The sequence below is a fragment of the Duganella aceris genome, assembly GCF_011090165.1.
Lineage (GTDB): Bacteria > Pseudomonadota > Gammaproteobacteria > Burkholderiales > Burkholderiaceae_D > Rugamonas > Rugamonas aceris.
The window spans coordinates 54,044-109,648 of sequence record NZ_JAADJT010000009.1 but is presented as its reverse complement, the minus strand read 5'-3'; the positions used below and the strand labels follow the sequence as shown (position 1 = coordinate 109,648).

Below are 55,605 nucleotides of genomic sequence, written 5' to 3'. Positions count from 1 at the left end.
GCGCTGGATGCTGTCGACGATGTCGCCCATGGTCTGTCCGGCCTCGGCGACCAGGCGCGAACCGTCGTCGACATCGGCCACCGACGCGGTGATCAGCTCCTTGATTTCCTTGGCGGCGGCGGCCGAGCGCTGCGCCAGGTTGCGCACCTCGGAGGCCACCACCGCGAAGCCGCGTCCCTGCTCGCCGGCGCGCGCCGCCTCGACGGCGGCGTTCAAGGCCAGGATGTTGGTCTGGAACGCGATGCCGTCGATGACCGAGATGATGTCGACGATCTTGCGCGACGAGTTGTTGATGCTGCCCATGGTGTCGACCACCTGCGAGACGATGGCGCCGCCCTTGGTCGCCACGTCGGAGGCGCTGCGCGCCAGCGTGTTGGCCTGGCGCGCGTGGTCGGCGTTTTGCTTGACGGTACCGGTCAGCTGTTCCATCGACGACGCGGTTTCCTCCAGCGAGCTGGCTTGCTGTTCGGTGCGCGACGACAGGTCCTGGTTGCCGCGCGCGATTTCGCCGGAGGCGGTGGCGATGGTGTCGGTGCCGCGCCGCACCTCGCCGACGATATTGAGCAGGCTTTGGTTCATGTCGCCCAGCGCCTGCAGCATCTGTCCGGTCTCGTCGCGCGAGGTCGAGGCGATGTGGGTGCTCAAATCGCCGGCGGCGACGCTGCGCGCGATCCGCACCGCATGCGTCAGCGGGCCGACGATGCTGCGGCTCAGGATCCACGCCAGCAGCGCCGCCAGCGTGATGGTCAGCAGGCCGCCGATGACGATGGTGTTGGCGGTCAGGCTTTGCAGCGAGGTGGCGTCGGCGGCGCGCTGCGCCAGCAGGCCGGATTCGGCGTCGCTGATCTCCTTCAGCAGCGCGCGCATGCTGTCCATGCCGGCGCGGCCGTGGCCTTCCCGCTCGAACGACAGCAGCGGATCGATGCTGGCGCCGTCGTTGGCCTTGTCGCGCATCGCCAGCGCCGGCGCCACCGCCTTGGCGTACCACGCCTGCTGCGCCTCGCCCAGCTTGCGCAAGCGTTCCTGCTGCGCGGGATTGTCCGCCGTGAGCTTGCGCGCCTGCGCCAGGTGCGCGCCGAAGCCGGCTTGTCCGGTCTTCAGCGGCGCCAGCGACGCCGCTTCGCCGGTCAGCGCGTAACCGCGTTCGCCGGTCTCCATGTTCAGCAGGCTTTCGAGCAGGGCCTGGGTCTCGGCCATCACTTCGTGGGTGTGGTTGTTCCAGCCGTTGGCCTGCGCCAGCCGCGTGAAGTTGGTGTAGGCGCTGCCGAGCAGGATGGCGAGGATGAACACCACCGCGCCGAAGCCGAGATACAGTTTGCGGCTGATGCCGAAGTCGGAGAATCGCATGTTGATACCCTTCCGTTTTTGCGGGTGACAGGGAAGATCAGCTGACCAATGTAGCACGCGGCAGGGGCGCGAAAATACGCGCTTTGTTGCGCGCCGAGTTGCGCGCGTTGGCGGCTCAGCGCGGCTCAGCGGGCCGCCAGCTGCCGCAGGGCCTCGCGCGCCACCGCCGGTTCGACCAGGTGGGCGCCGTCGAACTGCGCGTAGCGCACCTCGTAGCCTTCGCCGGCCAGGCGCTGGGCGATGGCGTGGCCGCGCGCCACCGGCAGCACCGGGTCGGCGTCGCCGTGGGCGACGAACACGCGCGGCCGGCCCTCGCGCCGCAGCGGCGCCATGAAGCCGGGCGAGAACGCTAGGATGTCGGAGAACAGCGCGCCGTTCATCAGGCCCACCGACAGCGCGTAGGAGGCGCCGTCGGAAAAGCCGGCGATGGCGATGTGGCGCGGGTCGACGTCGTAGCGCTGCATGGTCCACAGCAGCGCGCGGTCGATGAAGGAAAGGTCGGCGCCGAAGCCGCCGCGCAGCACGTCCCAACTGGTCGACAGCGCGTCCGGGATCAGCAGCAGCGAGCCGCGATGCATCGCGTCGGCCAGCGCGACGATGTCGCCGCCGCCATGCCGGCCGCCGGCGCCGTGCAGCAGCACCAGCAGGCGCGCGGGAAGGCCGTCGGCGCGCGGCGGCGGCACATGCAGCAGCGCGCGGCGGCCGTCGGGGAAGGTGAGTTGGTGGGTACCGCCCTGCGGCGGCGCCGGCGAGTGCGGCGTGCGCAGGGAGGTCGGGATCGGACGGGCGTGCAGCCGGCCGTCGCTGTAGGGCGATGGCGCGGCGGGCGGCTGCATGAGGTCACCCGCCGCCGTGCCGGTTTAGTCGGTCACCGGGAAGCTGGCGCTGCTGACCACGCCGTTCGGGGTGGTGACCGTGATCGTCAACGCGCCGCTGCTGATGTTGTTGGTGCAGAGCAGGCTGCCCGACGATTGGAACGCATCGCTGACCAACTGTACGGTATACACCCAGGCGCTGGAATCGGCGTCGATGGTGTTCGGCACGGTCAATTCGGCCAAGCTGCCCAGGATGCCGTTGGAGGTCCTGAACGTAATCTTGCTTCCGGCCGGCAGCGGATTGCCGGGACGATCGAACAGCCACAGCGGATCGCCCAGATGAGCCGAGCGGCGGTTGTTGGCAAACACGGTCGGGTTATTGTCGCGGATCGCAAAATGGAAGGTCTTGCTTTCATTGACGAAGGTGGTGCCGTTGGTGCAGCTGGACAGCGCCAAACCCGTCACCGGCGACTGCTCCAGCAACGAGATCGTCGACGCGCTGTTCGACAGCGCCAACACCAGCGATTGCCGCACGTGCACGGTGTTGCCGTTGCCGATGTTCGGCACCGTTTGCAGCACGCCGTTGTAGACGCCGTTGCCGGTTGGATTCCAGGCGCCGTTGCCGTTGGAGTCGATGAACGGCTCGCCGCTGACGCGGGCGGCGTTGCCGCTGGTCCAGGCATCGTCGCCGCCGTTGGCGTTGACGTCGGTGACCGCGCGGTCGTTGCGGAACGGCTCGCCGAGGTCGGTGAAGGTTTCGCCGGCTTCATAACGGTTGTTGCCGTTGGCGTCGACGAAGCTTTCCTCGCCCAGCGCGTAGGCGAGGATGGTGACGCGGTTGTCGGCCGGGCGCGGATTGCCGGCGCAGTAGCGCACCGTGCACTCGCCCGGGGTGCCCTTTTGCGTGATGACGGTGCCGTCGGTCAAGGTGGTGTTGACCAGGCCGGTCAGGCAAGAGGCGTCGATCGTGCCGGCTTCGGCGGTAAAGCTGACGGCGGTGCCATCCGGCGCCGGGTTGTGGAAGTGGTCGGACAGGCGCGCGGTGATGATGGTGCCGGATGGCGCCGGGCAGCCGTTGAACTGGCCGCCTTCGACGTTTCTGGTGACCGCGCTCAGCGTGAAGCTGTTCTGTTCCGGCACGCCGGTCGACACCACCAGCTGGTCGGACAGGGTGCTCAGCGTGGTGCCCGGCAGCGTCGCTGTCACCCGCACCGGGGTGTTGACGGTGCCCGAGGCGACGGTGGTGGTGACCAGGCCGCCGGCGCCGGTGGTGGCGCTGGCGGGATTGAGCGACAGGCCGCCGGCGCTGGTGTCGAGTGCGAAGTTGACTGCCTGGCCGGACACCGGATTGCCGTTACGGTCCAGCACCTTAAAGGTGACGGTCGAGCTTTCCTGGCGGCCGGCGCCGCCGGTGCCCTTGAGCGCGATATTTTGCGGCAGCGCCGAGACGAACACCAGCTGGCCGGCGGTGGCCAGCTGCACCGTCAGGTTGGCGCTGCTGGTGCTGGTGATGCCGTTGTAGCTGGTCGACGCGGTGATCGGATCGACGCCGCCGCATCCGAGGTCGGTGTAGGAGGTGCTGGCTACGCCGCTAACGGTGGTGACCGGCGAGGTGATGCTGGCCTTGCCGTTCAGCGTGCAAGGCGAGCTGAAGCTGACCTGCTGCGCCGGCGTGTAGGGCACGCCGCCGCTCAGAACGGTGACCGTCAGGCCGGCGGTGCCGCCGGCGGCCAGCGTGGTGGGATTCACCACCGGCGCGCTCAGGGTCAGCGTCGGCAGCGTGACGGCGTAATTGACCGTGGCATTCAGGCTGGCACCGCCGACGCTGACGCTGGCGCTGGCGGTATAGCCGCTGGTGGCGGCGCCGGCGCCCAGCGCCGCAGTGGCTTGGCCGCTGGCGTTGGTCAGGGCGCTGCCGGTGGCCGGGGTCAGCGCGCCGGTCTTGTCGTTGGTGGCGAAAGTCACCAAGGCGTTGGCCACTGCGGTGCCGGCGCCGTCCTTGACGGTCGCGAGCAGCGTGCCCGGACGGTCGGGGGCGATGCTGCTGGTGGCGCCGCCGCTGCCGTTGAGCAGGGTCAGTGTCAGCGTCGGAACCGGCGTGGTCGGACCGGTCGGCAGGGTCACCAGGTAATTGGTGCTGGCGATGGTCGCCTTGCCGCCGACGCTGGCGCTGGCGGTGGCGGTGAAGCCACCCGGCTGGCTGCCGGCCGGCAGCGCGACCTGGGCCACACCCTGGGCGTTGCTGAGCGCGGTGCCGATCGCCGGCACCAGCACCGCCGTGCGGTCCGTGGTGGTGAAGGTCACCAGCGTGTTGGCGACGGCGGCGCCGCTGCTGTCGCGCACCGTGGCCGCCAGGCTGCCCGGCTTGGCCGGGGTGATGGCGGTGGTGGCCGCGCCGTTCAGGTCGTTGAGCACCAGCGTCAGGCCGTTGCTGGCCGCCGGCGGCAGGTTGATCACGTAGTTGACGCTGGCGCTCGCGGTCTTGCTGTCGAGTGTGGCGCTGGCGGTGACGGTGAAGGCGCCGGAGACGGTGCCGACCGGCAGCGTGATGCGCGCCACGCCGGCGCCGTCGGTCAGCGCGGTGGCGGCGGCCGGGAAGAAGGTCGCGCTCTTGTCGGTGCTGCTGAAACTGACCAGGACGTTGGCGGCGACCGCGTTGGCGGCGGTCTTCAGCGTCACCACCAGCGTGGCCGGACGGTCGGCGGCGATGGTATTGGTGGCGGCGCCGGCGGCGTCGGTCATCGCGAGCGTCAGCGTCGGTGCGGCGCTGGCGGGCGGGGTGGTGCCGGTGCCGCAGCCGGGCAGGCTGGCGTCGCGGGTGGGGTCGATGACGGTGCAGGAACCGGAGCTGCCGCCGCCACCGCCGCCGCACGCGGCTAGCGCGGCCGCGAACACCGCCGCCAGCGCGGCGCTGGCGACATAATTAACCCACCGCTGGGGCTGCTTGTTTCTGAACATGGTTACTCCTGGTTGAAATGAGGTACGGCCGCGCGATCCAGCGCCGCCAGCAGCGGGGCGGGCGTGGACGCGGGCGTGTCGTCGGGGTCGGTCAAGGCCAGGCTGGCGGCGTGGTCGCGGCCCAGCACCAGCCGCAGCGACAGGCCGCCGGGCAGCGCGCGCGCCGGCAGCAGCGTGGCGCGGCCGTGCAGCGCGGCCAGCATGGCGTCGGCGCGTGGCCGCTGGCCGGGCAAATATTCGATGATGGTGGTGCGTTGGTAGTGGCCGCGCTGGTTGACCACGCGGCCGGCGTCGATGCCGTGGCGCGCCAGCAGCCGGCGCACTCGCTCGCCCAAGCCGCGCACGCCGTTGCCATTGACGATTTGCAGCCGCGCGCCTTCGTCGGCGGCCGGAGGCGCGCTGTCTTGCGCCGCCGCGGCAGGCGCCGGTTGCAGGCTCGCCAGCGGGTCGACGCTGCGCTGCTGCAGGCGGAATTCATTGGGCGCCATCTGCACCACTTCCATGCGGGGCGGCACGGATTCCCGCGCGACGGCGCCACTGGACGCCTTGCTGATTGGCGCCGCATGGGAGGCGGTCGCGCTCCGAACGAGGCGGGCGCCGGCTGAGACCGGCGCCGGTCCCAGCAACGCCAGGTTGGCGCGCGCCTGGGCGTGCACGGGATCGCGCGCCAGCGCCTGCTCCAGCACGGTCCGCGCCAAGTCGTCCTGGCCCTGAAGATGATACGCATAGCCGAGGTTGCTAAGCGGTTGGACCTGGTCGGGGAAATCGCCGACCACCTGCAACAGCAGGGCGACGGCGGCGTCCACCTGGCCTTGTCCGGCCAGCAGCGCGGCTTGGGCGTTGCGCGCGTCGAGCTGGCGCGGCGCCAGCGCGATCGAGCGGGCGAACGCCGCGCCGGCGGCAGCCGCCTCGCCGCGCCGTTGGTGGTAGCGGCCAAGCTGGTACAGCGAGGCGGCGTCGAGGCCGGCGCTGTCCTCGATCCGCAGCACCGGCGCGATCGCCAGCTCGGTCTTGACGGGCGCGCCGCCGCAGGCTTGCAGCAGGCAGGCGGCGAGCAGCACCGGTACGCTTTTGTTCAAGGGGGTCATGAAGCGCCTTAGTTGCCGACCATCGTGGGCAGCAGGTTGCGGGTCAAGTTCAGGATCGATGGTCCCAGCAGAACCACGAACAAACTGGGGAAAATGAAGAAGATCAGCGGGAATAGCAACTTCAACGAAATCTTCGCGGCTTTTTCTTCGGCGCGCTGGCGTCGCTTGGTGCGCAGCAGTTCGGACTGGATGCGCAGCGAATCGGCGATGCTGGTGCCGAAGCGGTCGGCCTGGATCAACAGCGTGACCAGCGAATCGACGTCTTCGACCCCGGTGCGCAGGGCGAGATTGCGCAGCGCTTTATCCTTCGCGCTGCCGGCGCGTAATTCCAGCGTCACCAGCTGCATTTCCTCGGCCAGCACCAGGCTTTTCAGCCCGATCTCGTTGGCGACGCGGGCCAGCGCGGCGTCCATCGCCAACCCTGCCTCGACGCACACCGTCATCAGGTCCAGCGCGTCGGGGAAACTTTCAAAGATGTCGCGCTGGCGCTTGTTGACCACGTGATTGAGCACGATGTTCGGCAGGTAGTAGCCCAGCCCGGCGGCCATGATCATCCACATCAGCCGGTTGTCGTCGTCGCCGGTGGCGGTGCTGCTCAGGTACAGGAACACGATCAGCGGCAGCAGCACCGCCAGTCCCGTCTTGCCGGCATAGAACATGCCGGGGGTCGACGGAGTGCGCCAGCCGGCGTTGATGAAACGGGTGCGAACCGGCGAATTTTCCCAGCCCTCGGTGGGAACCGACAGCTTGGCCAGCGGCGCGGCCAGGTTGACCATGTATTCGACCCAGCGCAGGTTGCCGCGTGTGACCTGGCTGCGTTCCTGCAGCGCTTCCAGCCGGTCCTTGACCGGATTGGCGCTCAGCAGGCGCGCGGCCAGCACCACGCCGCCGAAAACGGCGATGAACAACACCACCAGGAACAGGATTTGTATGATCGTCATGGGAATTCCTCAGACCTGGATATGCGTGATGCGGCGGATCGCGAACATGCCGACGACCATCAGCGAGAACGAGCCGATCAGCAGTTTCTGACCGGTCGGGTCGTTGAACAGGATGTCCAGCGAACCCGGGCTCGTCATCATGGTGAAGCCGCCCACCACGAACGGTAGCCCGCCGAGCACCCAGGCCGACATGCGCCCTTCGGCCGACATGATCTTCACCTGGCCGAGCAGCTTGAGGCGGTCGCGGATGATGGCGCTGATCGAGGTCAGCAGGTCGGTCAGGTTGCCGCCGGTTTCGCGCTGGATCAGCACCGCGATGACGAAGTAGCGCAGGTCGGTGCTGGGTACGCGGACGGCCAGGTTCATCAGCGCGTCCGGCATGGAGACGCCGAAGTTGACCTCGTCGAACACGGTGCGGAATTCGACGCCCAGCGGATCGGGAATCTCGTCGCCCACCATCTTCAGCGCTGTGGGGAAGGCATGGCCGGCGCGCATGGCGCGGCTCATCATGTCGAGCGCATCGGGCAACAGCAGTTCGATGCGCAAAATGCGCTTCCGGCGCGCGCGCATCGCCTCCAGCAGGGGCAGGGTGGTGCCCAGCGCCGCCAACACCAACCGCGCCGACCATGGCAGGTGCAACATGGAAAACAGTATTAGCGCCACCAGGCCGCAACCCAGCATCAGCGCGCACAGCTGGGCGGTGCTCATGCTGCGGCCAGCCTGCAGCAGCAGCCGGTCCAGCCGCATGATGCCGGGAATGGCCAACAACAGACGCTGCAGGCCGGCGTCGCGGCTCAGCACGCGCTCCTTGGTGATCGACACCGCCAGCTCGCTGCCGCTGTCGCCGAGCGCGTTGCGCAGGCGCCGCGCCACCCGCTCGGCTTCCGGGCCGCGACTATTGTTCCAACCGGTGTAGATGCCCCACACCAGCAGCAGGACGGCGCAGAACAGCAGTAGGGCGAGCAGAATCAGACGGATGTTCATGGCGACCTACCTCGTCACGGGTTCAAACACATTGGCGCCGACGGTAATGCCGAAATTACGCAAGCGCTCGACAAAGCGCGGCCGCACGCCGCTGGAGGTGTGGTGTCCCTGCACGGTGCCATCGTCGCCGAGGCCGGTCTGCTTGAAGCTGAAGATCTCCTGCATGGTGATCATTTCGCCTTCCATGCCGGTCACTTCCTGGATCGACATCACCTTGCGCTTGCCGTCGGTCAGGCGCGACACCTGCACTACCACGCCGACGGCCGAACTGATCTGCTGGCGCATGGCCTTGGTCGGCAGGTTGGCGGCCGCCATGCTGATCATGTTCTCCAGCCGGGTCAGCGCGTCGCGCGGGGTGTTGGCGTGGATGGTGGCCATCGAGCCTTCGTGGCCGGTGTTCATCGCGCCCAGCATGTCGAGCGCCTCGGCGCCGCGCACCTCGCCCAGGATGATGCGGTCGGGGCGCATCCGCAGCGCGTTGCGCACCAGCGCCCGCTGCGACACTTCGCCTTTACCCTCGATGTTGGCGGGGCGGGTTTCCAGCCGCACCACGTGTGGCTGCTGCAGCTGCAGCTCGGCTGCGTCTTCCACCGTGACGATGCGCTCGGTGCGGCCGATGAAGCCGGAGATCACGTTCAGCATGGTGGTCTTGCCGGAGCCGGTGCCGCCCGAGATCAGGATGTTGACCTTGGCCTTGCCCAGGCCTTGCAGCACCTCGGCCATATCGGCCGTCATGCTGCCGTAGGCGACCAGGTCGGCCAGCCGCAGCGGATCGGCGGAAAAGCGCCGGATCGACATGATCGGGCCGTCGATCGCCAGCGGCGGGATGATGGCGTTGACCCGCGAGCCGTCCGGCAACCGGGCGTCGACCATCGGGCTGGACTCGTCGATGCGGCGGCCGACCCGCGACACGATCTTGTCGATGATCTTCATCAGGTGGGCGTCGTCGCTGAAGGTGACGTCGGTCAGCTCCAGCTTGCCGCGCCGCTCGACGTAGATCTGCTTGTAGGTGTTGACCAGGATGTCGGAGACGGTCGGGTCCTCCAGCAGCGGTTCGAGCGGACCGAAGCCGAGCATCTCGTTCTGGATGTCGCGCGTCAACGTCTTGCGTTCGGCGTCGTTGATGACCACCGCGTCTTCCTCCAGCAGCTTCTCGACCAGGTTGCGCAGCTCGGTGCGGATCTGGTCCTGGGTCAGGCGCTGCATGCTCTCCAGATCGACCCGATCGAGCAGCGCGGCGTGCAGCCGCGTCTTGAGCTTCTGATAGGCGCGGTTGTCGATGCCGGGCGCCCGCTGGCCCGAGCCGCGCGCTTCGCCGCTTTCGAGCCGTTCACGCAATGAAACGTTGATGTTCATGGAGGTTTTCCTTGCTTACTGTTGCTGCTGCTTGCGGCGGCTGCCGTTCAACTCTTGCGCGGCAGCAGCTTGGAGAGCCAGCCACCGCTATTCGATGCGACCGTCGTCTCGCCGCTGAGCTTGGCCGCCAGCTCGACCAGCGCCAGGCTCAGCGGACTGGCCGGCGACAGCTGGATCACCGGCACGCCCTGGTTGACCGAAGCGGCGGCCGCATCGTAGTGGTTGGGAATGGTGATCGACACGTCGGCGTCGAACGCGCCCTCCAAGTCCTTCAGGCGGATCTCGCCGCCCTTGTCGTGGCGGTTGACGATCAGGTGGATCTTGTCCTTGCCGTATTCCAGCGAGCGGAACACGTTGAGCAGGCGTTTGCTGTCGCGGATGTACGGCAGCGTGGTCTGCAGGATCGGATAGATGTGGTCGGCGTGGTCGAGCGCGCGGATGCTGACCGCGTCCAGGCTGCGGCCGACGTCGAGCAGCACGAAGTCGTATTGGCGCCGCGCCAGCTTGAGGATGGCGTCGATATGGTCGGGCTTGACGTCGTTGGCGTGCGCCGGGTCGGACGGCGCGGCCAGCACGCCGTAGTTGGGCGTGATGCTCAGCATGCTCGACGCCAGGAACGACGGGTCGAGCCGGTGGATCTGCTGCGCCACGTCGCTCAGCGTGGCCAGCGGCTTCTGATCGGAGACGAACAGCGAGGCGTCGCCGAACTGCAGGTTCATGTCGATCAGCGCCACCTTTTTTCTGCCATTGGCGGCCAGCGCGTAACCGAGGTTGGTGGCGAGGAAAGTGGCGCCGCTGCCGCCCTTGCAGGAGATGAAAGCCAGCACTTGGCCGTTGGTCTGGGCGCGCCGCTCCAGCTTCTCGCTGATGCGCTCGATGGCCGGATACAGCGTGGCGCTGGTGGCCGGCGACGGTAATACCTCGCGCACGCCGGCGCGCATCGCCTGCATCAGGAATTCCGGATCGCGTTCGGTGCTCAGCGCGACGCAGGCGATGCGCGGATGCTGGGACGAAAAGCGCTCCAGCTGTTCCAGGTCGCCGTCCTCGGCCGTTGGACGGTCGATGATCAGCACGTCGGGCAACTGTTCGTCGGCCAGGGTCGCGGTGCGCGCGACGCCGCCGACCAGGTGGTCGATTTCGTCGGACGGCGCGCGTGCGCGCAGCAACCGCATCACATCGGCCAAGTGTCGTTCATCGCGGGAAATAACGGCTATCTTCAATTTGATTCCTGCTCACTATCAAGTGGGGGCGGACCGGCGCGGCTTACTTGGCGCCGACGCCGATGGTGAAACCGTTGCCTTGCTTGTCCGGCTCGGCGTAGGATTTCTGGTAATTGTCGTAGGCGCTCTTGGCCGCCTGCGCGTCGAGCCCGTTGACCGGCGACAGGTTCCGCCGCGCCTCCGGGTACAGCGTCTGCTGCGCCTGCGCCAGGCGCAGGCTGTTGCCGAAGTCGCGCTCGACGCGCGGCGCCACCGAACAGGCGCTCAGGGCGGCGGCCGACGCGCACAGCATGAGCAGGCGCGCGACGGAATATGGCATGGCGGGGGATGCTGGTGTCATGCGCACTCCTATTTGACGTCGAAGCCGGCGGCGGCCGGGGCGGTGGCGGCGGGCGCCGGCGGCACCGAAGGAGCGTTACCCTCCAGTTTGCCGCGCAGGAAGAAGTCGAAACGATTCGGCTCGCTATAGGTATCGGTCGGCAGCTTGTGGTTCGGCGGCAGCGGCCGCGCCAGATGCGGCGTGACGATGAACACCAGCTCGGTGCGATCGCTCTGGAAGTCGCTGCTGCGGAACAGCGCGCCCAGCACCGGGATCTCGCCCAGGCCGGGGAAAGCCTTGATGCTGGTGGTCACGTTATTCTTGATCAGGCCGCCGATGGCGAAGCTCTGGCCGTCGAACAGCTGCACCGTGGTGCTGGCGCGGCGGGTGGTGAACGAGGGCAGGATGGCGGTGCTGCTGCCGTTGGTGCTGATGCCGACGCCCTCCCGGTTCAGCTCGGATACTTCCGGCGCCACGCGCAGGTTGATGCGGCCGCCTTCGAGCACGGTCGGAGTGAACTTGACGGCGATGCCGAATTCCTTTTCCTCCAGCGTGATGCTGGGGGTGCCGGAGCCGCTGGTTTGCGCCACCGGGATGAAGATCTTGCCGCCGGCCAGGAAGCTGGCTTCCTGGCCGCTGATGGCCATCACGGTCGGTTCGGCCAGCACCTTGACCAGGCCGTCGTTCTTCTGCGCGTCGAGGGTGAGGAAGTTGCCGTTCTTGTTGAAGGCGTCGAGCTTGTTGGGGTTGCCGCTCAGCAGATTGGACAGCATGGTGTAGGTCCAGCTGCCGCGCGCGCCGGCGACGCCGACCGAGGCGCCTAGCTGGTCGACCAGCGTCTTGGAGACTTCCGCGATCTTCACTTCCAGCATCACCTGCTGTGGCGCGGCAACGGCCAGCATGTTGATGATGCGACCGCCGGTGCCTTGTCCGGCGGACAACGGCGCCGCCGCCGCCGCCGCGTTGTCCGCCGGGGCGGCCGCGGCCGGCGCCGCGCCCGCCGGCTGCGCGCCACCATTGCGGCCGTTGCGCTGCAGGTAGGCGCCGGCCACCGAGACGATCTGCGCCGCCCGCACCGAGTCGGTGACGGTGCCGGACAGGATCAGCGCGTTGCCGGAGACGGTGACGCGAATATCTTTCTCATCGGGGAACAGCTGGTCGAACTGCTGGCGCAGCGCGACGGTGTCGAGGCCGACCACGATGTCGATGATGGTGGCTTGATTCGCCTTGTTCCACAGGATCAGATTGGTCGACCCGGTGGACTTGCCCAGCATGTACACCTCGCTGGGATTGATCAGGATGACGTCGGCCACCTTGGCGTCGCCGACCGCCAGCCGCGCGGCCGGGTAAGGCAGGTGCATCAGCGTCGACTTGCCTTCGGACAGATTGATCTGCGCCGCCAGTTCGACCCGGCCGGCGCTGCCGGCGACGCTGGTGGCGGCGATGGCCGGCGCCGGCGGCGGGTTCTTGGCGGCGGCTTGCGCCTGCGCGGCGGCCAGGGCCAGCAGTGCGGCGCCACAGGCCGCCGTCAGCGAGGTCAGTCGGAAGGGCGCCGGCGTGGCCGCGCGGGAAAATACTGTCATCAAGTCGGTCTCTCTGGTTATCCGTGGATAGGATTAAAACTGCTGGGAGCTGCGCTCCAGGCCTTTGATCACTTCAACCTTGTCGCCCTCGGGCGCGCGCGGCGCCGGACGCGGACGCGGCGCGGCCGGAGCGGCGGCCACAGCCGGCGCGGGCATCGGCGCGGCGGCCGGACGCGGCTTGCCGTCGTCCAGCAGGCTGCTCTTGGTGGCGCCCTCGGTGTTGGCCGATTGCGGGTCGATCTGGTTGCGCAGCACCAGCGACAAGGTGCCGACGCTGCGCGCCAGGTCCAGCTTCTCGACCTGCTCCGGCGTCAGTTCCAGCGTCACGGCGTTGACCACTTTCGGCTTGGTGTCGTCGCGGTTGGATTCCTGGGCGATGGCCAGCACCAGGATGCGCTCCAGCACGATCTTCGAGATCGCCTGTTCGCGCGGCGCAGTGTCGCCATGAAAATCGTTCTGGGTGTTGACCAGGATGTCGACGAAGTTGCCCGGCAGCGCGAAGCCGGCCACGCCGACCACGTCGTTGACGCGGACCGTCATCGCCCGCTTGCCGGCCGAGACCACGGCCGACAGGCCGCCGGTGGTGCCGGCGGGCGCCAGTTTGCTTTCCATCAGCGGCTCGCCGCGCTGGATGTTGCTGCGGGTGATGCGGCCGTCCAGCGCTTTCAGATCCAGCACGGCGCCGGGCGGCATCGAGTTGACCGGCCAGTCGACCATGTGCACCAGTTCCGGCGTGATGCGCGCGCCCATGCTGATATCGAGCAGCGCCACCGCCACCTTGTTGCTGTTGCTGGCCGATTGGCCCGCTATCCATTGCGCGGCCAGCACCACCGCCGCCAGCGCCATCACCAGCGCCACTCCTATCATCGTCAAGGCCCGCGTATTTCTCATGCTCTGCTTTCTCGGTTATCCCGGTGTTGTGTGGTCGCGGCGTTCGCGTTCTTTTTTTTGCTGGTCGGCGACGCGGCGGGCGCCGGCGCCGGCGAAATAATTGTTCCACGCCCAATCGATGGAGCGCCGGTCCAATTGCGCCGGCGCGCTTTCGTAGCGCGCCAGGTCGCGCACCTGGCGCACCAGGTCGCGCGGGTAGCAGGCCAGCATCGGCGTGTCTTCCTTGGCGTGGTGTTCGCTCAGCAAGTAGGCGAAGGCGGCGGCGTCGAACGCCATGCCGTATTGCGCGCAGGCCTGGCGGAACAGCAGTTCATATTCCGCCTGGGTTTGGGGCGGGACTTCGATCTTGTAACCAAGCCGGCGCAGGAAGGCGCCATCGGACAATCTCTCAGGCAAGAAGTTCGACGAGAATACCACGACCACATCGAAAGGAACCTGAAAAACGAGGCCTGTGTGCAACGAAAGATAATCCACGCCACGGTCCATCGGCACAATCCAGCGGTTCATCAATTCCAGCGGCGAACAGCGCTGCCTTCCCAGGTCGTCGATGATGAAGATGCCGTTGTTGGCTTTCAAATGGGGAGGCGCCTGATACAGCCGGGTGTTGGCGTCGAAGCGCAGGTCCAGCATCTCCAGCGTCAGCTCGCCGCCGGTCAGCGCGGTGGGGCGCTGCAGGCCGCGCACCCAGCGCGCGTCGAGCGCCCGCAGGCTGTCGCCGGTGTCGGTCGGGTCGGCGCCGGCGGCCGGGCGATGTTGCACCGGATCGTAGAAGGGCACCACTTCGCCGTCGATCATGATCGCATACGGCACCGCGATGGCGCCATGCAGCAGGCCGCACAGCCGTTCGGCCAGGAAGGTCTTGCCGCTGCCGGCCTGGCCGTAGATGAACACGGCGCGGCCGGAGTTCATCGCCGCGCCCATCTGGTCCAGCACGCCCGGGCTGGCCACCACGTCGTGGTAGGCGGCCCGTACGTGGTCGCGCGTGACATGCAGATTGCGCACGCTCTGCGCGTCGACCTGCGCCACGTAGGCCGCCAGCGTCACCGGCGCCGGGCCGGCGTAGGAGTTGCGGCTCAGGCAGGCGATGGCCCGCTGGGCGCCGGCGTCGGTGAGGTGATAGGTGAGGTCGGCGTCGGTGCCACTGTGGCCGCTGCGCGTGACTTCGCACAGCTTTTCATTGCGCAGGTGGGTGACCAGCGGCGTGATCACGCTGATGCTCAGCTTCAGGTGGGTCGCCAGTTCCGGCAACCTGACCTGGCCGCGCTGGAACAGCACTTTGGCCACCAGCTCCACCAGGAACAAAAAAGGCAGGCCGGTCTCATCGAGGCTGCGCGGTGCGCGCGCCTCGGCGGGGAGAGTGGTTTCGACGGTGGCGACTGACGAGCCCGAGTCTGCGTGCATGACTTCCTTCGGTGGAGCGATTCAAGAATATTGCCGAGCAAACAATTATATCGCGACGTCAGGTGTTTGTTATATAAAAACTTCTTGTTGTAAATATGACGCTCAGCCAAACAACGCCAGCGCGCGGCCGCTGCAGGCGCCGATCACCAGGTAGGGCAGCGTGCCGGCGCTGATCGCCACCGCATAAGGCAGGCGCCCGCTGGGCGTGGCCGGTGCTTCGATGCGCGCCGATTCGCCGTGCAGGCCGCGTAGCACCGAGTACATGCCCATATGATAAGTGTTGCGCAGCATGGCGCGCAAACGCCCGGTCCAGGCGGCCACGGCCAGGGCCAGCACGCCGCCGGCCAGCAGCGTCAGCAGGACGATATCGAGCACCGCCGACGGCCCGACGAAGGCGCCGATCATCGCCATCATCTTGACGTCTCCGGCGCCGAGCGCGCGCAGCATATACATCGGCAATAGCAAGGCCAGGCCGAGGCCGAGGCCGGCCAGCGACCACAGCAGGCCGATGCCGCCGAACGGCGCGATGAACAAGCCGGCGCCGTCCGGCACGGCGGCGTTCAGCGCCAGGCCGAGCAGGGCCCCGGCGAACACCAACTGGTTGGGGATGCGCCGGGTGCGCAAGTCGTTCCATACCGCCAGCGCCAACAGCAGACACAGCAGAGTCAGGGGCACATAGTTCATGATCGCCTTTATTGGTTCGCCCAAAAAAAAAATGCGGAGCGATAGTCGCCCCGCATTTTCATACGTGATGCCGAATTACGCCAGCTTGTTGCCCAGAGCGGTGAAAGCGGCGCCGATCTTGGTGCCCAGGCCGCTTGCAGCGGTGATCACGGCGGCGGCGATGGCGGCTGCCAGCAGTGCGTATTCGATTGCGGTGATGCCGGCTTCGTCAGCGATGAAATTTTTGATGGCGTTCATGATATTTATCCTTGGGTTATGTTGGGTGAGTTATCTATTTATTTACCGCTACTACACATCAACTAAAACGGGGTTCAGGTCTTAGGTCCTAAAAGAGCAAGCAGCGCGATCATTGCTACGACCGAGGCCAGTGCAGCGAGCAGTGCATATTCCATCAGGGTGGCGCCTTCCGCATCGCCGATAAAGCCGGTCTTGCTGTCTGCCTTCCTGTTTGCTATGCGCATTTCCGCTCCTGTTGATGATCCTGGGCCGTTACCGGCATCAGCTGGTACAACACCGCTGCTGATGTGTTGAATCATACGGAAGAGTTACCAGTGCCACATCTGATAACCGTCACTTTTGCGGAGGAGAAATATCATGATTTGCCGCAAAGGGAGCATGACATTTGTCACGCTCCCCCATGGCGGCGGCGCTTACAGGCCGTGGCGGGTGGCGTAGACGTACAGCTCGAGGCGGTTGCCCACGCCAAGTTTTTGATAGATCGAGGTGAGGTTGTTGCGCAGCGTGGGTTCGGCGATGAACAGCTTGGCTGCCAGTTCCTTGTTGGGGGCGCCATTGCTTTCGACCACGATGGTGACGATCTTGCGTTCCTTCGGCGTCAACGAAGCGATACGTTGCGCTTCGGGATCGGCCTTGGCAGGCGCGGGCTGTCCCAGCAGCGCGCCCATCAGACTGGCGTCCAGATGCATCTCGCCGGCGTGCACGCGTTCGATGGCGCGCAGCAGCACCTCGGCCGGCGCCTCCTTGCCGACCACGCCGCGCGCGCCCAGCCTGACGGCTTGCGCCAGCAGCGCCTGGTCGCGGTTGCCGCTGAGGATCAGCACCCGCGCACCGCTGTCGCGCAGCAGCTGCGGCAGCACTTCGATCGAACTGCTGCCTTCCAGGTCGAGGTCGAGCACGATCAGGTCCGGCCGCAGCCGGCTCGCCTCCAGCAGGGCGCTGGCGTTGTTGTGGGCGGTGCCGACCAGCGACAGCGCCGGGCCGGCGCCCTCGATCAGCTTCTCCAGGCCCCACAACATGGTCTTGTGGTCGTCGACCAGCATGATCCTGATCGGGGCGGTGGTGGTATTGGTCATTGCGAGTCTTGGTTTAGACCGGAATGGCGATATGCACCGCAGTGGCGCCTTGCGCCGTGCGGCCTATCTCGATCGTGCCGCCCAGCGCGACGGTGCGCTCGGCGATCGATCCTGGCAGGAATGGGGCCACGGGACCTTCCGGGGTATCGTTTTCTATGCGGATCCGCAATTGGCCATCGACGTTGCTTAGGTCGATGCTGCCGTAGCGGGCGCGCGTGTGCTTACGGATGTTGCTCATGCCTTCATTGGCGATTTGAAACACTTCGGCCGCGAGGCGATCGCTGACGGTCAGGCCGGCTTCGGCGGTGATCGCGATCTGGATGCCGTAGAACTCGCGCACCTGGTTGGCCTGGCGCCGCAGCGCGACCAACAACTCGCCTTCCTGTCGCGCGGCGCCCTGGCGCACGTTCTTGGCGAACAGCCGCATATCGTTGATCACTTCGCTGGTCATGTGCAACAGTTTATCCAGTTCTGCGCTGCAAGGGTGTTCTTCCTGCAAGGACTGGCGCACGGCGCTGATGCCGTGGCGTAATCCGATATAAGGTTGGATGGTGCTGTCATGCAAGTCTCGGGCGATTTTCTGGCGCTCGCGGAAGGCGGCATCGGACGCCAGCCGGTCCAGCAGCACGATGTTTTCGATCACCGGGAAGACCTGGGCCGCCAACTGTTGTAAAAAAACAGCATCGCCACGGCTCAGTCGGTGCTGGTCCGAGACCACATAGATGCGGCCTTCGCCTTTGCGCAACGGCAGGGGCGCGCTGATGAAGGAATGGGCATCGAGCAGATCCACCAGTTGCTCGCAGCTGCCCTCCGGCAGCGGCTGCCAGCGTGGCTGCCCGGCGCTGCGCGTCCTCGCTTCCAGCGTGCGCGGCAGGCGGACGTGCAGCGCGCGCGCGTACTGCACCAGCGCGTGCGGCTGAAACACCAGCAACGGCGCCGCCGCGCCTTCCGGCAGGCGCGACAGGGTGGCTTCGCGCGCGCCGTGCTGGGCGCCGGCCGAATGCAGTTGCCACAATTCGTCAGGACCGTTGCGCATCAACAGCAGGCAGTTGCTGGCATGATAGAAGCGTCGCGTCTGCTGCAGCATGGAGGCGATGGTCTGGTCGACGCCGAAGCGGGGATTGGACAACTGGCTGACCTTGCGCAGCAGGGCGAGGCGGCGGCGCTGGATCAGGCCCAGCCCGCCCCAGTAGGAGATCATGTACCCGAGCGCGAGCAGGAAGGTGGTGCGCAGCAACAGGTGCGCCTGGTTGGTGTCGTAGTCGGCCAGCCAGGTGGCGGCCGCCAGCGCCAGCGTCGAGGCCAGCGTGATGCGCGCGCCTTCGTCGAAGCCCCACTGGAACGATGCGGTGAGGATCACAAAGAAGAAGAACGGGAAGAAGAAGCTGTTGCCGCCGCCGCTGCAGTAGACCATCAGCGCGTACCAGACCAGGTCCAGCCAGTACACCAACTTGCCATGCCAGAACGGATTGCCGTGGCGTCGCGCCGCGACCAGCAAGATCGCGCTATGTAACAGGTAGGCGGTGAACACCAGCCAGATCAGCAGGCCTTGGGCGCCGGCCTTGCCGAGGTCGCCAGGCGCGATGAACAGCGTCATGACCGCCGACAGCGCCAGCAGCAAGCGCATGATGAACACCATGGAGGCGCCGGCGGCGTCGCGATTCCTGGCGTTGCCGCGCTCTGTCTCCATCGCATCCGGGGGTATGCTGTCTGCTATCACCGCGTTTTCACGTCCTGTCGTCGCTTATCAACCCGTTTTGTGTACACGTTGATAAATTTCGTTTCAAAATATACTAATAGTAACTTAAAATTTGCGTAATAAAGTTGTCCTCGTTGCAATCGCGGAGTCTACGCATAGAACGGCGGCCTGTCCAGCCGACAAGATTTGTCTTCTTGCGTTTTTGATGCCTTTAATTAACATTAAATAACTGCACGAAATAAATGAATCACGCTACAATGCTCCATCGCCACCTCGATCATGTGGCGCCGCCATCGGCCGCTGGACTGCAGCCGTGGCGCCGGACCACCGTGCCGCGCCTCTTGCGCCACCGCGTTTTTCTCCCGACTGCCCGCACCACCACGGACGCACCATTATGAGAGTACATAGATTATTGCGTCGTCGCCAGAACGGATCGGCGGCGGTGGAGATGGCCATCATCGCGCCGGTCGCGATGTTGCTGTTGATCGGCATCATCGAATTCAGCATCGTATTTTTTGTCACGCTGAGCATGCAGTACGCCGTCAGGGAGGGCGCGCGCTACGCCATCACCGGCCGCGTCGACAAGGATCCCGCCACCGCCAACCGGGAGCGCTACAAGGCGGTGCTGGCGTCGATCAAGAGTAATTCGATGGGCATGTACGACTCGCTCAGCCCGGTCATCACGGTGAATGGCACCAGCTACGCCGCACCGAGCTCCTACGCGGCGAATATGTTCGGCGGACCCGAGGACATCGTGGTGTTGCGGATCGACTGCACCTGGAACCTGTCGACGCCGCTGATATCGGCGTTCTTCCCCGGAGGCAAATATAAGTTCGCCGTGGCCGCCACCATGCGCAACGAGGACTTCCCACCATTATGACGCGCCTGCCTTCCTTCCCGCGCCGCCGCGCCGCCGGCCTGGCCACGGTCGAATTCGCCCTGTTGGCGCCGATCCTGGTGGTCTTGTTTCTGTCGCTGGTCGACATCGCCCGGGGCATCCAGGCCAATATGATCCTGATTAACCTGAGTCGCGAGGCGGCCAACCTGACGGTGCGCGGCAAGCTGCCGTTGTCCGACAACAACCAGGCGATCATCGGTCAAGTGGCGGCCTCGGCGCCGCCGCTGGACATGAACCAGCGCGGCATGATCTATATCACCCGCATCATCGGCTCCGGCACCGGCAGCGCCAGTCGCAGCCTGGTGCTGGAACAATACCGCTGGGACGACAGCAAGAACAACCGCGGCTTCCGGGTTAGCGGCTATGCGCCGGCCAGCCGGGTCTGGACCTGCGGCAACTGGGCCAGCGGCACGGCCGGCACCTGTTCGGTGCCGAGCGGCAGCAACGCGCCGGCGGTGTCGCTGATGAGCGGCTCGCTGGCGGACGGCGAAGAGATCTACGTGGTCGAAAGCTTCTACAAGTTCGATATGTTTTTCGGCATATTCAAATGGGGCACGGCGAGCACCAGCACCGTCGGGCCTAACCTTTACTCCATGACGGTATTCTGATGATGCGCGCTAACCTTCCCCAACAACGCGGCCAGATCACGGTGCTGGTCGCCGTCTCGCTTGCCACCCTGCTGTCGGTCATCGGCCTGGCGTTCGGCGCCGGCCTGAGCTATATGATCAAGGCCAAGCTCAACGCGGCGACCGACGCGGCCAGCCTGGCGGCGGCGCGCGCGGTCAGCATCGGCGGCGACCAGGCGGCGCAGACCGCCAGCGCCAAGGCGGCGGCGGTGCGCTTTTTCAACGCCAATTTTCCGGCGAACTATCTGGGATCGACCGCGACGCTGGGCGACACCCAGGTGACTTTCAGCAGCAGCGGCGAGGTCACGGTCGGCGTCAGCGCCTCGGCGACCATGCCGGCCTCGTTGCTGGGCGGGATGCAGGGCGGCGCGCTGACGCCGGGCGTGACCACCGAAGTCATCCGCAAGCAGCTGGACATGGTGCTGGTGCTCGATACCTCCGGCTCGCTTTCCGGCAACGCCGCGAACGTGCGCAGTTCGGCCACGACCTTCCTGAAGCAATTCAATTCGGACCGCGACCGCGTCGGCCTGCTGCACTTCGCCTACGGCGCCGTGATCGACGACCCGATCCGCCCGATCCAGCGCGGCTTCGACCGCACCAGCATGAACGCCCACATCAAGAACCTCGATTTTGAAGGGTCGACAGCGTCGCCCGAAGGCATGTACGCCGCGCGCGACCAGATCAACAGCGTGCCGGCGGCGAATCTGAACCGATCGAATTTGCGCGTGATCGTGTTTTTCTCGGACGGCTCGCCGAACTCGTTCGGCACCTACCTGACCTGGACCTCCGGCAACTGCGCCACGGCGGGCACCATCGCCACCGACGACGACGGTTCCGGCGCGCCCACGGGGCTGTACAAGTTGGACAAGACCAATAGCAGCCTGGGGGGCGACTGCACGCCATCGAGTCTGACGTCGAAGGCGTCCAAGCTGCCGGACTGGTACAACGGACACAGTTCGTATGCGACGCGCAACGACGCGCAGGAGTACCGGGTCGTTACCACCTCGCCGCGGGTGGTGACCAATACGCTGACGTATGCGAACGTCAACCGCGCGGCGCGCAACCTGTCGGAGGCGATGGCGTCGAAATCGCGCGACGAAGGGATCTTCGTGTACACGCTGGGCTTGGGCTCGCAGCTGAAGGCGGGCACCGGCAGCGACGGCGAAAAGGGCGAGGACACGCTGAAATGCATGGCCAATTCGCCCGACGCGCCCAGCCGCTGCTTTGACGCGAGCAAGCCGGTCGGGCTGTACTGCTATGCGGCCACGGCGGCGGACTTGACGCCGTGTTTCTCCAAGCTGGCCTCGGCAATCTTCCGCATCTCCAAGTAGTCAACCCGGTTGATCAGGCGATGGTGTCAACCACCCCGCCGTCGACGCGCAGCGCGGCGCCGGTGGTGGCCGAGGCTTGCGTCGAGCAGACGTAGACCACCATGTTGGCCACCTCCTCCGGCGTGGCCACGCGCTGGATGATCGAGCCGCTGCGGTGCTGCTTGACGAACTCGTTGGCGGCGCGCTCGGCCGCCGCGTGGTCGCCGCCCGGCGCCACCAGCTCGCGCACCCCTTCCGACAGCGTCGGCCCCGGCAGCACGGCGTTGACCGTGATCCCGGTGCCGGCCAGACTCTTGGCCAGCCCGCGCGAGATCGCCAGGTTGCCGGTCTTGGTGAAGCCGTAGTGGATCATGTCGGCCGGGATGCTGATCCCCGACTCGGACGAGATGAACACGATGCGGCCCCAGTTCTTCTGCTGCATGCCCGGCAGGTAGGCGCGGCTGGCGCGCACGCCGGACATGATGTTGATCTCGAAGAAGCGGGTCCATTCCGCGTCAGGGATTTCGGCGAACGGCTGCAGCTCGAACACGCCGACGTTGTTGACCAGGATGTCGGCGTGCGGCTCGGCGGTCTTCAGCGTGTCGAAGCCGGCGGCGTTGCCCAGGTCGGCGGCCACGCCGCGTACCGAGGCGCCCGGCACGGCGGCGCGCAGCGAGGCCAGCGCGGTGTCGACGTCGGCCTGCTTGCGGCCGGTGATGACCACGGTGGCGCCGGCGCCGGCCAGGCCGGCGGCGATGGCGTAGCCGATGCCGCGCGTGGAGCCGGTGACGATGGCGGTCTTGCCGCTCAGGTTGATCTGCATGATGCGTCCTTTCGTAGGTGGGTCGGAAGATCGACTATACGCCGGTCGCGCGGTTTGCGACTCTGCTACAAGTCCAGTCACCAGCCGCCGCCGGCGGCGCGGAAGGTGGCCACGGCGGCGCGGGCGTTGTCGGCGTTGACGCGGGCCAACTGGTCGCGCGCGGTCAGCAGCTGGCGTTGTTCCTCCAATACTTCATACAGGCCGACCGCGCCGCCCCGGTAGGCGTCCTCGGAGGCGTCGCGGGCGCGCAGGTGGGCGTCGACTTCCTGCGCCAGTTCGCCGTGCTGGGCTTCCAGGCCGGTCAGGGTGGCGACCGCGTTTTCGACGTCCTCGGCGGCGCGCAGCACGGCTTGCCGGTAGAGGGCCAGCGCTTCGGCGTTGGCGCCCTGGGCGCGGGCGATGTCGGCGTCGATGCGGCCGAAGTCGAACAGCCGCCAGCGCAGGCCCAGCGCGGCTTGCGGTTGCAGCGCGGCGGCGCTCAGCAGGCCGCCGGAGCCCAGGCTGCTCAGGCCGACCAGCGCCGACAGCGACAGCTTGGGATAATACTCGGCCATCGCGATCCCGATCTGCGCGTTCGACGCGGCCAGGCGGCGCTCGGCCGCGATCACGTCGGGCCGGCGGCGCAGCAGGTCGGCCGGACCCTGCGCCAGCTCGATCGCCGGCACCCGCGTTTCCGTCAGGCCGCCCGCCGCAGTCGCGGAGACCGGCACGCCCGCCGCGCCGCCCTGCGCCGCCACCCGTGCCGCGCCGCCAGACGCCGGTGCGGGCGGTTCGCCGGATCCCTGCGCCACGGCAGGCGCCGACAGCTCGGCGGCATAGGTGCCGGGCGCGGCGCCCATCAGCACGTCGAGGCGGTTCAGTTGCAGCGCCAGTTCGGTGCGCAGCGGCGGCACGGTGGCGCGCGCCTGCGCCACCAGCGCTTCGGCCTGCGCCGCCTCGCGGCTGGACGCCAAACCGTCCGCCACCCGCAGCCGCACCAGTTCCAGCAACCTGCCATTGGTGGCGATTTGTTCCTGAGCCAGGCCGATGCGCCGCTGCGCGCCGCGCACGCGGAAGTAGGCGTCGGCCGCCTCGGCCGCCACCGACACCCGCACGCCCAGCCGGTCCGCCTCCGCCGCCTCGGCCGCCGCGCCGGCCGCCTGCGCGCCGCGCCGCAAGCCGCCGGCGACATCCAATTCCCAGCTGGCGCCGATGCCGGCGTCGTAAATCGATTGCTCGCGCTCATAGCCGGGGAAGCTGCTGGCGATCTTGCCCACCGGGCTGTTGACCGACTGCCGCTGCCGCAAGACGCTGGCCGACGCCGATCCCTCCGGCAGCCGCCGTGCGTCGGCCAGGTGCGCCGCCGCGCGCGCCTGCTCGACCCGCGCCAGCGCCGCCGCCAGATCCAGGTTCTGCTCCAGCACGCGGCCGACGATGCGCCGCAGGTCGGCGTCGTCGAAGCCGTTCCACCACGTGTCCAGCGGCGGCGCCGGCAGCGTTGTCGTGCGCTCGGCCAGCGCGCCGGCCGTGTGATAGGCGGCGGCCAGCGGCGCCTCGGGACGCCGGTATTCGGGGCCGACCGCGCAGCCTGCCAGGGCCGCCAGCGCCAGCGCGCCCGCCGTCAATTGTATGGATTTAAACATTTCGCCATTCTCCGAAAAAGTTACTTGCAAGTTGATAGTAACTAATATATTCTCTTTTCATGATGATCGCAATGAATAAATATTGAAAGGAGTTTTTATGCACAAGACGGACTTGACGACCCTGCCGTGCCCGATCGCGCGCGGCCTGGGCGTGGTGGGCGAGTGGTGGAGCATCCTGATCCTGCGGGAAGCCATGTATGGCGAGACGCGCTTCGACGGTTTCCAGAAAAGTCTCGGCATCGCGCCGAACATGCTGACCCGCCGTCTCAACGAACTGGTGGAGGCCGGCCTGCTGGCGCGCCGCCCGTACTGCGAAAAGCCGCCGCGCTTTGAATATGTGCTGACCGAGGCCGGCGCCGATTTCCGCCAGGTGACGCTGTCGCTGCTGGCCTGGGGCAACAAGCACTTCACGCCGGAAGGCAAGTCGGTGATCTTGATCGACAGCGTCAGCGGCGCGGAAGTGCATCCGGTGCTGATGGATCCCGCCACCGGCCTGGCCATCGGCGCGCGCCACGTGGCCGTCGCCGGTCCCGCCGCCGGCGAATCGACCCGCACCCGCATGAGCCGCCTGGCCGAACGCCGCGCCGCCGCCCCGGCCCCCGACTTGTCCAATGGAGAATGACATGACCACCGCATCCGCAACCGCCACCCCTGTCGCCGCCGTCGTTCCGGTGGCTCCCGCTGCCGGCCGCAAGCGCCTGATCACGCGCGCCGTGCTGCTGCTGGCCGCCCTCGGCGCGGCCGGCTTCGGCTACCACTGGTGGAGCGAAGGCCGCTTCCTGGAAGAGACCGACGACGCCTACATCGGCGGCAACGTCACCGTGGTCGCGCCCAAGGTGGCCGGCTACATCGCCAGGCTGGAGGTGACCGACAACCAGCTGGTGCGCGCCGGCGACGTGCTGGCCCGCCTCGACGACCGCGACTACCGCGCCGCGCTGGCCAAGGCCGAAGGCGCGGTAGCCGCCGGCCAGGCCGCGCTGGCCAACCTGGATGCGACCCGCGCCTTGCAGCAGGCGGTGATCGGCCAGGCCCGCGCCGGTGTGGCCGCCAGCGGCGCCGAGACCTCGCGCGCGCGCGACGACCAGACCCGTTATCGGAATCTGTCGGCCAAGGCGGCGGTGTCGCTGCAAAGCTCGCAGCGGGCGGACGCCGACTACAAGCAGGCGTTGGCCGGCGACCAGAAATCGCAGGCGCAATTGATGGCGGCGCAGCGCGAGCTGGACGTGATCGGCACCCGCAAGCTGCAGGCGCAGGCGGCGCTGGACCAGGCGCTCGCCGAACGCGATATCGCCCGGCTCAACCTGGAGTACACGGTGCTGCGCGCGCCGCTGGACGGCACCATCGGCAACCGCCGTGCGCGCGCTGGCGCTTACGCCACCGTCGGCAACCAGTTGCTGGCGATCGTGCCGTCGCACGGACTGTGGGTCGACGCCAACTTCAAGGAAGGCCAGCTGGCCAAGTTCAAGCCGGGCCAGCGCGCCAGCATCAAGGCCGATCTGATGCCGGGCCATGTGTATCACGGCACCGTGTCCAGTTTGGCGCCGGCCACCGGCGCGCAATTCAGCGTGCTGCCGCCGGAGAACGCCACCGGCAACTTCACCAAGATCGTTCAGCGCGTGCCGGTGCGCATCGTGCTCGACGAGCGCGACGCGGCGGTGGCCTTGCTGCGTCCCGGCCTGTCGGTGACGGCCGAGGTGGACGTGCGCGGCGAGGGCGGCAAGCCATGAGCGGCGCCGCCACGGCCACCGCCGCCACCGCCACCGCCACCGCCAACTCCAGCGCCGCCGCCACCGCCGCCGCGCCCAAGCCGGCGCCGGCGCCGGGCCACATGGGCCTGACCACGGCGCAGAAGGTGCTGGCCTTCGCCACCATGTGCGTCGGCATGTTCATCGCGCTGCTGGACATCCAGATCGTCTCGGCCTCGCTGCGCGACATCGGCGGCGGGCTGTCGGCCGGCGCCGACGAAACCGTGTGGGTGCAGACCAGCTACCTGATCGCCGAGATCATCGTCATCCCGATGTCCGGCTGGCTGTCGCGCGTGTTCTCGACGCGCTGGCTGTTCGCCGCGTCGGCGGCCGGCTTCACCGTCGCCAGCATGTTGTGCGGCGTGGCCTGGAACATCGAAAGCATGATCGCCTTCCGCGCCTTGCAGGGCTTCCTCGGCGGCTCGATGATCCCGATGGTGTTCACCACCGCCTTCGTCTTCTTCGAAGGCAAGCAGCGCGTGATCGCCGCCGCCACCATCGGCGCGCTGGCCTCGTTGGCGCCGACGCTGGGACCATCGGTGGGCGGCTGGATCACCGATCACTTCAACTGGCATTGGCTGTTCTTCATCAATCTGATTCCGGGCATCTTCGTCACTGTGGTGGTGCCGATGCTGGTCAAGATCGACAAGCCCGACCTGTCGCTGCTGCGCGGCGCCGACTACTTCGGCATGACGCTGATGGCGCTGTTCCTCGGCTGCCTCGAATACACGCTGGAGGAGGGGCCGCGGCTGGACTGGTTCGGCGACCACGTGATCCTGACCACCGCCTGGATCTCCGGCCTGGCCGGCATCGGCTTCATCTGGCGCAGCCTGGTGTTCGCCAATCCGATCGTCGACCTGCGCGCGCTGAAGGACCGCAACTTTGCGCTCGGCTCGTTTTTCTCGTTCGTCACCGGCATCGGCATCTTCGCCACCATCTATCTGACGCCGCTGTTCCTCGGCCGGGTGCGCGGCTACAGCGCGCTGGAGATCGGGCTGGCGGTATTCTCGACCGGCGTGTTCCAGATCCTGTCGATTCCGCTGTACGCCTTCCTCGCCAACCGGGTCGACCTGCGCTGGCTGATGATGTTCGGACTGGCGCTGTTCGCGCTGTCGATGTGGGACTTCGCGCCGATCACCCACGACTGGGGCGCGCACGAGCTGCTGCTGCCGCAGGCGCTGCGCGGCATGGCGCAGCAGTTCGCGGTGCCGCCGACCGTGACGCTGACCTTGGGCGGGCTGGCGCCGGACCGGCTCAAGCTGGCCTCGGGCCTGTTCAATTTGATGCGCAACCTGGGCGGCGCGATCGGCATCGCCGCCTGCGCCACCATCCTCAACGACCGCACCAATATGCACTTCCTGCGGCTGGCCGAACATCTCAACAGCGGCAACGAGGCGATGACGCAGATGCTGGCCGGCGCCGGCGGCAACCTGATGGCATGGGGGCTGGACGCCGGCAGCGCGCAGACCGGCGCCTTGCGGCAGCTCTGGTCGCTGACCTTGCGCGAGGCGCAGACGCAGACCTTCGGCGATGTGTTCCTGTGCGTGATGGCGTGCTTCATCATCGCCACCGCGATGGTGCCGCTGATGCGCAAGGTCGCGCCGCCCAAAGCGCCATCGGCCGACGCGCATTGAGGTGACGTGGGCTGCCAAGGGTTATAGTGCTGACAGTAAAAATTAATGATGTACCTGCCAGCGTATCCTGAGACTATGAATCAGCCCATGTCGTCCTTCCGTTTGAACTGTTATCTGGTGCTGGCCACGATGGCCTTGCATGGACTGATGATGTTGGCGAACGAGTTGTTCTTCATGCGGGCCGAATTCCTGCAAGGCATCGGGTGGATTTACCTGCCGGCCGGCAGCCGCTTGTTGTGCACCTTGTTGTTCGGCCGCGCCGGCGCGGTGGGATTGCTCATCATGGGATGGATCGCCTGCTACTGCTATTATTTTCCCGGCGATCCGCTGCGGGCCACGATGGGCGCCATCGCCGGCGCGATCGGTCCCTATCTGGTGTATCTGATCGCGCAGTGGCGGCTGGGCTTGCGCGCATCGCTGACCAATCTCACGCCGCGTCGTTTGCTGCTGTGCGCCGTCGGTTGCTCCGTCGCCAGTCCGCTATTCCACAACATGTGGTTTGCCTTGCGTGGCGGCGATCACATCGCCAGCGGCTTCGCCGTGATGTTCATCGGCGATCTCGCCGGGACGCTGATCGTGGTGTATGTGGCCAAGGGACTGCTGGCGCTGGTGCCGGCGCCATCCGGCGCTCGTCAATAAGCCTGCGTCGTGCTAAAATTTATAGCAATCACGCCCACCCGAACGTCGCCGCCATGACCACTCCGAAACGACCTGCCGATATCTACCTGCGCTTCCTGCAGCTGGCGGAGGCGCTGCGCGGCTTGCCGTCGTTGCCCTCGCTCGATCCGCTTGAAGAGCGCATTCTGGCGATCGTCGCCCGTGCCGGCCAGGACGAGCAGCGCTTGTCGGTCCGCGACCTGATGGGCAAGAAGGAGCTTGGTTCGCCGGCCACGCTGCACAGCCGCCTGACGTCGATGCGGGAAAAGGGCTGGATCATGTTGTCCGACACCGAGGATACCCGCCGCAAGCAGATCGAGCTCACCCAGGCAGCGCTGATGCACTTCGATAAGCTGTCCCGTTGCCTCGTCCAGGCGGCCAAGCAAAACTGAGCGGTATTTGCGCGAACGGCCGATTCCGTGTAAATTGCTCTAAAAAATAGATCAATTTATTGTGGGGTGTGACGTGACGGCCAGGTCTCCAAAACATGTGCATGCAAGCGATGAGGAAATTGAACGCGCCTACGCCGCCTACCTTGCCGCGCTTTCCGCCCATTACCGTGCTGCGAGGGCGGAGCCGCGCGAGGTGGTCGCGGCGACGGAACAGGTTCTTGCGCGGTATCAGTCCATGCTGAACGACGGCGCAGCCGGCATTTCGTTCGACTGAATCGTTATAAAAAATAGATCGATCAGGCCACCGCTTTGGATGCGCAAGCGGGTTCGAAGGCCAGGGCCGAGAAGCGGTGGTCGGGCAGTCCGCGGCCTTGCAGCAGCAGGCGCGCGTCGCGCACCATCGCCGGCGCGCCGCAGGCGTAGACGCGGCCGTTGCGCAAATCCGGGTGGCGCTGCGCCGCCGCCTGCTGCACATGGCCGCGCGCGCCGCGCCAGCGCGGGGCGGGGCGGCTCAGCACCGGGATAAACGTGAAGCGCGGCGCGATCCGCGCCAGCCGCTCGAAATGCTCCAGCAGATAAAGGTCGCTCAACGTGCGGCCGCCCCAATACAGCGAGATCGGCGCGTCGCCGTAGTTGGCCAGCTCGCGCATCAGCATCGCGTGCAGCGGCGCGATGCCGGTGCCGGTGGCCAGCATGATCACCGGTTCGTCGCTCGCCGCCGGCCGCCAGACGCAGTCGCCGTACGGGCCGTGCAGCCGCAGCCGGTCTCCCGGTTCGACGCCGCGCGCCAGCCAATGCGCCATGGCGTCGTCGGGACGCAGCCGGAGGTGCAGTTCCAGCTGTCCGTCGGGGTCGCACGGCTGCGCCGGCGCGCAGGGGCGCAGATCGCCGTTGGGCAGTTCGATCGAGACGAACTGCCCCTCGCGGTAGCGGATCGGGTGCGCGGCGCCGTCGATTTTCAGCAGCAGCACGCCGGCGTCCAGGCGGTCGATCGACAGTACCGGCATTTCTACAGCGTTGGCGGGCGGTGACTCCATCTGCATTCCTTTGCGCTATGTTCGTAAGGATATAACGAGAGGGAATTATAGCCTGCCCAAATGCCGGCGATATAATGAATCTTTTCATCGGAAGACGCTTGATGACAGCGAGAATCGCGTTAAAGCTGCGCTTGTGGCGGGAGGACGAGGTGGCGATGGGGCCGGGCAAGGCCGACCTGCTGGAGGCGATCGGCCAGACCGGCTCGATCAGCGCGGCGGCGCGGGCGATGCAGATGTCGTATCGCCGCGCGTGGCTGCTGGTCGACGTGATGAACCGCAGCTTCCGCGAGCCGCTGGTGCGCAGCGCCGTCGGCGGCACGCGCGGCGGCGGCGCGCAGCTGACCGAGGCCGGGGCCCGGGTGCTGGCGCAGTTCCGCGTGATGGAGGATGCGGCGCTGACGGCCGCCGCCGCCCATCTGGCGCCGCTGGTGGACGAACTGTCCGACCAGGCGCCGGGCGGCGGCGCCTGACTCAGGCGGCTTTCTTCTCGAACCTGGCCGCCTCCTCCGAGCCGCCGGTCGCGTTGCCCTTGCTGTACGAGTGCGCGCCGACGCCGGCCAGCTGGCCATCCTGGACGATCAGGTATTCGTCGCGGATCGGCCTTTGCTCGAAATAGCATTCCAGGATTTCGCGCGTGCCGGCCGCGTAGCGGGTCTGCGCCGACAGGCTGGTACCGGAGATGTGCGGCGTCATGCCGTGGTGCGGCATGCTGCGCCACGGGTGGTCGTTCGGCGCCGGCTGCGGGAACCAGACGTCGCCGGCGTAGCCCGCCAGTTGGCCGCTCTCCAGCGCGGCGACGATGGCGTCGCGGTCGCACAGCTTGCCGCGCGCGGTGTTGATCAGGTAGGCGCCGCGCTTGAAGTGCTTCAGGCTCTCGGCGTTGATCATGTGCTCGGTCTCGGGATGCAGCGGGCAATTCAGCGTCACCACGTCGCACACCTTGGCCAGGCTTTCCAGGCTGCTGTGGTAGGTCAGGTTCAGCTCCTGCTCGACCGCCTGCGGCAGGCGGTGGCGGTCCAGGTAGTGCAGCTTGACGTCGAACGGATGCAGCAGCCGCAGCACGCGCAGGCCGATGCGGCCGGCCGCCACCGTGCCGACGTTCATCGCCTCCAGGTCGTAGGAGCGGGCCACGCAGTCGGCGATGTTCCAGCCGCCGTTGACCACCCAGTTGTACGAAGGGATGTAATTGCGCACCTGCGCCAGGATCATCATCAGCACATGCTCGGCGACGCTGTTGCTGTTGCAGTAGGTGACTTCGGCCACGGTGACCCGGTGCGCCATCGCCGCCTGCAGGTCGGTGTGGTCGGAGCCGATGCCGGCGGTGACGATCATCTTCAGTTGCTTGGCCTTGGCGATGCGCTCGGCCGTCATGTAGGCCGGCCAGAACGGCTGCGAGATGACGATCTCGGCGTCGTGCAGTTCGCGATCGAGCACGCTGCCGTCGCCGTCCTTGCTGGAGGTGACGATCAGCTGGTGGCCGTTCGATTCCAGGTATTTGCGCAGGCCCAGTTCGCCGGACACGCTGCCCAGCAGCGCGCCGGGGGTGAAGTCGATCGCCCTCGGCGTCGGCAGCGTCTGGCCGTCGGGATAGCGCGCCGGTTGCGGCAGGTCGTCGCGGGCGTAGCTGGTCGGGTAGCCGTCGACCGGGTCGTCGTATAAAACACAGATAATTTTGGCCATGCTGGTCTCCTTGTTGTGGCCCGCGCCGGTTGGCGGCGGGCGGTACGGAGATCATGGCCGCTTCGGCGCCGGCGATCCAATACCGGAGGACGATCGCTCAATAGATGTCGCTTATCAAACCGTCGAAGCGGGCCTGCAGCGGCACCTGCAACGCCAGCTGCAGCACGGCGGCGGTGACCGCCGGCAGCGGATCCTGTTCGCGCAGCACCAGCCCGATCTGGCGCGACAGCTGCGGCAGCAGCGGCACGATGCTCAGCTCCTGGCGCAGCTCGATCAGGCTCAGGACGCTGTGCGGCACCACGGCGCACAGGTCGCTGAAGCGCACCTGCGCGTACAGCGCGAAGATGGAGTCGGTCTCGACCTGGATGCGTGGCTTGGCGGCGACGCTGCGGAAGGCGGCGTCGATGATCTGCCGGCTTTGCATATTGGCCGTCAGCAGGCACAGGTCCAGCTCGGCGGCCTGGGCCCAGCTCAGGGCGCTGCGGCCGCCGAACACGGCGGGGTCGCGCGCCACCAGCACATAGCGTTCCTGGAACAGCGGGTGCACCTGGAAGCCGGCCAGCACGTTGCCGTCCAAGAAGGTCAGCCCGAGGTCGAGGTCGCAGTTGTCGAGCCGGCGCACGATCTCGTCCGACGGCAGCGACAGGATGGTCAGCTTGATGCCGCGGTAGCGCTCGTGGCAGCCGGCGGTGAGGAAGGGCACCACCGGCATCGCGGTCGGGATGGCGCCGATGCGCAGCGTGCCGGTCGGGGTGCGGTTGGCGTCGACCGCCTCCTGCCGCATCGCTTCGTAGCTGGAGAGCATGTGCTGGGCCCAGCCGACCACGCGCCGGCCTTCGTCGGTCAGGCCTTCGTAGTTGCGGCCGCGCCGCACCAGTTGCAGGTCGAGCTCCTGCTCCAGCTTGGCGATCGCGCTCGACAGCGCCGGCTGCGACACGTGGCAGGCGTCGGCCGCGCGCGAGAAGTGGCCCAGTTCGGCCAGTGCCACCAGGTATTCCAGCTGTCGGATGAACATCAAGGTTTCCTTATCTGCGATGCTTTTCGCTTGTCACCGGGGCGATCGGTCCGTACCATGCGCTTTCACCCTATCATCTTTCGGAGCAAACCATGTTCACCAGCGCGCGTAATCAACTCAGCGGAAAAGTCTCGGCCATTCAACGCGGCGCGGTCAACGATGAAGTGGAAATCACCTTGCCGGACGGCCAGCAGGTGGTCGCGGTCGTGACCCACAGCAGCACCGAGTCGCTGGGCCTGAAGCCGGGCGTCGACGCGTTCGCGCTGATCAAGGCGTCCTGGATCATCCTGCTGACCGACACCGCCGGCATCCGCCTGTCGGCGCGCAACCAGTTGTCCGGCACGGTCGAGAAAGTCACGCCCGGCGCGGTCAACGCCGAAGTCACGCTGAAGCTGGCCAGCGGCGACCTCATCGCCGCCATCGTCACCAACGAAAGCATCACCAATCTGGGTCTGAAGGCCGGCGTCGCCGCCAGCGCCGCGTTCAAGGCGTCCAGCGTGATCGTCGGCGTCAAGGCGTAAGCGTCCGGCGCATCAACGCCGCGACCGCGCGCTGACGGCTGCGCCCTTAGCGGTGCAGCCGCTGCATCAGTTCGACGAAGCTGGCGATGCTGGCGCTGCGGATCGGGTGGCAGTCGATGCCGTGGCGGGCGCAGGTCTGCTTGGTGACGTGCATCGCGTTGTGGCTGATGAAGTCGACCGGGAACACCACCAGTTGCGCGCGCGGCAGCATGGTCGCCAGCAAGCCCCGGCGGTCCTCGACGCCGCCGTCGTGCACCAGCAGTTCGCCGCCGGCCGCCGCCACCAGCTTGCTCAGCGTGGCGGTCGACGCGGGCCGGCCGCCGACGTACAGCACGCATTTGCCGTCCAGCGGCGGCAGCGCGGCGGCGACGGCGTCGCCTTCCATCGCCTGCATCAGCGCCTGCTCCAGCACCCTGAGCTCCAGCCTGGCGGTGTCGGCCTCGTCGCCGGCCTGCCGCGCGGACGCTTGCAGGATCTCGTTGCGCTCCTGTTCGGCCAACAATCTTTGTTCCGCCTCGTTGCGGCGCGCGGTGTGCAGCGCCAGCTTCTGGTCGCGGTCCGCCAGCGCGGCGCGCAGCTGCGCCAGCTCTTGCGCCGCGTGGTCCGGCGGCAGCCGTGCCTGCCGCTGCAACTGCGACGTCAGGTCGTCGAGCCGTTGCTCCAGCGCGCCGACCACCGCCGTCTGGCGCGCGCCCATTTCGTTCAGGCGGCTTTGCTGGCGGGCGTTGTGCTCCTTCAGGCGTTCGCATTGCTCCTCCAGTTCGACCAGCCGGCGGATGTCGGCGCGGTTCGAGGCGCCCACCAGGTGCGACAGCATGTGCACGTCGCCGAACGCCAGCGAGCGCACTTCGAAGGTCGACGCCGGATGCGTCATCAACGCCCAGTAGGCGCCGGGCACGTCGCCGTTGGCCAGCGCTTCCTGCCATAGCAGGTGCAGCGCCCGCTCGTCGTTGGCGCCGCGGAATTTGCGGATGCTCAGCGCATGGCGGGTGTCCAGCGCCTTGTTCAGTTCCTTGGCGACGGCGCCGCCGTCGGTGGATAGCTCGACCGCCGTGTGGTGGATCTGCAGGTCGGTCGCCTGCTTGCGGTCGAGCTGCGGGGCGTAGCGCGGGATCAGACGGCGCAGCTCGGCGGTCGTCAGGCAGGTGCCGACGATGGAGCAGTGGATGTTCGGGTCCAGCTCGGACAGCTTGGCGCGTTTGGCCGTCGTCGGCGCGACCGGCTCGCGCGTCGCCGGCGTGCAGCAGACGTCCCACAGCGGCTGCGGCGCCTCGGCCAGGCGGGTGCCGAATACCGGATGCTGCGGCGGTTGAACCTTGAGTGCGTTGGCATGCGCGTGGGGCATGGGGCTATCCTTGTGAAAATCGCTATGTATTCCAGAATATAGCGTATCGCACAGGCGCGCGCCACAAGCGCAGTATAATTTGGTATATAACGCTCAATGTCTTTCTTTAGGGAATCGAAAAATGGCTGGTTTATTGCAGCGCCTGGTACTGATCGGGGTTTTGGCGTGCGGCGTGGCGCAGGCGCACGACACCGCGCCGCCCGCCGCGCCGACCGGACGTGTCGCGGTCGGCGGCGCGGTGCAGCAAACGCTGACGCTGGGCGTCGACGATCTGCGCCAGTTCCCGGCCGACCAGATCGTCGAGGTCCGCTTGCCGGCGCGCGACGCGGCCGGCCAGCCGAGCGTGCTGAAAGGCGTGCGGCTGCGGGCGCTGCTGGAGCGCGCCAAGGTGGTGACGGCCGACCACAACACGGTCAAGAAGCTGGCCATTATCGCCGCCGCCAGCGATGGCTACAAGGTGGTGTTTTCGTGGAGCGAGTTGTTCAACACCGAGCTGGGCGACTCGGTGCTGGTGGTGTTCGAACGCGACGGCAAGCCGCTCGCCGCCGCCGAAGGGCCGCTGGCGCTGATCTCGGGCAAGGACATCCGCACCGGGCCGCGTCACGTCAAGTGGCTGCAGTCGGTCGAAGTGCGGCAGATCGTCGATTAGGGTGGCCATGAAGACTGCGCTGGTGTTACGCCATCTGGCGTTCGAAGACCTGGGCCGTTTGCGGCCCGTGCTGGAGCAGGCGGGTTACGCCATCCGCTACATCGAGGCGGGCGTCGACGCGCTGGCGCCGCACGCGCCGCTGGAGCCGGACCTGCTGGTCATCCTCGGCGGTCCGATCTCGGTCTACGACATCGAAGATTATCCGTGGCTGGCGGCGCAGATCGACTGGATCCGCCTGCGCTTGCTGGCCGATCGGCCGACCTTGGGCATCTGCCTCGGCGCGCAGCTGATGGCGCGGGCGCTGAACGCCAGGGTCTACGCCGGCGGCGTCAAGGAAATCGGCTGGGCGGAACTGTCGCGCGGCAGGGAGGGCGAGGACGTCGCCGGCTGGATCGACTACATCGAGAGCGCGGGCTCAGTGCTGCACTGGCATGGCGACACTTATGATCTGCCGTCCGGCGCGCGCCATCTGGCGAGCAGCGCGCTGTATGAGAACCAGGCCTTCGCCTGGGGCGCGCATTGTCTTGCGGTGCAATTCCATCCCGAGTTCGATGCGTCCAGGCTCGAGCAGTGGCTGATCGGCCATTGCCTGGAAATCGCCGCCGCGCCGGGCGTGACCCCGGCCGGGCTGCGCGCCGCCACCGCGCGCCACGCCGCGCCATCGCAGGCGGCGGCGGAGCGCTTCTTCGCCACCTGGATCGAGAGCCTGAACGGCTGCCGCTGCAAAAAGCAGGTCGCGCCGCCGCAGCAGCAGGTCATGCATCGCTGCGCGCGCAATTTCTAGTTCAACACGGACCCCCTCGTGGAGGACATGGGTATGGGGTGTCTTTTTTTTCGGGTTTTACTAAAACTTGCGATCTAATGCTACCTCGCGATGACTGCTGATATTTCATCGTAACCGACGCTAATTTGGGAACTAAACCGCGCCATACGCCTCTAACGTTTATAGGCTGTAAAAGCTACGTAGCTTTTAGTAAGCGGTAGTGTGAGGTAGCAAAGCTTCGCAATGGTTAGCACTGATCTTCCTTTCGCATTCCCCATTCGCGTCCCCGACAATTTGCTGGTCGAGATGGGGAAATTTACTGGTCTTCATTGGAACGATTCGTTCGGGATGGAGCCGTACGTTTGCGAAGCGCTGCGCAATTATATGAAGCCTGCGCCGCCGCCACAGGAGCAGGTGGCGTCGCCGTCCGAGTCCGGCTACCAATGGAAAGAAGTGTTTCTTCCCGAGGGAACCAGGCTGCGCGCGAGCTTCGACCATCAGCAATATTTCGCCGTGGTAGCGGGCGCGGAAATCAAATACGGCGAGCACGCCATCTCGCCGTCGTGTTTTGCGAATTTGTTCGGCAGCGGCAATCGCAACGCGTGGAAAGCCGTCTGGCTGCGCCTGCCTGGTAGCACTGAATGGCTGCTGGCCGATGTCTGCCGCTCGGCGCGCAAGGCCGCGATAGCGCGCCTGATGGAAGGCGATGGGGCGGGCACGGCGGGCGATGAACGCAAGCAGCCGGCCAACCAGCCCGTCAAGCAGTCAGCCCCGCAGCGAGCCAAGCCGTCCGCCACGGCGCCGGCGAAGCAGCCGCCGCGCCCGGCAGGCGGGAGCGGCATCACCGATGGCCCATTCGTCCGCGCCGCCGCTCCGCACACAGGGCGCCAAGGTGGGCCGCGCCGAAGCGATACCGGTTCACCCGTGGCTCCCGGCGCAGGGCCTGGCGACAGCGCTCGGCACAAAAAAAGCGCCGGCCGTAGCGCCCGACGCAAGCGCCGCGCAATGAAACAATCCCCGCAGGCCCTTGATGAACGATGACAGCCGCGTAGGCGCGTTCGCCTGGTGGCTCAAGGGCTCAGGCCTGCCCGCGCGCCAGCCATGCCTGATAGCGTTCGCGGGTATCCGGCGCGGTCGGCGGATACAAGCCGATGATGGCGACGCCGCGCTGCACTTCCTCCAGCACGAACCGCTCGAAGCGCTCCATCTCGACCGCGTCGACCGCGATCTCGCCGGCCAGATGCGCCGGGATGCAGACCACGCCGTCATCGTCGCCCACCATGATATCGCCCGGATAGACCGGCACGCCACCGCAGCCGATCGGCGCATTGATGTCCAGCGCATGATGGCGAATCAGATTGGTCGGCGCCGACGGACCGGCGCACCACGCCGGCATCTCCAGCGCCGCGATGCCCGAAGCGTCGCGCAGGCCGCCATCGCTGACGATGCCGGCCGCGCCGCGCACCTGCATGCGCGTCGCCAGAATGCTGCCGGCCGACGCCACCGACGCGTCGCCACGACAATCCATCACCAGCACCGCACCGGGCGGAATCTCCTCCACCGCCACGCGCTGCGGATGACGCGGATCGCGGAAGGCCTCGATGCCGTCCAGGTCCTCGCGCGACGGAATGTAGCGCAGCGTATAGGCCGGCCCGGCCAAGCGCTGTCCGGCCTTCAGCGGCCGCGCACCCTGGATGAACACATTGCGGAAGCCGCGCTTGAACAGCAGCGAAGTCAAGGTCGCGGTGCTGACCGTCTTCAGCATCGCCAGTGTAGCGTCATCGCTCATTTGGCCTCCTGCTCGCGCTCGAACAGCGTGTTGCTGAAGCTGATGCGGCTACGGTCGATATGGTTTTGCCGATAGTAGGCATCCCACTTCGCGGCAACGATGGTATGCGCCTTGGTATCGGGATCGAGCGCCTGCAAATAGTCGCCGAACTTGAAGTAGATATTGCGCTCGTCCGCCTTCACCATGACCGGCGCGGTCCGCACGACGCCCTTGTCGGTCTTGACCGCGACCACCGCCTCACGTTTGACAAAGCGGATATCCAGGTCGAAGCTCTCGCCTGAGCGCACCGTGCCCATGGAGGTCGTCACTTCCTTGCCGTCGGTGCCGAGTATCCGCACCAGCACATCGAACACGCCGTTGCCGGCCTTGCCGTCCAGGCCCTTGGCGTCCGCCGTATCCTGCACGTAGACTTTGACCAGTGTGTCCAGGCCCTCGCCGTGATACTGGGCGACGATGGTCTTGGCGCCGTCCGGCAGATCGATCGTGACGCGGGCCGCGAAGTGCTCGCGCGTCTGATCGGCGGTGTGCCTTTGCTTGGCCGCGACCTTCAATTCATTGCGGTAGCCGTGGCCGTGGCCGGAATCGTGGCGCGAGCTGAAGGCGCTGAAGTTCAGCGTCCCGGTGTACGGCGACGGATACGGCGAGATGCCCTCCAGCTCGAACACCCGGCTCAACTCCTGCTGCGGCGTGAAACCGGTCTGCGCCTGCGCGGCGGCGGCCAGCACGGCGGCACCCAATAAAAATATCATGCGGTTCATGCGAGCTCCTTGGCGATAACGTGCTGCGTTTGCGTGCCCAATCCCGCGATGGCGAGTTGCAGCACATCGCCATGCTTGAGAAAGCGCGGCGGCGTCAAACCGATGCCGACGCCCCCCGGCGTGCCGGTCACGATCACATCGCCCGGCAGCAGCGTCATGAACTGGCTCAGATAGGAAACGATGAACGCCACCGGGAAGATCATGTCCGATGTGTTGCTGGACTGCGTGACCGCGCCGTTCAAGCGCAGCTCCAGGTCCAGCGCCTGCGGATCGGGGACCTCGTCGGCGGTCACCAGCCACGGCCCGATCGGGCCGAAGGTATCGAAGCTCTTGCCCTTGTAAAGCTGACCGTTGCGGTGGTTCTGCCAATGACGTTCCGACAGGTCGTTGCCGATGCAGTAGCCGGCCACGTGGCGCAGCGCATCCTGCTGCGTCACGCTGCGCGCGGTGCTGCCGATGATGACGCCCAGCTCGATCTCCCAATCGCTGTGCTCCGAACCAGGCGGCATCACGATATCGTCATTCGGCCCGCTCAACGCGGTGATCGCCTTGGTGAAGACGATGGGCTCCGCCGGCAGCGCCTGGCCGGATTCCTCGGCGTGCTTGCGGTAGTTCAGCGCGATGCCGATGAACTGGCGGATGCCGGCCACCGGCACCCCGATCCGCACCTCGGCATCGACCAGCGGCAGCTGCTCAAGATCGATGGCGGCCAGCGCGCGCAAGCGCTGCGGCGACAGCCACTCCGGCGTCAGGTCCGGCACCAGAGCCGACAGATCGCGGATGCCGCCTTGCGCGTCCAGCGCCGCCGGTTTCTCAGCGCCTGGCGCGCCGACCCGTAGAAGTCTCATGTGCGGTCCCGTTTATTTCAGCATGCTGTCGAGCAGCGGTTGCATCGCGTCGGCCCACAGCTGGTAGCCGGCGGGGCCGGGGTGCAGCTGGTCCGGCATGATGGCGTTGGGGATCTTGCCGTCCTGGCCGAGGAACACCGCGCTGATGTCGAGGAAACGCACGGTCTTGCCGTCATCCAGTTTCGCCAGGTCGGCGTTGACGGCGCTGATGGTCTGCATGCGCTTGGCCGCGTCGTCGACCGAGGCCTGCGTCACCGGGGTTCCTTTGGCCTCGCGCGGACCGCGCGGGAATATCCCCAGCACCAGTAGCTTGGTCTGCGGCAGCTTGGCGCGCACCATGGCGACGATCTTGCGGTCGGCGGCGGCGATTTCCTCCGCGTTGTATTCGAGGCTGTTGTTGGTCCCCATCATCAGCACCGCGACCTTGGGCGCGATGCCGTCCAGTTCACCGTGCTCGATCTGCCAGATCAGGTTCTGCGTGCGCGCGCCGCCGATGCCGAAATTGGCCGGCTGGTATTTGCCGTAATAGGTTTCCCAGATATGCGGCGCTACCTTCCAGCGCTCGGTGATGGAATCGCCGAGGAACAGCAAGCCGATCGGACCACTCTTGGCGCGCGCCAGGAAGGCTTCGTGGTGCTGCAGGAAGACGCCCTTGTCCTGCTTCTCGAACGCTTCTGATGCGCTCAGTTTCGGCTTGGCCTGCGGCGCGTCCTGCGCGTGGACCTGGCCGCCGATCAGGGCGAGGGCGATCAGCAGATTGCGGATATGTTGGTTCATGCTTGTTTCTCCTTGACGGGTACGACGGGACCACCAAGCCAGATCGCCAGATAAACCAGCGGCACCAGCACGGCCCCAAGAACGAAGAACGGCGTGTAATTCCCGCCGGCGGTGAGTTCGGGCACCAGCTGCATGCAGACGATCACGCCGATCACCGCCGACGTGCCGCTGATGCCGGCCAGCGAGCCGACGGTTTTGCCCGAGTAGAAATCGCTGGGCAGCGTTTGGATATTGGTGATCGCGGCCTGGAAGCCGAACAGGATCACGCCGATCGAGATCACCGCCAGCAGTGGCGTGGCGGCCATGGCGCTGAGGATCAACGCCGGGAACATCACCGCCAGTCCGAGCGCGATCACCAGCTTGCGCGCGGCGTTGACGCTCCAGCCGCGCTGCAGCAGCAGGCCGCACAGCCAGCCGCCGCCCAGCGCGCCGATGCCGGCGCCGACATACGGCACCCAGGCGAACAGGCCGATCTGCTTGACGTCGAAATGGAACTTCTCGTTCAGGTACAGCGGCAGCCAGCCGACGAACAGCCACCAGATCGGGTCGATGAAGAAGCGCGCGGCGATCACGCTCCAGCTCTGGCGGTGGCGCAGCAGCTGCGACCAGGTCGGCACGTATTCGGCCTTGGCTTCGGCCGGACGCTGTTGTCCGCTGAGGATGTACTGGCGTTCTTCTTCGCTGATCCACGGGTGGGTGTCCGGGCCGGATTTGTAGATGATCAGCCATGGCACGATCCAGATGAAGCCCAGCGCGCCGATCAGGATGAAGGTGGTCTTCCAGCCGACGTAGGCGTACAGGAAAGCCACCAGCGGCGGGGCGATGATCGAGCCGACCGAGGCGCCGGCGCCGAAGATGCCTTGTCCCAGCGCGCGCTCGCGCACCGGGAACCATTCGGCGATGGCCTTGGTGGCGCCGGGCCAGTTGCCCGCTTCGCCGACGCCCAGCATCACTCGGAACAGGCTGAAGGACAGCGCCGAGCGGGCCACGAAGTGCAGGCCGATCGAGATCGACCAGACTGCGATCGAGAGCAGGAAGCCGACCCGGGTGCCGAGCGCGTCGAACAGTTTGCCGAACAGCGATTGGCCGACCGCGTAGCCGATCAGGAAGACGGTGATGATGTTGGCGTAGTCGCGTTTGTCCATGCCCAGTTCGGCCGCGATGCCGGGCCACATCACCGCCAGTGCGGAGCGGTCGATGTAGTTGATAATCGTCGCGATGGCCACCAGCGTGATGACTAGCCAGCGCAGACCTTTCATTGTTTTCATGCCCATGTCTCCAGATAATTTTATGATTTATTCTTGGTCAGGCTGTGAATCGGAAGTGGTCAGGCTTCCCCGAGTTGCGCGCGGTTCGGCAGGCCCTCGCAATCGCCGCGATACTGGATCACGCGCGCGCCGATGGCATTGCCGCGCGCGGCGGCCGCCGCCAAAGGCAGGTTTTCCAGCAAGGCGCTGATGACGCCGACCGCGAAGCCGTCGCCCGCGCCGACGGTGTCCACGACCCTCGCCACCGCCACGCCAGGCGCGATGCCGCGTTGGCCGGCACCAGTGCCCGCCCGCCCGCCACCGCCCGCGCTGCCACCGCCACCCGCGCTGCCGCCGTCGCTGCCGCCGCCGTCGCCGCCGTGGCCCTCGCCGCCGCTAGCGCCGCCGCCCGCGTTGTCGCCGCCTCCGCCGGCGCCGCCAGCGCCGCCGCTAGTGCGACCGCCGATGCCTGCGTCGCCGCTTGCGCGCCCGTCGGCGTAGTAGGCGCCCTCGGCGCCGAGCTTGACGACCACCTGGCGCGCGCCGAGCGCGAGGTAGAAGTCGGCGATGTCGGCCGCATGCTGGCGGCCGGTCAGCAGCCGCCCCTCGGCCAGGCCGGGCATCACCACATCCGCCAGCGCCGCCACTTCATTGATCCCCGCGATCATCGCCTGCTGCGACGCCCAAAGGCGCGGCCGCAGATTCGGATCGAAGGTGACGATACGCCCCGCCGCGCGCGCCTGCCGCGCCATCATCAGCACCAGCTCCCGGCAGCCCGACGATAGCGCCGGCGAAATCCCGGTCAGATGCAGCAAGCGCGCCTGCCGAAACTCGCCATCCGGAACATCGGTCGGCGACAAATGACTGGCCGCCGACCCGCGCCGGAAATATTCCACCTCCGGATCGCTGCCATCCTCCACCATGGTCTTCAACATGAAGCCCGTCGGATAGCGCGCATCGACGCGCACATGCCGCGTATCGATCCCCTCCGCCGTCATGAAGTCGAGCAGGTTGCGCCCCAGACTGTCGTCACCAAGACTGCTGACATACCCAACCTGCAAGCCCAACCGGCTCAACCCCACCGCCACATTCAATTCCGCACCGGCGGTGGCGCGCTCGAATTCGCCCACCCGGTCCAACGCCCCGGGCTGACGCGCGATCAACAGCGCCATCGCCTCACCGACAGTGACGACATCAGGTATCGACATCGACATCGCTCCTTAAAACTTCATGCTGGTGACCAGCATGGCATCCTTGCCCGCCGGGAGCGATACGCGCAACACCGTGCCACGCTCCTCGCGCGGCCCCTTGTCGACATTCCCCGGCGGCCCCGCCGCGATCACCTCGCCCGGCTCGATGACCGCCTTGGCCGCCTTGCCGCGCACCTCGACCTTCAACGACGACGGCGTACCGGCGACCACAAAGCGGCCCTCCGCCTGCTTGGTGATCGCATGATCGCCATGCACCTGCGCCGTCAGCACCACCGGCTTGCTGGCGCGCAGACGATCGGTGGTGGTCCAGCCGCCGCGCGCAAAGCTGAAGCGCCGCTCCAGCCGCTCGACACCCAGCTCCGGCCGATAGGCGCCGGTCAGATCGGCGACGATATCCGCATGGTCCACGCCCAGCGTCACGCTGGTGAAGCGAATGCTGTCCAGCCGCGCATACGGATAACCACGGAACGCATCATGCCCGCCACCTTCGTTGGCCTGTCCCTGACCATCGATCAGCAACGTGTTGCTCAACTTGCTGCTAGGGATGCCCGCATAGCCCATCGGCCCGGTCAGATAACTGCCGCCGCCGTACAGCATGAAGCTGCCCGCGTCCGGATGCGAGTGGCCCATCTCCAGATGCCAGTCCGGCATCTTCGCCAGCAGCCCGGCAACGTGATGCCCCTCCGGCGGCCCGGCGCGGAAGGCGAAGGCGGTCGCCTTGGCGCTCCAGTCGCTGCGCCAGTAGATCGTGCCCAGGTCTTCGAAATGATGATGCGGCGTGATCGCCGACATCGGGCTCGCCGCCAACGAAGGGTCGTACCACTGCAAGCTCCAGAAGTCCTCGGCGCAAACGTGGCCCTGCGACGCCATCCACGCCGCCACACCCTGCGCATCCTTGTCGCCGAAGCGCGCCGCCAGTCGGTACAACAGGTTGTAGTTGGAATGCAGCTTGCCGTTCGGATGCGTGCGCGCCGCTTCCTCGCCGTGCCGCGCGCGCGTCAGCGGACCTTCGAACACATCGCCGAAGTCGAACACGTCCTGCCCGTTCGGCGTCAGCGAGTGCGCCATGTACAAGTGCGCGTTGCGCAGCGCCGGCTTGTCGTACATATCGTCGTCGGCGGCGTGGGCGAAGGCGTCCAGCGCATGGATAATCCACGGCATCGAAAACACCCAGTACTCGACGCCCTCATAGAAGTAGCCGTCCGGCGAAGCGATGTCCAGCACGCGGCTGAAGATGGCGCGCGACAGCGCCGCCCAGTTGGCCGCCTCCGGCGCCTCGTCCCACACCGCGTACGCCGCGATCGCCAACCCGGCGATCGGAATGAAGCAGTGGTTCTGGCTATACGAATACGACTTGCCCGGCTTCGGCGCAAAGTGCGCCGCCAGCAGGCGCGCCTGGCGCACGATCTTGTCGCGGTAGCGCGTGCGCTCCGCTTCGCTCAACACGTCGAACAGCAGATCGTAGGCGGTGCCCATGCCGTACAGCAGATGGCCGGCGGCGAGGTCGATGTCCGGCTTGCTGTAGGTATAGCCCCAGACTGGATAGCTGACCGCCGCGTCCATATAGCGCTTGGCCGCTTTCAGATAACGCTCGTCGCCTTCGATCTTGAAGGCCAGCGCCGCGCCGGTCATGCCGATGGCGACCGTGTTCTGCGCGCGCCGCGTCTGCGCCGGCGTGGCGGCCGGCTCCTCGCGCATCGCCACCAATCCGGCCAGCGCTTTTTCCCAGATGGCGCGGTGGCTGCCCTTGGCGCGCTGGCGCAACTCGTCCAGGCCGGCGGCGGTGGTGAACACGCGCGGATGCACGCCGCGCAGCTCGGCGCGCAAGGCCGCCGGATGCGCCTGCATCAGCGTTTCCAGCGGATGCGCGCCGGGCAGCGGCTTGCCGATCATGGTGCCCAGCGCCTCGCGCGCGTCCTGCGCCAGCACCTGGCGCGCGCCGAGCACGGGCAAAGCAAGGGCGGCGGCGCCAACAAATTGGCGTCGTGAGAAGTGATGACTCATGGATTCTCCGGTGTGGATCAGTAGAGACCGAGGCCGCCGTTGACCTGGATGATTTCGCCGGCCAGGAAAGCGGCGCGGTCGGAGGCGAGGAACACCACCGCGTTGGCGACGTCCTCCGGCTGTCCTTCGCGCCGCGCCGGGGTGCGCTCGGCGATCGCCTGGCGGTTGGCCGGGGTGTTGAAGGTGTCGTGGAAGCGGGTTGCGATCAATCCAGGCGAGACGCCGTTGACGCGGATGCCGAGCGGGCCGACTTCCTTGGCCAGCGCGCGGGTGAAGGTGGCCACCGCCGCCTTCGACGACGCGTAGTGCGCCGAACCCGGACCGCCGCCGTCGAACGCCGCCAGCGACGACATGGTGACGATCACGCCGCGCTGGCGCGGCTCCATGCGCTTCAGCGCCGCCTGGCAGATCAGGAAGGTGCTGGTCAGGTTCAGGTTCATCGCCTCGTTCCACAGCGACAGCGGCATGTCGACCACGCGGCAGCGCTGGATCAGGCCACCGATGTTGGCGAACAGCGTGTCGATGTCGCCGATCGCGCCTTCGGCTTCGGCGAAGACCTGTTCGGCGATGGCGCTGTCGGTCAGGTCGGCCTTGATCGCCTGCGCCTTGCGGCCCATGGCGCGGATCTCCGCCACCACCTGCTGCGCTTCGTCGCTGCTGCTCCAGTAGGTCAGCACCACGTCGGCGCCGGCCTTGGCCAGCGCCAGCGAGGTGGCCTTGCCGATGCCCGAGGCGCCGCCCATGACCAGCGCGCGTTTTCCGATGAGTTCCATAGCTATGCTCTTTTCAAAAAGTGAGGTGATAAGTCGGTTACTTCGGTGCGGCCGTCGAGGCGCGCACGATCAGTTCGGGCGGGAACAGCTCCGCCACCTGGCCCGCGCCCGGCGCCAGGATGCGTTGCACGGCGGCGTCGGCCATCGCCTGGATCGGCTGGCGCAGCGTGGTCAGCGGCGGGTCGTGCGCGGCCGAGAAGAAAATATCGTCGATGCCGATCAGCGAAAAATCGTCCGGAATGCGCAGCCCCAGTTGCTTCAGGCCGACGCCGATGCCGATCGCCATCATGTCGTTGATGGCGATCGCCGCCGTCGGCTTGCCCGGCGCCGCCAGGATCCGCGCAGCCGCGCTGCGTCCCAGTTCGAACAACTGGGTGTCGCCGTGCGGATCGCTGGGCGGAGTGTCGGTGGCGTCGGCGATCACCAGCTCGCCGGCGATGCCGGCCTGCGCGATCGCCTGCTGGAAGCCCTTGAGCCGGTCCTGCCGGTTCAGCGTGTACGGCGGCGGCGACACCAGCGCGATCGAGCGGTGGCCCAGCGCCACCAGGTGCTCGACCGCCATCGCCGTCGCGGCGGCGTTGTCGACCGAGATCGTCATGATGCGCTCATGGTTGTCCTCCGAGCGCTTGATGTCGAACGCCACCACCGGACAGCGCGAGGTCATCGCCGCCAGGTGGTCGGTGTCGTTCAGCGCCGAACCGGTGATGATGCCCTGCACGCCATAGGCCAGCAGGTCGGCCATCACCGCCCGTTCGCGATCGGGATCGCGGAAGGTGGAGAAGGTCATCACGTGGCATTGATGCCGCGCGGCGGCCGTCTCCACCGCGCAGGCGAGCGAACCGAAGAACTGGTTCGCCAGCGACGGCACCAGCAGACCGACCATCTTGGCCACGCCGGTCTTGAGCTGGCGCGCCGCGTTGTTGGGCCGGTAGCCCAGCTGCTCGATCGCCTGCTGGATCTTGCGCTGGGTGTCCGGCCGCATCTGTTCCATCCGGTTGTTCAGAAAATTCGAGATGCTGGACGGGGACACGCCGGCCAGCCGTGCCACGTCCTGAATTTTGGGTTCGCTCATTGGTTTCCTTTTTTTATTTCATCGGTCAGAAGGCCACATCCAGACGGATCGTCGCGTAGCGGAAGGCGTCGCGCGCAGGCTGCCAGCCATAGGACTTGATGTCCGGCCCGGAAGTCTGCTTGAAGTTCAGGAAGGAGCCGATATTGCCCGATGCGTAGTGGTGATCGAACAGATTCTTGAAGCCGACCGAGAGCTTGTATTTGCCTTTGTTGTCGCTCAGCGATGCGCCGAGATCAACGATACCATAGCCCGGCCGGTTCAAACTCGGGTCCTGGCTGATCGCGCCGGTCACCGGCGTCTGCGCGCGCATCTGCATATTGATGGCGGCGACGTAGGGCAGGGAACCGAGCGGCATGGTGTACTCGCCGCCCAGCGTCATCTTCCACTTGGCCGCGTTGGGCATGCTGCCGCCGCTGGCGTCGCGCACGAAGGCGCCCGGCACCAGCACGTTCGGCACGTTGCAATCGGTGGCGCCGCTGTAGCACGGGCCCTGGTTCCAGTCGAGGATGGTGGCGCGGGTGTAGGCCACGCTGGACTTGACCATCAGCGCGCGCGTCAGCAGCGCCGTGCCGTCGATCTCGAAGCCGCGCGTCTGCAACGCCGGGATGCTGTACAACACGCTGGCCTGGCTGCCGTCCGAGAAGCGTTCGGTGGCCGAGGTCTGGTAGTCGCGGAAGCGGGTCTGGTACACCGCCGCGTTCAGCGTGGCGCGGTTGTTCCACAGGTTGGCCTTGAAGCCCAGCTCGAAGCTGGTGGCCTTTTCCTGCGCCAGCGGCAAGTGCGCGAACACATTGGTGTTGTTGGCGCCGCTGGTCATGTCGTACGCCACGCCCTTGCTGCCGGTCGACGCCGAGCCGTACGCCATCACGTCCGGCGTGAAGTGGTAGCTGTAGGCCAGCTTGCCGGTGGTGGCGTTTTCCTTGTGCTGCGGCGCGTCGTAGTAGTTGTAGCCGGTGTGGATGTTGTTCGGCGCGCTCGACAGCAGGCTGTCGATGGTGTTGAACATGTAGTCGTTGGTCTCGCGGTTGAAGCGCAGGCCGGCGCTGAGGCTCTGCTTCGGCGCGAAGTCCCAGTTGGCGTTGCCGTAGATCGCATGGTTCAGCGCGGACGACGTGGTGTAGTAGTTGGTGAAGCTGGTTTCCTTGACGAAGGGGTTGCCGCGATAGTAGCCGCGGTCGACCGAGTTGCGCGCGATCCACAGCCCGGCCAGGTAGCGGAACGGGCCGTCGTCCGGCGACACCAGGCGCAGTTCCTGGGTCGAGGTCTTGCTGTCGGTGGTGCCGTTGATTTCCGCCTTGGCGGCGATGCCGGACGGCTTGCCGCTGGCGTCGACCTGGTAGTAGGTCGAGATCAGGTCGATGTTGTCGTTGTCGCGGAAGTCGTTGGACAGGTTGTTGTCCACCGACGAGATCGAGGTCAGCACGTGGCCGGCCAGCGGCGAGCCTTCCGGAAACGCGTAGTTGATGCGCAGGCCGATGCCACGGTCGGTCGACTCCAGGCCGGACGGCGAATCGTTGCGGATCTCGCGGTTGAACGGGCTGACATGGATGCCGCGCAGCACCTCGGTGTTCGACAGCGCGGTGTAGTTCTTGTTGTACAGGTAGCCGACGCCGGGACCGATCGAGGTGATCGCGGCGGTGTTCCCGGTCGACAGCGAGTGGTCGAAGTGCGGCGAGATCAGCACGTCGAGGTCGTTGTTGATCTTCCATTGCAGCTTGGCGATGAAGCTGCGGCCGCCGGAGCCGTTCTGCATGCTGTCGTTGGTCAGGTTGTGCAGCAGGCCGGGGAAGTTGGTTTTGCTGGCGAACAGGCGCAGGCCGACGTCGTCGCTGAGGCGGCCGCTGAGCGAGGTGGCGACGCGGTATTCGTGGTCGCTGGTGTTGAACAGGCTGACCCGGCCCTGCATCGGCCCGGAGCCGATCGGCTTGGTAGTGATGACCACCGCGCCGGCGATCGCGCTCTTGCCGAACAGCGTGCTTTGCGGGCCCTTCAGCACTTCCACCCGCGACACGTCGGACATGTCCTTGAACGCCTGCTGCGCCTGGGCGTACGGCAGGTCGTCGACGATGACGGCGATGTCGCCCTCGATGCCGAGGTTGTTGGAGGTGGTGCCGATGCCGCGCATGTTGATGCTGTTGGTGCCGACCTGGGTGCCGACCGAGATCGACAGCGCCGGCGACAGGTTGACGATGTCGACGAATTCGCGCACGTTGTTGCGCTTGATGTCTTCCTCGCCCAGCACGGTTATCGAGGCCGGCACGTCCTCCAGTTTTTCGATGCGGCGGTTGGCCGACACCACCACGGTCTCCAGTTTCAGGTCGCCGCCGTCGGCGGCTGGAGCTTGCTGCGCCTGCGCCTGGGCGCTCAGCCCGGCGCTGAAAATCATTAAAGCCACTGCGGATGCGATAGGGCTGAGCCGGTGCTGCACGGCCTCCCGGTTTCCTTGACCAGTCATCTTTGTCTCCGATTTATATTTATGTTTTTCTTGTAAGTTGAACTGTACAACCATTGCCGCAAAATAGCTGCAACGATTTACTGTATCGTTGCAGTAAAGGTGTAAAAAAATATCTAATTGCTATTTCGCAGTCAAGGCGGCCGCAGGCCACGCCGACTGCATCGTTTTACTGCATCGATTTAGTGAAGCTTAAACCAAAATGTACCGAAGTCAACAAAAATCTTCGTGCGCCATGTCGCGGCGATCAAGATTACTATGGGCATTATTTCCACTCGTTAAAGAACCCCATGCTGGTTTCGCCGCTTTCCCTGTCCCGACAGCAGCGCTGGTTGCGCTGGCTTCCCATCTCGATGGTGCCGCTGGCGATGCTGTGGGCGGGACCGTTGGCGGGCCTGGTCGGCGGGCTGGTGGCGGCCTATCTGGTGCAGGCCCTGCTGGACCGGCGCAAACCGATCCCTGACATCTGGTATTCGCTGCCGCCGGCCGACGCCGACCTGTACGGCCATGAACAACCGGAGCCGCGCCACGTCGGCGCGCTGGGCGAGATCGCCATGGGCGGGCCGGAGTTCTGGTCGGTGCTGCTGCCCGACGGCGCGCAGCTCGATGGCGTCTGCTCGGAGGTGCTGGCGCTGGACGACGGCGCGTTGCAGATCGCCTTGCTGCGCCGCCGATCCGGCATGGCGCTGATCGCGTATCAGCCGCAGGCGCAGCGCATCGACAGCGTGGAGCATCTCGACGCCGAGGCTATCTTCGATCTGGCCGCGCGCGATCCGGCGCAGGCGGCGTTGAAGGTGCGCGCCGCGCTGGGGCAGGGCGCGGATACCACGTGGCTGCACCAGCAGTACGGCCTGTGGGTGGACCGCGAGTTGCCGCCGGCGCCGGAACGCCTGGAGCGGCGCCTGCCGCGCGGACGGCTGCTGGAGGCGCGGCTGTTGCTGCCGGCCGATCTGCGCGGCGCACGCGATCCGCACGCGCTGCTCGGCTGCGCACCGTACATGCTGCTGCTGGACGGCGTCGACACCGGACGCCACGTGCTGTCCTTGGACGACGTGTTTGAAAGCCGCGACGGCGACTGCATCGCCTTGCGCGGCGTGCTGCTGGAAGGAGAACGGGTGCGCGGCGGCGTCTGGCATCTGTGGCGCGACGGCCGCTGGCACGCGGTCGACAGCTCCACCGTCGATGCCCGCACGGCGGGCGGCGGCGAAGCGTTCTCGCTGCTGATCGACGCGCTGGACGGCCAGGGCCTGCTGCGCTGCCGCGTGCGCAGCGACGCCATGGGCCAGCGCGCGAAGCCGCGCCTGCCGTCGGCGGTGCACCTGCGCGTCAGCTGGCTGGCCGAACCGCTGCTGCTGTCGCCCGCCGACGCCGTGTTCACCGTGCAGGTGCCGGCCAACCAGCGCGGCACGTCATGATGACCGTACCGTCGGCGATGGCCGGCAAGCCGCTTACTTGCCTTTGGCGTTGAAGGCCTTGGTCAGCGCATCGGCCGCGAATTGTTCCGCGTCCTTCGCCTTCGGCACCACCGCGCCCATGCCGAAGAATTCATGCGTCACGCCGCTGTACTCCTTGTACGACACGGTGACGCCATCCTTCTTCAGACGGTCCGCATAGGCTTTGCCTTCGGACAGCAGCGGGTCGATCTCGGCGGCGATGATGGTCGCCGGCGGCAGGCCCTTGAGCGTCGCGGCCTTCATCGGCAGCGCGTAGGGATTGGCCGGATCGCCGGCGTAGTGCTTGAAGAACCACGCCATCATCGGCTTGTTCAGCGGCTTGGCGTCGGCGTTCTTGACGTACGACGGCGTCGTCATGTCGGCGTCGACCAGCGGGTAGACCAGCAACTGCATCACCGGCAGCTGGGCTTTCTTATCGCGCGCCATCATCGACACCACGGTCGCCAGGTTGCCGCCGGCGCTCTCGCCGCCGACCGCGACGCGGGCCGGATCGCCATTGATCTCCTTGGCATGGGCCAGCGTCCATTCATACGCCGCATAGGCATCGTTCGGCGCGGCCGGGAACTTGTTTTCCGGCGCGCGATGGTAGTCGACCGCCACCATGATCGTTTTCGCCATCTTGGCCAGGGCGCGCGGCGACGCGTCGTAGACCTTGGTGTCGGCGATCACGAAGCCGCCGCCATGGAAGTAGACCATGACCGGGAACGGGCCCTTGCCCTCGGGCGTGTAGATATGGATCGGGAAGCTGCCTTGCGGGCCGGTGATGGTCATGTCCTTGACGCTGACGCCGGCTTCCGGCGCCGTGCTCTGGCTCATGTCCTTCAGCACCTTCATGACCGCGTCGGCGGGCGTCGGCTGCTTGCGGGCTTCTTCGGGCGTCAGGGTTTCAATCGGCTTGCCGCCGAGGGACGCCAGCGCGTCGAGCACCTTTTGCATATGCGGTTCGGCCTTCGCCGGCGCGTCGGCGGCGACGGCGTTGAACGAGGCGGCCAGCGCGGCGGCCATGAGGGTGGTGCGGATGATGGAAGTGGTCACAGATTCGTCTCCTGACGGTGGGCACGGCGAACCGTGCCGGTGGAACATCGAAGGTCCACTGTAGCAACCAAGGCGGAGAGTCTGTGTGAGCTAGCGCGCTTTGTGCAGGACAAAGCGGCCGGCGCGCGCGGTTACATCAAAATGACGTCGTACTGTTCCTGGTGGTAGGCCGTCTCGACCTGCAGCGAGATCTTCTTGCCGATGAAGTCGCCCAGCATCGCCAGGTGCTGCGATTCCTCTTCGAGGAACATGTCGACCACTTCCTGCGACGCGAGGATGCGGAATTCGCGCGGGTTGAACTGCTTGGCTTCGCGCAGCAGTTCGCGCAGGATTTCGTAGCAGATGGTGCGCGAGGTCTTGACCTGGCCCTTGCCGGCGCAGGCCGGGCAGGGTTCGCACAAAATATGCGCCAGCGATTCGCGGGTGCGCTTGCGCGTCATCTCCACCAGCCCCAGCGCCGAGAAGTTCGATACCGAGACCTTGGTGCGGTCGCGCGACAAGGTCTTCTTCAACTCGGTCAGCACGGCGTTGCGGTGCTCGGTGTTCTCCATGTCGATGAAGTCGAGGATGATGATGCCGCCCAGGTTGCGCAGCCGCAGCTGACGCGCGATGGCGTGCGCCGCCTCCAGGTTGGTCTTGAAAATCGTATCGGCGAAATTGCGTCCGCCGACGAAGCCGCCGGTGTTGACGTCGATGGTGGTCATCGCCTCGGTCTGGTCGACGATCAGGTAGCCGCCGGACTTCAGATCGACGCGCCGGCCCAGCGCGCGCAGGATCTCTTCCTCGACGCCGTACAGGTCGAACAGCGGCCGCTCGCCGGTGTAGTGCTGCAGGCGCGGCAACACGCCCGGCGTGTAGGCCTGGCCGAACTCCTGCAGGTTGACGTAGTTCTCGCGCGAGTCGACCTGGATGGTGGCGGTGTCGTCGTGGACGAAGTCGCGCAGCACGCGCTGGGCCAGGCTCAAGTCCTGGTGCAGCAGCGTGGTGGCGGGTTTGGTCTTGGCGCCGTGGACGATCGCGCCCCAGGTCTTGCGCAGGTATTCGACGTCGGCGGCGATATCGGAGTCGGAGGCGTCTTCGGCCTGGGTGCGCACGATGTAGCCGCCTTTTTCGTCGGCCGGCAGCAGGCTTTGCAAGCGCACCCGCAGCGCTTCGCGCTCGGATTCCTTTTCGATTTTTTGCGAGATGCCGATGTGGGCGTCCTGCGGCAGGTAGACCAGCATGCGGCCGGCGATCGAGATCTGCGTCGACAGCCGCGCGCCCTTGGTGCCGATCGGATCCTTGATGACCTGCACCGTCAGCACCTGGCCGTCGAACAGGATTTTTTCAATCGGCGTCGGCACCGCGTTCTGGCTGCCGTCGTGCGGGCGAGCTTCCCAGATGTCGGCGACGTGCAGGAAGGCGGCGCGTTCCAGGCCGATGTCGATGAAGGCCGACTGCATGCCCGGCAGCACCCGCACCACCTTGCCGGAGTAGACGTTGCCGGCCAGTCCGCGCGTCAGCGTGCGTTCGATGTGGAGTTCTTGCACCGCGCCTTGCAGGATCAGCGCGACCCTGGTTTCCTGCGGGGTGATGTTGATCAGGATGTCTTCGTTCATGTCTCTGCGGTCTGGCGTGCCGTTATTGTCTGTGTGGATGATCATACACGCGATCAGGCGTGCCGTGGCGGCGTGCTGGCCGCTAACCCGCACTGCGGCAAAAAGGGGGCCGGCCCACTGGGCCGGCGGGGCGCAGCCCCTACCCGGACCCTCGGTGTCTGACCCCCGTGGCCGGTTTGCGGGTCCACGTCTCAATCTCAGGGGAGCGGCAGGCCGGCCTGGCGCAGCAGCTGTACCGTCTCGTACACCGGCAGGCCCATGATGCCGGAATGGCTGCCGGCGATGTGTTCGATGAACTGCGCCGCCGGCCCCTGGATCCCATAGCCGCCAGCCTTGTCGTACGGTTCGGCGGTGGCGCAGTAGGCGGCGATGGCGGCCGGCGACAGCACGCCGAAGCGCACCTCCGACACCTGCGTCACCTGGCCGGTGAATTCGGCCGACCGCACCGCGATCGAGGTCAGCACCTGGTGCGTGCGGCCGGACAGCTTGCTCAACATCGCGATCGCTTCGGCGGCGTTGGCCGGCTTGCCGAGGATCTCGCCGTCGATGGTGACGGTGGTGTCGGCCGACAGCACGGCGCGCGGCGCCATGCGGCGCTTGACCACCAGCTCGGCGGCGAAGGCGGCTTTTTCACGCGCCACGCGGGCCACGTAGTCGAGCGGCGCTTCGCCGGGATGCACTTCTTCGGTGACGTCTTCGCCGCGCGGGCCGTCGCTGCGCAACAGCAGCAGTTCGAAATCGATGCCCACCTGGCGCAGCAATTCACGCCGGCGCGGGCTCTTCGAAGCGAGGTAAATCTTTTTTTCGACCGGTTTCATAGGTCAGACCCGATGGTAGGGGTGGTTCTGGGTGATCGACCAGGCGCGGTACAGCTGCTCGGCCAGCATCACCCGCACCATGCCATGCGGCAGCGTCATGCTGGAGATGCGGATCAAGCCTTCGGCGCGCGCCTTCAACTCGGGATCGAGGCCGTCGGCGCCGCCGATCAGGAAGGCGGTGTCGCGGCCGTCCTGCTGCCACGTCTCCAGCTGCTGCGACAGCCCGACCGAGGTCAGGTCCTTGCCGCGTTCGTCGAGCGCGATGATGCGCACCGATTTCGGCAGCGCCGCCTCGATGCGCTCGCGCTCCAGCGCCATCGCTGTGGCGGCGGTCTTGCTGCCGGAACGGTCTACCGGCTTGATTTCCTTCAGCACGATCCGCAGTTCCGGCGGCATGCGCTTCGCATACTCCGCGAAGCCGGTCTCTATCCAGGCCGGCATCTTGTGGCCGACCGCAGCGATGATCAGCTGCATAACGGATTACTCTTCGACTTTTTTGATGCGCTTGATGACGGTCTTGACCGGCGCTTCATCAGCCTTAGGCTTGGCGACCTTGCGCTTCGGCGGCAGCGCCTTCAGCACTTCGGCGGCGGCGACGGCCGACTTGGTCTTGCCGACCTTGATGGTTTTGCCGGCCGGGACGGCGGCAGCCTTCTTGGCCGCAGGCTTCTTGACGGCGGCCGGTTTGGCGGCGGCGGCCTTGCGCGCCGGGGTTTTCTTCTCGATCACCGGCTTGACTTCGGCTTCCTTCTTGCCGGCTGCCATGTGGCTGCTGATCTTCTTCGGCTTGGCGGCTTCCTCGCCTTCGTCGGTGGACTTGCGCTTGGCGGCGCCGACCTTCACCGGCTTGTCGCCCCACAGCTCTTCCAGGCGGTAGTAGGCGCGGATCGGCGCCTGCATGATGTGGACGATCATGTCGCCCAGGTCGACCAGCACCCATTCACCGGTGTCCTCGCCTTCCATGCCGTAGACGTCGCCGCCGGCGGCCTTGACCTTGTCGCGCACCGAGGCGGCCAGCGCCTTGGTCTGGCGGTTCGAGGTGCCGGACGCGATGGCGATCCGGTCGAACAAGCTGGTCAGGTGGGTGGTATCGAACAGGGCGATATCTTGGGCCTTGACGTCTTCGAGGGCGTCAACGACGAGGGATTGCAGTTTTTTGATGTCCATTTAGCTTTTGTAGAGATTATGTTGTTCAATATAGTCTAGCACTAGCGGCGGGATAAGCGAGTTTGCGCTGTCCCCCCGTTGTAATGCCGCACGTATTTGGGTGGCGGAAATATCCACCGCGAAGTCTTGTGCCAGATAAGTCAGACCGTGCGGCGTGGTACGGATTTGTTGCGGCGTTCCCAGTCGGCTGGAGAACGCGGTGGCCACCGCCGGCGGCAAGCCGGCGGCGTCCAGGTCGAAGCCGGGGCGGGCCGCTACGCAGATGTGGGCGTAGTCGAACAGCGCCTGCCATTCGTGCCAGGTATCGAGCCGTTGCAGCTGGTCGGCGCCCATCAGGAAGCTGATGGAGGCGGACGGACCCAGCTCGGCGCGCACCTGGCGCAGTGTGTCTATCGTATAAGTCGGCAGTCCCTGCTGGCCGCGTTCGATTTCCTGCAGGTCCACCGCGACCGCGAACGGCTGGCCGGCGAAGGCCAGCGCCACCATCTCGGCGCGTTGTTGCGGCGACGCCTTCAGCGTCGCGCGCTGCCACGGCAGTCCGGTCGGGATCACGCGCAACTGGTCCACCTGCAGCAGCTGCGCGAAATGCGCGCCTAATGCGACGTGACCGTGATGCACCGGATCGTAGCTGCCTCCCAGCAGTGCGACGCGATAGCCCACGTCGGTCACTCGGTCAGCCAGTCGCGATGCGGCAGGAAGTCGGAATACAAGGCCGCTTCCGCGCTGCCCGCTTCGGGTTCCCAGCGATAGCGCCATTTGACGATCGGCGGCATCGACATCAGGATCGCCTCGGTGCGGCCGCCCGATTGCAGGCCGAACAGGGTACCACGATCGAACACCAGATTGAATTCGACGTAGCGCCCGCGCCGGTAAGCCTGGAAGTCGCGTTCGCGTTCGCCGTACGGCGTGTCCTTGCGCCGCTCCAGGATCGGCAGGTAGGCCTTGAGGAAGGCGTCGCCGACGCTCTGCATCATGGCCAGGCTTTGCTCGGCGCCCGCTTCGTTGAAATCATCGAAGAAGATGCCGCCGACGCCGCGCGCCTCCTGGCGGTGTTTCAGGTAAAAATATTCGTCGCACCACTGCTTGAAGCGGGCGTGCAGGTTCTCTCCAAAAGGAGAGAGGGCATCGTGGCAAGTCTGGTGGAAGTGCCTGACGTCGGCCACGTCGCCGTAATACGGCGTCAGGTCCATGCCGCCGCCGAACCACCACGCCGGCTCGCCGTCGTCGGTGGTGGTGCTGAAGAAGCGCACGTTCATGTGCACCGTCGGCGCGTACGGATTGCGCGG

General features: G+C 66.6%; 55 protein-coding genes (2 of these 55 only partly in view). 15 read left to right on the top strand and 40 right to left on the bottom strand.

All coding sequences use genetic code 11. The annotated features are described in order from the left end of the window. From GW587_RS19945 to GW587_RS19865, 17 genes are all read right to left on the bottom strand, one after another. Positions 1-1,347: the 5' portion of a methyl-accepting chemotaxis protein gene (locus GW587_RS19945; RefSeq protein WP_166106355.1), read on the bottom strand. It extends 303 nt beyond the left edge of the window; only the first 1,347 of its 1,650 coding nucleotides appear in the window; the start codon lies at positions 1,345-1,347; the stop codon falls past the left edge of the window. Between the two features lie 125 nt (positions 1,348-1,472). Then, positions 1,473-2,183 carry an alpha/beta hydrolase gene (locus GW587_RS19940; RefSeq protein ID WP_166106354.1) on the bottom strand — a complete coding sequence of 237 codons (711 nt, stop codon included), beginning with the start codon at positions 2,181-2,183 and terminating at the stop codon, positions 1,473-1,475. A 24-nt stretch (positions 2,184-2,207) separates the two neighbouring features. Then, positions 2,208-5,120 (bottom strand): beta strand repeat-containing protein, encoded by a 2,913-nt coding sequence (locus GW587_RS19935; protein ID WP_166106353.1) that lies wholly within the window; start codon positions 5,118-5,120, stop codon positions 2,208-2,210. Between the two features lie 2 nt (positions 5,121-5,122). Then, positions 5,123-6,208 (bottom strand): LytR C-terminal domain-containing protein, encoded by a 1,086-nt coding sequence (locus tag GW587_RS19930; RefSeq protein WP_166106352.1) that lies wholly within the window; start codon positions 6,206-6,208, stop codon positions 5,123-5,125. 8 nt (positions 6,209-6,216) lie between these two features. Further along, positions 6,217-7,149: a type II secretion system F family protein gene (locus GW587_RS19925; protein ID WP_166106351.1), complete on the bottom strand. Its 933-nt coding sequence runs from the start codon at positions 7,147-7,149 to the stop codon at positions 6,217-6,219. Between the two features lie 9 nt (positions 7,150-7,158). Further along, positions 7,159-8,133 (bottom strand): type II secretion system F family protein, encoded by a 975-nt coding sequence (locus GW587_RS19920; protein ID WP_166106350.1) that lies wholly within the window; start codon positions 8,131-8,133, stop codon positions 7,159-7,161. Positions 8,134-8,139: 6 nt separating this feature from the next. Then, positions 8,140-9,489: a TadA family conjugal transfer-associated ATPase gene (locus GW587_RS19915; RefSeq protein WP_166106349.1), complete on the bottom strand. Its 1,350-nt coding sequence runs from the start codon at positions 9,487-9,489 to the stop codon at positions 8,140-8,142. Positions 9,490-9,536: 47 nt separating this feature from the next. Next, complete coding sequence (locus GW587_RS19910; RefSeq protein WP_166106348.1) at positions 9,537-10,709, bottom strand: CpaE/TadZ family protein; 1,173 nt, start codon at positions 10,707-10,709, stop codon at positions 9,537-9,539. 43 nt (positions 10,710-10,752) lie between these two features. Further along, positions 10,753-11,049 carry a hypothetical protein gene (locus GW587_RS19905; RefSeq protein ID WP_166106347.1) on the bottom strand — a complete coding sequence of 99 codons (297 nt, stop codon included), beginning with the start codon at positions 11,047-11,049 and terminating at the stop codon, positions 10,753-10,755. Positions 11,050-11,057: 8 nt separating this feature from the next. After that, a complete protein-coding gene (locus GW587_RS19900; protein ID WP_166106346.1) occupies positions 11,058-12,611 on the bottom strand; it encodes a type II and III secretion system protein family protein in 1,554 nt (517 codons plus the stop codon). A gap of 33 nt (positions 12,612-12,644) precedes the next feature. Further along, positions 12,645-13,502, bottom strand: a complete 858-nt coding sequence (cpaB, locus tag GW587_RS19895; protein WP_166106345.1) for a Flp pilus assembly protein CpaB — start codon at positions 13,500-13,502, stop codon at positions 12,645-12,647. A gap of 15 nt (positions 13,503-13,517) precedes the next feature. Continuing rightward, on the bottom strand, positions 13,518-14,903 hold the full coding sequence (locus GW587_RS19890) for a DUF8689 domain-containing protein (protein ID WP_166106344.1): 1,386 nt from the start codon (positions 14,901-14,903) through the stop codon (positions 13,518-13,520). A gap of 102 nt (positions 14,904-15,005) precedes the next feature. Next, a complete protein-coding gene (locus GW587_RS19885) occupies positions 15,006-15,587 on the bottom strand; it encodes an A24 family peptidase (RefSeq protein WP_166106343.1) in 582 nt (193 codons plus the stop codon). Between the two features lie 75 nt (positions 15,588-15,662). Next, positions 15,663-15,824 (bottom strand): Flp family type IVb pilin, encoded by a 162-nt coding sequence (locus tag GW587_RS19880; protein ID WP_166106342.1) that lies wholly within the window; start codon positions 15,822-15,824, stop codon positions 15,663-15,665. A gap of 74 nt (positions 15,825-15,898) precedes the next feature. Continuing rightward, positions 15,899-16,048: a hypothetical protein gene (locus tag GW587_RS19875; RefSeq protein WP_166106341.1), complete on the bottom strand. Its 150-nt coding sequence runs from the start codon at positions 16,046-16,048 to the stop codon at positions 15,899-15,901. A gap of 189 nt (positions 16,049-16,237) precedes the next feature. Next, positions 16,238-16,900, bottom strand: a complete 663-nt coding sequence (locus tag GW587_RS19870; protein ID WP_166106340.1) for a response regulator — start codon at positions 16,898-16,900, stop codon at positions 16,238-16,240. A gap of 13 nt (positions 16,901-16,913) precedes the next feature. Continuing rightward, complete coding sequence (locus GW587_RS19865) at positions 16,914-18,590, bottom strand: sensor histidine kinase (RefSeq protein ID WP_166106339.1); 1,677 nt, start codon at positions 18,588-18,590, stop codon at positions 16,914-16,916. A 403-nt stretch (positions 18,591-18,993) separates the two neighbouring features. Between GW587_RS19865 and GW587_RS19860 the strand changes: the two genes are divergently transcribed. From GW587_RS19860 to GW587_RS19850, 3 genes are read left to right on the top strand one after another with little or no spacing between them, the layout of a single operon-like run. Beyond that, positions 18,994-19,479, top strand: a complete 486-nt coding sequence (locus GW587_RS19860) for a TadE/TadG family type IV pilus assembly protein (RefSeq protein WP_166106338.1) — start codon at positions 18,994-18,996, stop codon at positions 19,477-19,479. Next, on the top strand, positions 19,476-20,105 hold the full coding sequence (locus tag GW587_RS19855) for a TadE/TadG family type IV pilus assembly protein (protein WP_166106337.1): 630 nt from the start codon (positions 19,476-19,478) through the stop codon (positions 20,103-20,105). The genes GW587_RS19860 and GW587_RS19855 overlap by 4 nt, the downstream gene beginning before the upstream one ends. Next, complete coding sequence (locus GW587_RS19850; RefSeq protein ID WP_166106336.1) at positions 20,105-21,454, top strand: VWA domain-containing protein; 1,350 nt, start codon at positions 20,105-20,107, stop codon at positions 21,452-21,454. Before GW587_RS19855 ends, GW587_RS19850 begins: the two co-directional genes overlap by 1 nt. Positions 21,455-21,467: 13 nt before the next feature. On the opposite strand, the gene GW587_RS19845 is transcribed toward GW587_RS19850, so the two are convergent. Together GW587_RS19845 and GW587_RS19840 are read right to left on the bottom strand one after the other, a co-directional pair. Next, the gene (locus GW587_RS19845) at positions 21,468-22,256 is read right to left on the bottom strand and encodes an SDR family NAD(P)-dependent oxidoreductase (RefSeq protein ID WP_166106335.1); all 789 of its coding nucleotides are present in this window, start codon (positions 22,254-22,256) and stop codon (positions 21,468-21,470) included. Between the two features lie 77 nt (positions 22,257-22,333). Further along, a complete protein-coding gene (locus tag GW587_RS19840; protein ID WP_166106334.1) occupies positions 22,334-23,878 on the bottom strand; it encodes a TolC family protein in 1,545 nt (514 codons plus the stop codon). Positions 23,879-23,975: 97 nt separating this feature from the next. Here GW587_RS19840 and GW587_RS19835 point away from each other — a divergent pair, with 97 nt between their 5' ends. The 6 genes from GW587_RS19835 to GW587_RS19810 all read left to right on the top strand — a co-directional run bounded on the left by GW587_RS19835 (position 23,976) and on the right by GW587_RS19810 (position 28,580). Then, positions 23,976-24,500, top strand: coding sequence for a winged helix-turn-helix transcriptional regulator (locus GW587_RS19835; protein WP_166106333.1), 525 nt, complete (start codon positions 23,976-23,978; stop codon positions 24,498-24,500). 1 nt (position 24,501) lies between these two features. Beyond that, positions 24,502-25,605, top strand: a complete 1,104-nt coding sequence (locus GW587_RS19830; protein ID WP_166106332.1) for an HlyD family secretion protein — start codon at positions 24,502-24,504, stop codon at positions 25,603-25,605. After that, positions 25,602-27,257, top strand: a complete 1,656-nt coding sequence (locus GW587_RS19825) for a DHA2 family efflux MFS transporter permease subunit (RefSeq protein WP_207393575.1) — start codon at positions 25,602-25,604, stop codon at positions 27,255-27,257. The genes GW587_RS19830 and GW587_RS19825 overlap by 4 nt, the downstream gene beginning before the upstream one ends. Positions 27,258-27,344: 87 nt before the next feature. Continuing rightward, entirely contained in the window at positions 27,345-27,896 is a 552-nt protein-coding gene (locus tag GW587_RS19820; protein ID WP_166106331.1) for a hypothetical protein, read from the top strand. 53 nt (positions 27,897-27,949) lie between these two features. Continuing rightward, positions 27,950-28,306, top strand: a complete 357-nt coding sequence (locus GW587_RS19815; protein ID WP_166106330.1) for a winged helix-turn-helix domain-containing protein — start codon at positions 27,950-27,952, stop codon at positions 28,304-28,306. A 73-nt stretch (positions 28,307-28,379) separates the two neighbouring features. Further along, positions 28,380-28,580, top strand: a complete 201-nt coding sequence (locus GW587_RS19810) for a hypothetical protein (protein WP_166106329.1) — start codon at positions 28,380-28,382, stop codon at positions 28,578-28,580. 22 nt (positions 28,581-28,602) lie between these two features. Here the strand turns inward: GW587_RS19810 and GW587_RS19805 are convergent, their stop codons facing one another. Further along, positions 28,603-29,343: an FAD-binding oxidoreductase gene (locus GW587_RS19805; RefSeq protein WP_166106328.1), complete on the bottom strand. Its 741-nt coding sequence runs from the start codon at positions 29,341-29,343 to the stop codon at positions 28,603-28,605. A 101-nt stretch (positions 29,344-29,444) separates the two neighbouring features. Here GW587_RS19805 and GW587_RS19800 point away from each other — a divergent pair, with 101 nt between their 5' ends. Next, complete coding sequence (locus tag GW587_RS19800) at positions 29,445-29,813, top strand: winged helix-turn-helix domain-containing protein (protein WP_166106327.1); 369 nt, start codon at positions 29,445-29,447, stop codon at positions 29,811-29,813. Position 29,814: 1 nt separating this feature from the next. Here GW587_RS19800 and GW587_RS19795 read toward each other — a convergent pair whose 3' ends face one another. After that, complete coding sequence (locus tag GW587_RS19795; protein WP_166106326.1) at positions 29,815-31,023, bottom strand: NAD-dependent formate dehydrogenase; 1,209 nt, start codon at positions 31,021-31,023, stop codon at positions 29,815-29,817. Between the two features lie 97 nt (positions 31,024-31,120). Further along, positions 31,121-32,038 carry a LysR family transcriptional regulator gene (locus tag GW587_RS19790; protein ID WP_166106325.1) on the bottom strand — a complete coding sequence of 306 codons (918 nt, stop codon included), beginning with the start codon at positions 32,036-32,038 and terminating at the stop codon, positions 31,121-31,123. Between the two features lie 92 nt (positions 32,039-32,130). Between GW587_RS19790 and GW587_RS19785 the strand changes: the two genes are divergently transcribed. Next, positions 32,131-32,559, top strand: coding sequence for a TOBE domain-containing protein (locus tag GW587_RS19785; RefSeq protein WP_166106324.1), 429 nt, complete (start codon positions 32,131-32,133; stop codon positions 32,557-32,559). 46 nt (positions 32,560-32,605) lie between these two features. On the opposite strand, the gene GW587_RS19780 is transcribed toward GW587_RS19785, so the two are convergent. Further along, complete coding sequence (locus tag GW587_RS19780; RefSeq protein WP_166106323.1) at positions 32,606-33,904, bottom strand: DUF2325 domain-containing protein; 1,299 nt, start codon at positions 33,902-33,904, stop codon at positions 32,606-32,608. Positions 33,905-34,025: 121 nt separating this feature from the next. On the opposite strand from GW587_RS19780, the gene GW587_RS19775 reads away from it, so the two are divergent. The 3 genes from GW587_RS19775 to GW587_RS19765 all read left to right on the top strand — a co-directional run bounded on the left by GW587_RS19775 (position 34,026) and on the right by GW587_RS19765 (position 36,357). After that, positions 34,026-34,553: a molybdopterin-dependent oxidoreductase gene (locus tag GW587_RS19775; RefSeq protein ID WP_166106322.1), complete on the top strand. Its 528-nt coding sequence runs from the start codon at positions 34,026-34,028 to the stop codon at positions 34,551-34,553. Between the two features lie 7 nt (positions 34,554-34,560). Next, positions 34,561-35,337, top strand: a complete 777-nt coding sequence (locus tag GW587_RS19770; protein WP_166106321.1) for a glutamine amidotransferase — start codon at positions 34,561-34,563, stop codon at positions 35,335-35,337. A 222-nt stretch (positions 35,338-35,559) separates the two neighbouring features. After that, the gene (locus tag GW587_RS19765; RefSeq protein ID WP_166106320.1) at positions 35,560-36,357 is read left to right on the top strand and encodes a hypothetical protein; all 798 of its coding nucleotides are present in this window, start codon (positions 35,560-35,562) and stop codon (positions 36,355-36,357) included. Positions 36,358-36,394: 37 nt separating this feature from the next. Here the strand turns inward: GW587_RS19765 and GW587_RS19760 are convergent, their stop codons facing one another. The 10 genes from GW587_RS19760 to GW587_RS19715 are packed head-to-tail and all read right to left on the bottom strand — an operon-like array spanning position 36,395 to position 48,250. Continuing rightward, positions 36,395-37,105, bottom strand: a complete 711-nt coding sequence (locus tag GW587_RS19760; protein ID WP_166106319.1) for a ribonuclease activity regulator RraA — start codon at positions 37,103-37,105, stop codon at positions 36,395-36,397. Next, positions 37,102-37,863: a polysaccharide lyase family 7 protein gene (locus GW587_RS19755; protein WP_166106318.1), complete on the bottom strand. Its 762-nt coding sequence runs from the start codon at positions 37,861-37,863 to the stop codon at positions 37,102-37,104. The genes GW587_RS19760 and GW587_RS19755 overlap by 4 nt, the downstream gene beginning before the upstream one ends. Beyond that, a complete protein-coding gene (locus GW587_RS19750) occupies positions 37,860-38,711 on the bottom strand; it encodes a fumarylacetoacetate hydrolase family protein (protein ID WP_166106317.1) in 852 nt (283 codons plus the stop codon). The genes GW587_RS19755 and GW587_RS19750 overlap by 4 nt, the downstream gene beginning before the upstream one ends. A 12-nt stretch (positions 38,712-38,723) precedes the next feature. Next, positions 38,724-39,488 carry a GDSL-type esterase/lipase family protein gene (locus tag GW587_RS19745; protein ID WP_166106316.1) on the bottom strand — a complete coding sequence of 255 codons (765 nt, stop codon included), beginning with the start codon at positions 39,486-39,488 and terminating at the stop codon, positions 38,724-38,726. Then, entirely contained in the window at positions 39,485-40,756 is a 1,272-nt protein-coding gene (locus tag GW587_RS19740; protein ID WP_166106315.1) for an MFS transporter, read from the bottom strand. The genes GW587_RS19745 and GW587_RS19740 overlap by 4 nt, the downstream gene beginning before the upstream one ends. Before the next feature lie 59 nt (positions 40,757-40,815). Further along, entirely contained in the window at positions 40,816-41,943 is a 1,128-nt protein-coding gene (locus tag GW587_RS19735) for a sugar kinase (protein ID WP_371875625.1), read from the bottom strand. 12 nt (positions 41,944-41,955) lie between these two features. Further along, entirely contained in the window at positions 41,956-43,950 is a 1,995-nt protein-coding gene (locus GW587_RS19730; RefSeq protein ID WP_166106313.1) for a DUF4962 domain-containing protein, read from the bottom strand. 17 nt (positions 43,951-43,967) lie between these two features. After that, on the bottom strand, positions 43,968-44,723 hold the full coding sequence (locus tag GW587_RS19725) for an SDR family NAD(P)-dependent oxidoreductase (protein WP_207393574.1): 756 nt from the start codon (positions 44,721-44,723) through the stop codon (positions 43,968-43,970). A gap of 37 nt (positions 44,724-44,760) precedes the next feature. Beyond that, positions 44,761-45,795, bottom strand: coding sequence for a LacI family DNA-binding transcriptional regulator (locus tag GW587_RS19720; protein WP_166106312.1), 1,035 nt, complete (start codon positions 45,793-45,795; stop codon positions 44,761-44,763). Positions 45,796-45,820: 25 nt separating this feature from the next. After that, positions 45,821-48,250: a TonB-dependent receptor gene (locus GW587_RS19715; protein ID WP_166106311.1), complete on the bottom strand. Its 2,430-nt coding sequence runs from the start codon at positions 48,248-48,250 to the stop codon at positions 45,821-45,823. 329 nt (positions 48,251-48,579) lie between these two features. Between GW587_RS19715 and GW587_RS19710 the strand changes: the two genes are divergently transcribed. Next, a complete protein-coding gene (locus tag GW587_RS19710; protein ID WP_166106310.1) occupies positions 48,580-49,662 on the top strand; it encodes a hypothetical protein in 1,083 nt (360 codons plus the stop codon). A 33-nt stretch (positions 49,663-49,695) separates the two neighbouring features. On the opposite strand, the gene GW587_RS19705 is transcribed toward GW587_RS19710, so the two are convergent. From GW587_RS19705 to hemF, 7 genes are all read right to left on the bottom strand, one after another. Then, the gene (locus GW587_RS19705) at positions 49,696-50,736 is read right to left on the bottom strand and encodes an alpha/beta hydrolase (protein ID WP_371875624.1); all 1,041 of its coding nucleotides are present in this window, start codon (positions 50,734-50,736) and stop codon (positions 49,696-49,698) included. 131 nt (positions 50,737-50,867) lie between these two features. After that, positions 50,868-52,334: a ribonuclease G gene (rng, locus tag GW587_RS19700; RefSeq protein WP_166106309.1), complete on the bottom strand. Its 1,467-nt coding sequence runs from the start codon at positions 52,332-52,334 to the stop codon at positions 50,868-50,870. 197 nt (positions 52,335-52,531) lie between these two features. Further along, on the bottom strand, positions 52,532-53,152 hold the full coding sequence (locus tag GW587_RS19695; RefSeq protein WP_166106308.1) for a Maf family protein: 621 nt from the start codon (positions 53,150-53,152) through the stop codon (positions 52,532-52,534). Positions 53,153-53,155: 3 nt separating this feature from the next. Then, on the bottom strand, positions 53,156-53,626 hold the full coding sequence (rlmH, locus tag GW587_RS19690; RefSeq protein ID WP_166106307.1) for a 23S rRNA (pseudouridine(1915)-N(3))-methyltransferase RlmH: 471 nt from the start codon (positions 53,624-53,626) through the stop codon (positions 53,156-53,158). Positions 53,627-53,632: 6 nt separating this feature from the next. Then, positions 53,633-54,319: a ribosome silencing factor gene (gene rsfS / locus GW587_RS19685; protein ID WP_166106306.1), complete on the bottom strand. Its 687-nt coding sequence runs from the start codon at positions 54,317-54,319 to the stop codon at positions 53,633-53,635. Then, a complete protein-coding gene (locus GW587_RS19680) occupies positions 54,320-54,979 on the bottom strand; it encodes a nicotinate-nucleotide adenylyltransferase (RefSeq protein ID WP_166106543.1) in 660 nt (219 codons plus the stop codon). It lies immediately after the preceding gene. A 5-nt stretch (positions 54,980-54,984) separates the two neighbouring features. After that, on the bottom strand, positions 54,985-55,605 hold the 3' portion of the coding sequence (gene hemF, locus GW587_RS19675) for an oxygen-dependent coproporphyrinogen oxidase (RefSeq protein WP_166106305.1). It continues 294 nt past the right edge of the window; the window shows 621 of its 915 coding nt (coding positions 295-915); its start codon lies off the right edge, out of view; it ends in the stop codon at positions 54,985-54,987.

Coding starts and splice junctions, on each gene's coding strand:
- GW587_RS19865 (WP_166106339.1), bottom strand. CDS start 18,590: ATGGAGACAGAGCGCGGCAACGCCAGGAATCGCGACGCCGCCGGCGCC.
- cpaB (WP_166106345.1), bottom strand. CDS start 13,502: ATGAGAAATACGCGGGCCTTGACGATGATAGGAGTGGCGCTGGTGATG.
- rlmH (WP_166106307.1), bottom strand. CDS start 53,626: ATGCAGCTGATCATCGCTGCGGTCGGCCACAAGATGCCGGCCTGGATA.
- rsfS (WP_166106306.1), bottom strand. CDS start 54,319: ATGGACATCAAAAAACTGCAATCCCTCGTCGTTGACGCCCTCGAAGAC.
- GW587_RS19870 (WP_166106340.1), bottom strand. CDS start 16,900: ATGACCAATACCACCACCGCCCCGATCAGGATCATGCTGGTCGACGAC.
- GW587_RS19890 (WP_166106344.1), bottom strand. CDS start 14,903: ATGCACGCAGACTCGGGCTCGTCAGTCGCCACCGTCGAAACCACTCTC.
- GW587_RS19935 (WP_166106353.1), bottom strand. CDS start 5,120: ATGTTCAGAAACAAGCAGCCCCAGCGGTGGGTTAATTATGTCGCCAGC.
- GW587_RS19815 (WP_166106330.1), top strand. CDS start 27,950: ATGACCACTCCGAAACGACCTGCCGATATCTACCTGCGCTTCCTGCAG.
- GW587_RS19820 (WP_166106331.1), top strand. CDS start 27,345: ATGTCGTCCTTCCGTTTGAACTGTTATCTGGTGCTGGCCACGATGGCC.
- GW587_RS19940 (WP_166106354.1), bottom strand. CDS start 2,183: ATGCAGCCGCCCGCCGCGCCATCGCCCTACAGCGACGGCCGGCTGCAC.
- GW587_RS19835 (WP_166106333.1), top strand. CDS start 23,976: ATGCACAAGACGGACTTGACGACCCTGCCGTGCCCGATCGCGCGCGGC.
- GW587_RS19730 (WP_166106313.1), bottom strand. CDS start 43,950: ATGAGTCATCACTTCTCACGACGCCAATTTGTTGGCGCCGCCGCCCTT.
- GW587_RS19740 (WP_166106315.1), bottom strand. CDS start 40,756: ATGAAAACAATGAAAGGTCTGCGCTGGCTAGTCATCACGCTGGTGGCC.
- GW587_RS19775 (WP_166106322.1), top strand. CDS start 34,026: ATGGCTGGTTTATTGCAGCGCCTGGTACTGATCGGGGTTTTGGCGTGC.
- GW587_RS19880 (WP_166106342.1), bottom strand. CDS start 15,824: ATGAACGCCATCAAAAATTTCATCGCTGACGAAGCCGGCATCACCGCA.
- GW587_RS19780 (WP_166106323.1), bottom strand. CDS start 33,904: ATGCCCCACGCGCATGCCAACGCACTCAAGGTTCAACCGCCGCAGCAT.
- GW587_RS19760 (WP_166106319.1), bottom strand. CDS start 37,105: ATGAGCGATGACGCTACACTGGCGATGCTGAAGACGGTCAGCACCGCG.
- rng (WP_166106309.1), bottom strand. CDS start 52,334: ATGAACGAAGACATCCTGATCAACATCACCCCGCAGGAAACCAGGGTC.
- GW587_RS19695 (WP_166106308.1), bottom strand. CDS start 53,152: ATGAAACCGGTCGAAAAAAAGATTTACCTCGCTTCGAAGAGCCCGCGC.
- GW587_RS19850 (WP_166106336.1), top strand. CDS start 20,105: ATGATGCGCGCTAACCTTCCCCAACAACGCGGCCAGATCACGGTGCTG.
- GW587_RS19720 (WP_166106312.1), bottom strand. CDS start 45,795: ATGAGCGAACCCAAAATTCAGGACGTGGCACGGCTGGCCGGCGTGTCC.
- GW587_RS19930 (WP_166106352.1), bottom strand. CDS start 6,208: ATGACCCCCTTGAACAAAAGCGTACCGGTGCTGCTCGCCGCCTGCCTG.
- GW587_RS19785 (WP_166106324.1), top strand. CDS start 32,131: ATGTTCACCAGCGCGCGTAATCAACTCAGCGGAAAAGTCTCGGCCATT.
- GW587_RS19765 (WP_166106320.1), top strand. CDS start 35,560: ATGGTTAGCACTGATCTTCCTTTCGCATTCCCCATTCGCGTCCCCGAC.
- GW587_RS19725 (WP_207393574.1), bottom strand. CDS start 44,723: ATGGAACTCATCGGAAAACGCGCGCTGGTCATGGGCGGCGCCTCGGGC.
- GW587_RS19790 (WP_166106325.1), bottom strand. CDS start 32,038: ATGTTCATCCGACAGCTGGAATACCTGGTGGCACTGGCCGAACTGGGC.
- GW587_RS19830 (WP_166106332.1), top strand. CDS start 24,502: ATGACCACCGCATCCGCAACCGCCACCCCTGTCGCCGCCGTCGTTCCG.
- GW587_RS19715 (WP_166106311.1), bottom strand. CDS start 48,250: ATGACTGGTCAAGGAAACCGGGAGGCCGTGCAGCACCGGCTCAGCCCT.
- GW587_RS19845 (WP_166106335.1), bottom strand. CDS start 22,256: ATGCAGATCAACCTGAGCGGCAAGACCGCCATCGTCACCGGCTCCACG.
- GW587_RS19805 (WP_166106328.1), bottom strand. CDS start 29,343: ATGGAGTCACCGCCCGCCAACGCTGTAGAAATGCCGGTACTGTCGATC.
- GW587_RS19750 (WP_166106317.1), bottom strand. CDS start 38,711: ATGAGACTTCTACGGGTCGGCGCGCCAGGCGCTGAGAAACCGGCGGCG.
- GW587_RS19800 (WP_166106327.1), top strand. CDS start 29,445: ATGACAGCGAGAATCGCGTTAAAGCTGCGCTTGTGGCGGGAGGACGAG.
- GW587_RS19840 (WP_166106334.1), bottom strand. CDS start 23,878: ATGTTTAAATCCATACAATTGACGGCGGGCGCGCTGGCGCTGGCGGCC.
- GW587_RS19770 (WP_166106321.1), top strand. CDS start 34,561: ATGAAGACTGCGCTGGTGTTACGCCATCTGGCGTTCGAAGACCTGGGC.
- GW587_RS19900 (WP_166106346.1), bottom strand. CDS start 12,611: ATGACAGTATTTTCCCGCGCGGCCACGCCGGCGCCCTTCCGACTGACC.
- GW587_RS19735 (WP_371875625.1), bottom strand. CDS start 41,943: ATGTCGATACCTGATGTCGTCACTGTCGGTGAGGCGATGGCGCTGTTG.
- GW587_RS19860 (WP_166106338.1), top strand. CDS start 18,994: ATGAGAGTACATAGATTATTGCGTCGTCGCCAGAACGGATCGGCGGCG.
- GW587_RS19795 (WP_166106326.1), bottom strand. CDS start 31,023: ATGGCCAAAATTATCTGTGTTTTATACGACGACCCGGTCGACGGCTAC.
- GW587_RS19920 (WP_166106350.1), bottom strand. CDS start 8,133: ATGAACATCCGTCTGATTCTGCTCGCCCTACTGCTGTTCTGCGCCGTC.
- GW587_RS19885 (WP_166106343.1), bottom strand. CDS start 15,587: ATGAACTATGTGCCCCTGACTCTGCTGTGTCTGCTGTTGGCGCTGGCG.
- GW587_RS19825 (WP_207393575.1), top strand. CDS start 25,602: ATGAGCGGCGCCGCCACGGCCACCGCCGCCACCGCCACCGCCACCGCC.
- GW587_RS19925 (WP_166106351.1), bottom strand. CDS start 7,149: ATGACGATCATACAAATCCTGTTCCTGGTGGTGTTGTTCATCGCCGTT.
- GW587_RS19875 (WP_166106341.1), bottom strand. CDS start 16,048: ATGCGCATAGCAAACAGGAAGGCAGACAGCAAGACCGGCTTTATCGGC.
- GW587_RS19755 (WP_166106318.1), bottom strand. CDS start 37,863: ATGAACCGCATGATATTTTTATTGGGTGCCGCCGTGCTGGCCGCCGCC.
- GW587_RS19905 (WP_166106347.1), bottom strand. CDS start 11,049: ATGACACCAGCATCCCCCGCCATGCCATATTCCGTCGCGCGCCTGCTC.
- GW587_RS19745 (WP_166106316.1), bottom strand. CDS start 39,488: ATGAACCAACATATCCGCAATCTGCTGATCGCCCTCGCCCTGATCGGC.
- GW587_RS19855 (WP_166106337.1), top strand. CDS start 19,476: ATGACGCGCCTGCCTTCCTTCCCGCGCCGCCGCGCCGCCGGCCTGGCC.
- GW587_RS19915 (WP_166106349.1), bottom strand. CDS start 9,489: ATGAACATCAACGTTTCATTGCGTGAACGGCTCGAAAGCGGCGAAGCG.